This window comes from Planktotalea arctica (genome assembly GCF_002105285.1).
Taxonomy (GTDB): Bacteria; Pseudomonadota; Alphaproteobacteria; order Rhodobacterales; family Rhodobacteraceae; genus Planktotalea; species Planktotalea arctica.
In genome coordinates this window covers 56,292-112,341 of the sequence record NZ_MUHR01000020.1, presented here as the reverse complement: position 1 = coordinate 112,341, position 56,050 = coordinate 56,292, and the positions used below count along the sequence as shown (strand labels likewise).

General features: G+C 56.8%; 55 protein-coding genes (2 of these 55 only partly in view). 22 read left to right on the top strand and 33 right to left on the bottom strand.

Annotation, left to right across the window (positions count from 1 at the left end; genetic code table 11):
- The 8 genes from flhA to B9P63_RS16415 form a co-directional block, all read right to left on the bottom strand.
- On the bottom strand, positions 1 to 1,174 hold the 5' portion of the coding sequence (flhA, locus tag B9P63_RS16450; RefSeq protein ID WP_245830723.1) for a flagellar biosynthesis protein FlhA. It extends 839 nt beyond the left edge of the window; 1,174 of the gene's 2,013 nt are visible here — the first part of the coding sequence; the start codon lies at positions 1,172 to 1,174; its stop codon lies beyond the left edge, outside the window.
- A gap of 99 nt (positions 1,175 to 1,273) precedes the next feature.
- Positions 1,274 to 1,966, bottom strand: a complete 693-nt coding sequence (locus B9P63_RS16445; RefSeq protein ID WP_085310794.1) for a transglycosylase SLT domain-containing protein — start codon at positions 1,964 to 1,966, stop codon at positions 1,274 to 1,276.
- An 81-nt stretch (positions 1,967 to 2,047) separates the two neighbouring features.
- Positions 2,048 to 2,836: a DUF1217 domain-containing protein gene (locus B9P63_RS16440; protein ID WP_085310792.1), complete on the bottom strand. Its 789-nt coding sequence runs from the start codon at positions 2,834 to 2,836 to the stop codon at positions 2,048 to 2,050.
- A 10-nt stretch (positions 2,837 to 2,846) separates the two neighbouring features.
- A complete protein-coding gene (locus B9P63_RS16435) occupies positions 2,847 to 3,251 on the bottom strand; it encodes a flagellar biosynthesis repressor FlbT (protein ID WP_085310790.1) in 405 nt (134 codons plus the stop codon).
- A 3-nt stretch (positions 3,252 to 3,254) separates the two neighbouring features.
- A complete protein-coding gene (gene flaF / locus B9P63_RS16430; RefSeq protein ID WP_085310789.1) occupies positions 3,255 to 3,623 on the bottom strand; it encodes a flagellar biosynthesis regulator FlaF in 369 nt (122 codons plus the stop codon).
- Positions 3,624 to 3,695: 72 nt separating this feature from the next.
- Positions 3,696 to 4,910, bottom strand: coding sequence for a flagellin N-terminal helical domain-containing protein (locus B9P63_RS16425; protein WP_085310787.1), 1,215 nt, complete (start codon positions 4,908 to 4,910; stop codon positions 3,696 to 3,698).
- A 208-nt stretch (positions 4,911 to 5,118) separates the two neighbouring features.
- Entirely contained in the window at positions 5,119 to 5,472 is a 354-nt protein-coding gene (locus B9P63_RS16420) for a hypothetical protein (protein ID WP_085310785.1), read from the bottom strand.
- Positions 5,469 to 5,747: a rod-binding protein gene (locus B9P63_RS16415; RefSeq protein WP_085310783.1), complete on the bottom strand. Its 279-nt coding sequence runs from the start codon at positions 5,745 to 5,747 to the stop codon at positions 5,469 to 5,471. Before B9P63_RS16415 ends, B9P63_RS16420 begins: the two co-directional genes overlap by 4 nt.
- 108 nt (positions 5,748 to 5,855) lie before the next feature.
- Here B9P63_RS16415 and fliK point away from each other — a divergent pair, with 108 nt between their 5' ends.
- Together fliK and B9P63_RS16405 are read left to right on the top strand one after the other, a co-directional pair.
- On the top strand, positions 5,856 to 7,235 hold the full coding sequence (gene fliK / locus B9P63_RS16410) for a flagellar hook-length control protein FliK (RefSeq protein ID WP_085310782.1): 1,380 nt from the start codon (positions 5,856 to 5,858) through the stop codon (positions 7,233 to 7,235).
- 4 nt (positions 7,236 to 7,239) lie between these two features.
- A complete protein-coding gene (locus tag B9P63_RS16405; protein WP_085310780.1) occupies positions 7,240 to 7,914 on the top strand; it encodes a flagellar hook capping FlgD N-terminal domain-containing protein in 675 nt (224 codons plus the stop codon).
- Positions 7,915 to 7,916: 2 nt separating this feature from the next.
- On the opposite strand, the gene ubiB is transcribed toward B9P63_RS16405, so the two are convergent.
- Together ubiB and ubiE are read right to left on the bottom strand one after the other, a co-directional pair.
- The gene (gene ubiB / locus B9P63_RS16400; protein ID WP_085310778.1) at positions 7,917 to 9,452 is read right to left on the bottom strand and encodes a 2-polyprenylphenol 6-hydroxylase; all 1,536 of its coding nucleotides are present in this window, start codon (positions 9,450 to 9,452) and stop codon (positions 7,917 to 7,919) included.
- Positions 9,453 to 9,455: 3 nt separating this feature from the next.
- Positions 9,456 to 10,208 (bottom strand): bifunctional demethylmenaquinone methyltransferase/2-methoxy-6-polyprenyl-1,4-benzoquinol methylase UbiE, encoded by a 753-nt coding sequence (gene ubiE, locus B9P63_RS16395; protein ID WP_085310825.1) that lies wholly within the window; start codon positions 10,206 to 10,208, stop codon positions 9,456 to 9,458.
- 96 nt (positions 10,209 to 10,304) lie between these two features.
- On the opposite strand from ubiE, the gene mutM reads away from it, so the two are divergent.
- The 8 genes from mutM to B9P63_RS16355 all read left to right on the top strand — a co-directional run bounded on the left by mutM (position 10,305) and on the right by B9P63_RS16355 (position 19,601).
- The gene (gene mutM, locus B9P63_RS16390) at positions 10,305 to 11,156 is read left to right on the top strand and encodes a bifunctional DNA-formamidopyrimidine glycosylase/DNA-(apurinic or apyrimidinic site) lyase (protein WP_085310776.1); all 852 of its coding nucleotides are present in this window, start codon (positions 10,305 to 10,307) and stop codon (positions 11,154 to 11,156) included.
- Between the two features lie 65 nt (positions 11,157 to 11,221).
- The gene (locus B9P63_RS16385; RefSeq protein ID WP_085310774.1) at positions 11,222 to 11,998 is read left to right on the top strand and encodes an enoyl-CoA hydratase; all 777 of its coding nucleotides are present in this window, start codon (positions 11,222 to 11,224) and stop codon (positions 11,996 to 11,998) included.
- Positions 11,999 to 12,097: 99 nt separating this feature from the next.
- On the top strand, positions 12,098 to 12,361 hold the full coding sequence (gene rpsT / locus B9P63_RS16380; protein WP_085310772.1) for a 30S ribosomal protein S20: 264 nt from the start codon (positions 12,098 to 12,100) through the stop codon (positions 12,359 to 12,361).
- Positions 12,362 to 12,944: 583 nt separating this feature from the next.
- The gene (gene dnaA, locus B9P63_RS16375; RefSeq protein WP_085310770.1) at positions 12,945 to 14,318 is read left to right on the top strand and encodes a chromosomal replication initiator protein DnaA; all 1,374 of its coding nucleotides are present in this window, start codon (positions 12,945 to 12,947) and stop codon (positions 14,316 to 14,318) included.
- Between the two features lie 112 nt (positions 14,319 to 14,430).
- A complete protein-coding gene (gene dnaN, locus B9P63_RS16370) occupies positions 14,431 to 15,549 on the top strand; it encodes a DNA polymerase III subunit beta (RefSeq protein WP_085310768.1) in 1,119 nt (372 codons plus the stop codon).
- Between the two features lie 10 nt (positions 15,550 to 15,559).
- Complete coding sequence (gene recF / locus B9P63_RS16365) at positions 15,560 to 16,672, top strand: DNA replication/repair protein RecF (RefSeq protein WP_085310765.1); 1,113 nt, start codon at positions 15,560 to 15,562, stop codon at positions 16,670 to 16,672.
- Positions 16,673 to 16,762: 90 nt separating this feature from the next.
- Positions 16,763 to 19,180 (top strand): DNA topoisomerase (ATP-hydrolyzing) subunit B, encoded by a 2,418-nt coding sequence (gene gyrB / locus B9P63_RS16360; protein ID WP_085310763.1) that lies wholly within the window; start codon positions 16,763 to 16,765, stop codon positions 19,178 to 19,180.
- A complete protein-coding gene (locus B9P63_RS16355) occupies positions 19,170 to 19,601 on the top strand; it encodes a PaaI family thioesterase (RefSeq protein ID WP_245830721.1) in 432 nt (143 codons plus the stop codon). Before gyrB ends, B9P63_RS16355 begins: the two co-directional genes overlap by 11 nt.
- Here B9P63_RS16355 and B9P63_RS16350 read toward each other — a convergent pair.
- Positions 19,598 to 20,794 (bottom strand): hydantoinase/carbamoylase family amidase, encoded by a 1,197-nt coding sequence (locus B9P63_RS16350; RefSeq protein WP_085310761.1) that lies wholly within the window; start codon positions 20,792 to 20,794, stop codon positions 19,598 to 19,600. The genes B9P63_RS16355 and B9P63_RS16350 overlap by 4 nt on opposite strands.
- 96 nt (positions 20,795 to 20,890) lie before the next feature.
- Here B9P63_RS16350 and B9P63_RS16345 point away from each other — a divergent pair, with 96 nt between their 5' ends.
- The 3 genes from B9P63_RS16345 to B9P63_RS16335 are packed head-to-tail and all read left to right on the top strand — an operon-like array spanning position 20,891 to position 23,753.
- Positions 20,891 to 21,550 (top strand): histidine phosphatase family protein, encoded by a 660-nt coding sequence (locus B9P63_RS16345; RefSeq protein WP_085310759.1) that lies wholly within the window; start codon positions 20,891 to 20,893, stop codon positions 21,548 to 21,550.
- Positions 21,551 to 21,560: 10 nt separating this feature from the next.
- Complete coding sequence (locus tag B9P63_RS16340) at positions 21,561 to 22,601, top strand: saccharopine dehydrogenase (protein WP_085310757.1); 1,041 nt, start codon at positions 21,561 to 21,563, stop codon at positions 22,599 to 22,601.
- 12 nt (positions 22,602 to 22,613) lie between these two features.
- Positions 22,614 to 23,753: a saccharopine dehydrogenase family protein gene (locus B9P63_RS16335; RefSeq protein ID WP_085310755.1), complete on the top strand. Its 1,140-nt coding sequence runs from the start codon at positions 22,614 to 22,616 to the stop codon at positions 23,751 to 23,753.
- A 148-nt stretch (positions 23,754 to 23,901) separates the two neighbouring features.
- On the opposite strand, the gene B9P63_RS16330 is transcribed toward B9P63_RS16335, so the two are convergent.
- The 5 genes from B9P63_RS16330 to B9P63_RS16310 are packed head-to-tail and all read right to left on the bottom strand — an operon-like array spanning position 23,902 to position 28,501.
- Positions 23,902 to 24,633, bottom strand: a complete 732-nt coding sequence (locus B9P63_RS16330) for an SDR family NAD(P)-dependent oxidoreductase (protein ID WP_085310753.1) — start codon at positions 24,631 to 24,633, stop codon at positions 23,902 to 23,904.
- On the bottom strand, positions 24,630 to 25,193 hold the full coding sequence (locus B9P63_RS16325; protein ID WP_085310751.1) for a DUF3833 family protein: 564 nt from the start codon (positions 25,191 to 25,193) through the stop codon (positions 24,630 to 24,632). The genes B9P63_RS16330 and B9P63_RS16325 overlap by 4 nt, the downstream gene beginning before the upstream one ends.
- 4 nt (positions 25,194 to 25,197) lie before the next feature.
- Positions 25,198 to 26,451, bottom strand: coding sequence for an MFS transporter (locus B9P63_RS16320; protein WP_085310749.1), 1,254 nt, complete (start codon positions 26,449 to 26,451; stop codon positions 25,198 to 25,200).
- Positions 26,451 to 27,203, bottom strand: coding sequence for a DUF1365 domain-containing protein (locus B9P63_RS16315; protein ID WP_085310747.1), 753 nt, complete (start codon positions 27,201 to 27,203; stop codon positions 26,451 to 26,453). Before B9P63_RS16315 ends, B9P63_RS16320 begins: the two co-directional genes overlap by 1 nt.
- Entirely contained in the window at positions 27,200 to 28,501 is a 1,302-nt protein-coding gene (locus tag B9P63_RS16310) for an NAD(P)/FAD-dependent oxidoreductase (RefSeq protein WP_085310745.1), read from the bottom strand. The genes B9P63_RS16315 and B9P63_RS16310 overlap by 4 nt, the downstream gene beginning before the upstream one ends.
- Positions 28,502 to 28,656: 155 nt before the next feature.
- Between B9P63_RS16310 and B9P63_RS16305 the strand changes: the two genes are divergently transcribed.
- Positions 28,657 to 29,280, top strand: coding sequence for a sigma-70 family RNA polymerase sigma factor (locus B9P63_RS16305; RefSeq protein WP_085310744.1), 624 nt, complete (start codon positions 28,657 to 28,659; stop codon positions 29,278 to 29,280).
- 5 nt (positions 29,281 to 29,285) lie between these two features.
- Positions 29,286 to 29,936: a ChrR family anti-sigma-E factor gene (locus tag B9P63_RS16300; protein ID WP_085310742.1), complete on the top strand. Its 651-nt coding sequence runs from the start codon at positions 29,286 to 29,288 to the stop codon at positions 29,934 to 29,936.
- On the opposite strand, the gene B9P63_RS16295 is transcribed toward B9P63_RS16300, so the two are convergent.
- The 4 genes from B9P63_RS16295 to B9P63_RS16280 form a co-directional block, all read right to left on the bottom strand.
- Positions 29,933 to 31,087: a DNA recombination protein RmuC gene (locus B9P63_RS16295; RefSeq protein WP_085310740.1), complete on the bottom strand. Its 1,155-nt coding sequence runs from the start codon at positions 31,085 to 31,087 to the stop codon at positions 29,933 to 29,935. The genes B9P63_RS16300 and B9P63_RS16295 overlap by 4 nt on opposite strands.
- Complete coding sequence (gene mutL / locus B9P63_RS16290; RefSeq protein WP_085310738.1) at positions 31,087 to 32,925, bottom strand: DNA mismatch repair endonuclease MutL; 1,839 nt, start codon at positions 32,923 to 32,925, stop codon at positions 31,087 to 31,089. Before mutL ends, B9P63_RS16295 begins: the two co-directional genes overlap by 1 nt.
- Before the next feature lie 102 nt (positions 32,926 to 33,027).
- Complete coding sequence (locus B9P63_RS16285; RefSeq protein WP_085310736.1) at positions 33,028 to 34,350, bottom strand: ammonium transporter; 1,323 nt, start codon at positions 34,348 to 34,350, stop codon at positions 33,028 to 33,030.
- A 24-nt stretch (positions 34,351 to 34,374) separates the two neighbouring features.
- A complete protein-coding gene (locus B9P63_RS16280) occupies positions 34,375 to 34,713 on the bottom strand; it encodes a P-II family nitrogen regulator (protein ID WP_085310734.1) in 339 nt (112 codons plus the stop codon).
- 257 nt (positions 34,714 to 34,970) lie between these two features.
- Between B9P63_RS16280 and B9P63_RS16275 the strand changes: the two genes are divergently transcribed.
- Positions 34,971 to 37,145, top strand: coding sequence for a transglycosylase domain-containing protein (locus B9P63_RS16275; RefSeq protein WP_085310732.1), 2,175 nt, complete (start codon positions 34,971 to 34,973; stop codon positions 37,143 to 37,145).
- 3 nt (positions 37,146 to 37,148) lie between these two features.
- Here B9P63_RS16275 and B9P63_RS16270 read toward each other — a convergent pair whose 3' ends face one another.
- From B9P63_RS16270 to B9P63_RS16260, 3 genes are all read right to left on the bottom strand, one after another.
- Positions 37,149 to 37,754 carry an MlaC/ttg2D family ABC transporter substrate-binding protein gene (locus tag B9P63_RS16270; RefSeq protein WP_085310730.1) on the bottom strand — a complete coding sequence of 202 codons (606 nt, stop codon included), beginning with the start codon at positions 37,752 to 37,754 and terminating at the stop codon, positions 37,149 to 37,151.
- A gap of 2 nt (positions 37,755 to 37,756) precedes the next feature.
- Positions 37,757 to 38,602, bottom strand: a complete 846-nt coding sequence (locus tag B9P63_RS16265) for an MlaA family lipoprotein (RefSeq protein WP_085310728.1) — start codon at positions 38,600 to 38,602, stop codon at positions 37,757 to 37,759.
- 89 nt (positions 38,603 to 38,691) lie between these two features.
- Positions 38,692 to 40,623, bottom strand: a complete 1,932-nt coding sequence (locus tag B9P63_RS16260) for a lytic transglycosylase domain-containing protein (protein WP_085310726.1) — start codon at positions 40,621 to 40,623, stop codon at positions 38,692 to 38,694.
- Positions 40,624 to 40,778: 155 nt separating this feature from the next.
- On the opposite strand from B9P63_RS16260, the gene dapA reads away from it, so the two are divergent.
- Complete coding sequence (dapA, locus tag B9P63_RS16255; RefSeq protein WP_085310724.1) at positions 40,779 to 41,654, top strand: 4-hydroxy-tetrahydrodipicolinate synthase; 876 nt, start codon at positions 40,779 to 40,781, stop codon at positions 41,652 to 41,654.
- Here the strand turns inward: dapA and B9P63_RS16250 are convergent.
- On the bottom strand, positions 41,647 to 42,714 hold the full coding sequence (locus B9P63_RS16250) for a helix-turn-helix domain-containing protein (RefSeq protein ID WP_085310722.1): 1,068 nt from the start codon (positions 42,712 to 42,714) through the stop codon (positions 41,647 to 41,649). The two genes, dapA and B9P63_RS16250, sit on opposite strands and share 8 nt — an antisense overlap.
- A gap of 128 nt (positions 42,715 to 42,842) precedes the next feature.
- Here B9P63_RS16250 and B9P63_RS16245 point away from each other — a divergent pair, with 128 nt between their 5' ends.
- Entirely contained in the window at positions 42,843 to 43,871 is a 1,029-nt protein-coding gene (locus B9P63_RS16245; RefSeq protein WP_085310720.1) for an alpha/beta hydrolase family protein, read from the top strand.
- Positions 43,872 to 43,913: 42 nt separating this feature from the next.
- Here B9P63_RS16245 and B9P63_RS16240 read toward each other — a convergent pair whose 3' ends face one another.
- From B9P63_RS16240 to B9P63_RS16210, 7 genes are all read right to left on the bottom strand, one after another.
- Positions 43,914 to 45,218 carry a M16 family metallopeptidase gene (locus B9P63_RS16240; RefSeq protein ID WP_085310718.1) on the bottom strand — a complete coding sequence of 435 codons (1,305 nt, stop codon included), beginning with the start codon at positions 45,216 to 45,218 and terminating at the stop codon, positions 43,914 to 43,916.
- Positions 45,215 to 46,573, bottom strand: a complete 1,359-nt coding sequence (locus B9P63_RS16235) for a M16 family metallopeptidase (protein WP_085310716.1) — start codon at positions 46,571 to 46,573, stop codon at positions 45,215 to 45,217. The genes B9P63_RS16240 and B9P63_RS16235 overlap by 4 nt, the downstream gene beginning before the upstream one ends.
- A 102-nt stretch (positions 46,574 to 46,675) precedes the next feature.
- Positions 46,676 to 47,170, bottom strand: coding sequence for a DUF3035 domain-containing protein (locus B9P63_RS16230; protein WP_245830719.1), 495 nt, complete (start codon positions 47,168 to 47,170; stop codon positions 46,676 to 46,678).
- A 115-nt stretch (positions 47,171 to 47,285) separates the two neighbouring features.
- Positions 47,286 to 47,762 (bottom strand): signal peptidase II, encoded by a 477-nt coding sequence (gene lspA, locus B9P63_RS16225; protein ID WP_085310712.1) that lies wholly within the window; start codon positions 47,760 to 47,762, stop codon positions 47,286 to 47,288.
- 26 nt (positions 47,763 to 47,788) lie between these two features.
- Entirely contained in the window at positions 47,789 to 49,378 is a 1,590-nt protein-coding gene (gene purH, locus B9P63_RS16220; protein ID WP_085310710.1) for a bifunctional phosphoribosylaminoimidazolecarboxamide formyltransferase/IMP cyclohydrolase, read from the bottom strand.
- Positions 49,379 to 49,383: 5 nt separating this feature from the next.
- Positions 49,384 to 51,141, bottom strand: coding sequence for a heparinase II/III family protein (locus B9P63_RS16215; RefSeq protein ID WP_085310821.1), 1,758 nt, complete (start codon positions 51,139 to 51,141; stop codon positions 49,384 to 49,386).
- Between the two features lie 87 nt (positions 51,142 to 51,228).
- A complete protein-coding gene (locus B9P63_RS16210) occupies positions 51,229 to 52,500 on the bottom strand; it encodes an RsmB/NOP family class I SAM-dependent RNA methyltransferase (RefSeq protein WP_085310708.1) in 1,272 nt (423 codons plus the stop codon).
- Positions 52,501 to 52,581: 81 nt separating this feature from the next.
- Here B9P63_RS16210 and B9P63_RS16205 point away from each other — a divergent pair, with 81 nt between their 5' ends.
- On the top strand, positions 52,582 to 52,770 hold the full coding sequence (locus B9P63_RS16205) for a DUF1674 domain-containing protein (RefSeq protein ID WP_085310819.1): 189 nt from the start codon (positions 52,582 to 52,584) through the stop codon (positions 52,768 to 52,770).
- A gap of 25 nt (positions 52,771 to 52,795) precedes the next feature.
- Here B9P63_RS16205 and B9P63_RS16200 read toward each other — a convergent pair whose 3' ends face one another.
- Positions 52,796 to 53,149 carry a dihydrodipicolinate reductase gene (locus B9P63_RS16200; protein ID WP_085310706.1) on the bottom strand — a complete coding sequence of 118 codons (354 nt, stop codon included), beginning with the start codon at positions 53,147 to 53,149 and terminating at the stop codon, positions 52,796 to 52,798.
- A gap of 111 nt (positions 53,150 to 53,260) precedes the next feature.
- A complete protein-coding gene (dapB, locus tag B9P63_RS16195; RefSeq protein ID WP_085310704.1) occupies positions 53,261 to 54,070 on the bottom strand; it encodes a 4-hydroxy-tetrahydrodipicolinate reductase in 810 nt (269 codons plus the stop codon).
- Between the two features lie 84 nt (positions 54,071 to 54,154).
- Between dapB and rbfA the strand changes: the two genes are divergently transcribed.
- The 3 genes in view from rbfA to truB are tightly spaced (at most 58 nt apart) and all read left to right on the top strand, a layout consistent with a single transcriptional unit that may run on beyond the window.
- A complete protein-coding gene (gene rbfA, locus B9P63_RS16190; RefSeq protein ID WP_085310817.1) occupies positions 54,155 to 54,580 on the top strand; it encodes a 30S ribosome-binding factor RbfA in 426 nt (141 codons plus the stop codon).
- Complete coding sequence (locus B9P63_RS16185) at positions 54,577 to 55,314, top strand: phosphodiester glycosidase family protein (RefSeq protein ID WP_085310702.1); 738 nt, start codon at positions 54,577 to 54,579, stop codon at positions 55,312 to 55,314. The genes rbfA and B9P63_RS16185 overlap by 4 nt, the downstream gene beginning before the upstream one ends.
- A gap of 58 nt (positions 55,315 to 55,372) precedes the next feature.
- A protein-coding gene (gene truB, locus B9P63_RS16180) for a tRNA pseudouridine(55) synthase TruB (RefSeq protein ID WP_085310700.1) crosses the window boundary here: on the top strand, positions 55,373 to 56,050 show its 5' portion. Its footprint extends 240 nt past the window's final position; the window shows 678 of its 918 coding nt (coding positions 1-678); the start codon lies at positions 55,373 to 55,375; its stop codon lies beyond the right edge, outside the window.

Sequence of the window (56,050 nt, the reverse complement as noted above, 5' to 3'; positions counted from 1 at the left end):
CGACACCATGAATCTTAATGCGATATGTCCCGCTCGGAAGCCCCGGATCATCCGTCAACCGAAGCTCTGGCATCACCAGACCGAACTCTTGGGCGACATGGGTGCGCATATTGCGAATACGCGCGTCGAGGCCCGTTCCCGGATCAATCACCATATCAATGAGATCAGGCGCAAATTGAACGTGAATATCGTCCAGATCAAGGATATCGGCCATCGTCTCTTCTGCGGCCACTGTTTCGGTCTCCAAAGCATCGCTTGCCTCTTTGTCCGTTTGCACCTTTTGGGATTTCTGCATGTACCAGGCCGCAAAAATCAGGCCCGCCCCGCCCAGCAGAAAAGGCACAAAAGGCAAGCCCGGCACCAAAGCGAAAAGCAACATCAAAAGCCCGACAGTCAACAAAGCTGCAGGATGTCTGCCAAGCTGAGAAAACAACGTGATGTCCGTTGCACCGACGGCCCCGCCTCGGGCCAGAAGCAAAGCGGCAGAGATAGAGATGATGACCGCCGGAATTTGGGACACCAGACCGTCGCCAACGGTCAAGATCGCATAGGTTTCAAACGCCTCAGACAAGGGCATCCCGTGTACGGCTGCACCCATGATCAAGCCCATGACAAAGTTCAACAGCGTAATAAGCAAACCGGCGACAGCGTCGCCCTTCACAAACTTGGATGCGCCGTCAAGCGAACCGAAAAATGTCGTTTCCTGTTGATCACGCTCACGACGCGCTTTAGCCTCCGCGTGATCAATCGCGCCTGCTGACATATCACTGTCAATAGCGAGCTGTTTGCCGGGCATGCCATCTAACGCAAATCGCGCACCGACTTCGGCCATACGTGTTGCGCCCTTGGTAATCACCATGAAATTCACGATGAGCAGAACGCCAAATACGACCAGTCCCAAAAACACGCTGCCGCCCATCACGAAACTTGCGAAGCCTTCGATCACTCCGCCCGCAGCGCCAGTCCCCGTATGGCCCTGACCAATAATTAGCTTGGTGGAAGAAATATTGAGAGACAGCCGCAGCATCAATGACGCCAACAGAACGGTTGGGAAGGACGAAAAGTCCAGCGGACGCTCGACGAAAAGCGTGATCGTGAAAATGAGAATCGCAAGGCCAAAGGAGATCGCGAGGCCCATATCCAAAACAAATGCAGGCATCGGCAGAATCATCATGATAATGACGCCCATCAGGGCAAGTGCGAGCAATATAGTTGGGTTAAAACCGAATTTAGCCAAAACGACGCTCCAGAATTTTGATGATGCTTCGCATGCTCACCGGGACGCACTTGGGACGAGTGAACCGAGGTGTGCAGTACCTGAAGTTGCATGAAGTAAAGGGTAGGTGTTCATGCGCGGCTTTGACGTCACGCTCGTTTGTCGCGCATGGTCCATTATTGGCGCATCATTATCGTCGTAATGCTGAAGGAATTTTGCTTTATAAATGTTCGCCAAAGCTTCTGTACGCGAATGATATGCTCCGGCGGCAGCAACCCAATTCCCGAACTCGGCATGAAGTGATTTCAAAAAGCGCGCAGCATAAAGTGCATTCGTCCTTGGTGAGATCATTTCGTCCAAACTGGCGAAACCTTCGTTGTGCCAATGATAGTTCAGTTGAAAAAAACCCACATCAAAACGCCGCTCACCAGACGCAATTAGCGATAACGCCTTTTCCAACAACTCCGCTTCGGTGGCAAGCCAACTGCCCTTTCCAGCGACGTTAATCGCCCACGGCCAAGGCTGGGTTTTCCCCTCTACCTTCCGGCCCGTTTCGGTGCGCGCGATCGCGAGCAGTACATTTACCGGAACATTTGTTTCATGCGCCGCAAACCAGGCAGCTCGATAGCAATCATCTGATTGCGAAACCGATGCCCGGAGCAAGGAAACGCTTGTCACAAGAAGGAATGCCGCTGAAAAGAAAATGACAGCTTTAGATCCGTGGCCGTGTGCCGGCCCTGTGTTTGTCATGCTTCGGATCACTATAGCCCCGCCAAATTGCATCGTTGCAATCCGTCTTACTGGCGAGAGCTTTACAATTAGTAACCATGATCAGGCGGACAGCAACTGCAAAGCTATATTTTGTGATGAATAGCTTTGCCCTTGCTTTAGCTGGTCGCGCAAAAGAAAGCGGTCGATCACGTCAGAGCTTAGGCCATGCGATGCAAGCTCATCAATTTCGCCAACACCAAAGGTGCTCAAAGATTTATCCCGGAAAACCTCGAGTTGTTTGTCTATATCCAACTGACCAAATGACGCGGGCAGTCCAAGTGCAGTCTCAAGTACAGATCTGAGTGGCGGATTGCCCATAACGAGGAACCATTTCGCATCTTCGCTCACATCCAGATCAGCAAGTTTCTGGAATTCTGTCTCTGCATTCAAGGCAAGCCGCAAGTTAGGCCGGGTTTCACCCACTAAAACCGCAAAACTTTGCGCCCTATAATTATGGATCATCTCTTCTGCTGTGCTCGGCAAAAGGCCAACGAAAGAACCAAGCCCATCAAAGGCAAAGTCAGTGGCGAGGTTTTTGTAGCGGCTATCTGACATGCGATTGGCCAAGGAATCTGCATCGCTCGCCCCCTCAGCCAAAATGCGCTTGACGAAAAAGCGATTGCTCAGATCGTCCTGTAACCCGTAAGCGCCAAGAGCGACGGACAAAATTTGGCGATCTGCGACCACATCTTCCGCTGATCTAAGAGAACCTGCTTTTTGTTCGAAATGTGTGGTCAGTCGTTTTTGCTCTGCACTGTTGGAGAACACCTCCATCTGACTAGGTAGCGTTCTTTGCAAGTTGCGCCAAGCAACAAGCCCTGTACCGACGACGATTGGTTGAAATCCCATTTCACCAACCTTAGCACACTTGACGCGATAGAAGTTCACGCTCGAGAGGGAGCAAGAGCTTCAGCGATTTAAGCGCGTTGTAGAACTTCCCCTGCACAACGGCCATCCGCGCACGCGCCAGATGTTCCTGCCAAAATGGGTCTATAAGTATACGTGCCAGTTCAGAAATTTGCCTAGCAATCTGCTGGGACGCTTCGGAGGGATCGCTATTACCCGCCAAGATCAATTGCAATTGATAGCAAACGCGACCCATGGGAGTATTTGCCGCTTCGGGGTGAATTGCATCCTTCAATCGCAGAACATTCGCGCTTGGCGTCACAATCGAAAACCGCGATCTGCGGTTTCCATTTTCCAAGACCGCCCCATTGATCAAAATACGCTCTTTCGGACCTAGCTTAAGGACAAGACCTACCATTTTTTATGCCTTTCCTTTGAGGCCGCGAAGAACCGCAACATTTGTCTCTACAAGGCTTTCTACACGTGCGCTTCCGCCAAAGACCTTGCTGGTTTGATGCCCAACGAATTGTGCCAAATAGAACAAGCGAGCCCGTAAATCAGGGCTCAATGCGTTGTCGGGGTCCGCCACTTGAGTTCCGATTTCGATCCACAAGCGTTCGTTCTTGTTCAATGCTCTGGCAAGCTCAGAAAATTTTGTGGTGCCAGCGCCGGAATGTGATTTCAACTCGCGTGTGACATCCAGAATAACATCATATTCCAAATCCTTCGGACTGCGTGTGTGTTCGCTCAACGATGAATATCGTCTCGCAGCAACGAGTGCGCTGTTCATTGGTGTGCCTCCTCAGGCCATCAAGTCAGTGAAAGTTGGAGAGCGCTGGAATTGGCGCTCTCCAGCAACCAATTAACGGAAGAGCGAGAGAAGGCTCTGCGGTGCCTGGTTCGCAATCGACAGAGCTTGAACACCCAGCTGTTGCTGAACCTGAAGCGCCTGAAGTTTTGCCGAAGCTTCCTCCATATCGGCATCCACAAGAGAGCCGATGCCAGCGCGCAGGGAATCAGTCAATTTGGAGACAAAGTCACTTTGCGTGTTGATCCGCCCTTCAACAGAACCAAGAGAGGCGGCCGCATCGATCGCCGTGCCGATCAATGTTTCGATTGTACCAAGCGCCCCATCTGCACCCAGCGCAGTGGACACATCAATGCTATCGAGCGCGCCAAGCCCACCCGATCCTGCGTTCAGGAACTGCCCACTGACAGAAAAGTCATTACCGCTATTGTTGGTGAAAGTAAGCTGACCGGGGCTGCCGCTGTCATAATCGACAGCAAGGTCTTCGATCCCAAGCGCATCGATCGCATTTTTAAGACCAACAGCGACCATATCAGAGGACGAAGTCGCGTTCACATCCGCTTCCGTCACAGTGTAGGACGCCTCTCGATCACCGATGCGCACGACAACGCGGTCCCCCTCGCCAAACGCTGTTTGAGCAGTGTCGTCGATAACGATAGTGTCGTTGCCACCGCCGTTATCAAGTGACAGTGCGACCGTATCGCCATTTGTCGAGGGGGTACCACCAGAGGAAGCAAAAATGTCGTTGGCAGTGTAACCGCCAACTGCAAGGTCCTGACCCGTCACCTGGATCGTGGAAGCAGTGACAGCGCCAGTCGCATTGCGATCCAGCGAGGATAGGATGTCCACGTTGCCAGCCAGACCATCGACCAAATTGAGGCCGTTGAACTGCGCCGCAGCGACCACCGATTCGATCTGTTCGCTAAGCGCGGTGACATCGTCGTTGATCTTAGTTCGATCAACGTTATCTTCTTGCGCAGCAACGATCTTGCCTTTCATTTCAGTCAACAAATCAGTGACGGTTTCAGCTGCCTGTCGCGCAACCGCGACCGTTGATTTACCCAGCGAAAGACTGTCGGAGATCGCCTTGAACCCTTTAACGTCGGATTCCATCACTTTGGAAATCGCCCAAACTGCCGAATTGTCGGCCGAAGACGCGATGGATTTACCCGTCGCGATTTCCCCTTGGGTTTGTGCCAGCCCTGAGTTGATGGACTTAAGCGTTTGAAGCGCAACCATGGCGCTTGTGTTTGTCAAAATACTAGACATTGATATTATCCTTTAGGCTTTGATGCTTTGCACCAATTTTAGTTCCCCGCCCCCTTAGGACGGCCAAAAGGTCGTACTGACGATGCAAGCAGTGCTTGAAACATTCCTTGCGCCACCCGGATCACCGAGCGCCTCGACCTTTTGGCAGGGGAAACCTAACGGAGTCCTAAACCTGACCTGCCAAGTTCTTGTATTTTAGTTCTAATTTTCAACTTCGTTTTGACAATGCGTCACCATCGCGAATCGCAACCTGCATTTTTTTGCCGTCCTTGCGATAGGTTCTTAGGCTCGCCGACACCTCTTTGATTTCCTTGACGCGCCGGATCGCCATGCGCATCCCCTCGATCGCACTTTGGGCAAGCGTTTGATTGCGGATCAACCGGTTTCGCAGCGATGCGAAACCATCAAGGTCATCTACCCCAGCGACAGAGATTTTTTCCAATAGCACCACTTTTTCGGAACCTAGCCGTTCGATACTTGCCAGATCCCCATCAAGCAGTGCTGCATATTCCCGCTCCAATAATGCGTCCAGTTTTTCAGAAACTTTACCCACAATGCTCATTTTGCTGCATCCTTTATTGATTGATCAAAGTGTGCCGCCAAACCTAGCCCTCCCGCGCGCACCATTTCCTTTGCCTGCGCCTCTCTCAAGAACGAAGCGAACTGGTCTTCCCCAGCCCCGCCCCCAAAGGTTTCAGGGACTTTACCAACGCCCGCAATCTTGAGCATTTCCGTTAGAAATACCGCTTCGAGTTGCTGTCCAGTGCTCAACGCCGTGTCTGGACGCGGGCCTTGCGGTGCAGCAACCTGCAATCCGCTGGTAGATGGAGATATCATAAAACCTTACCTTCATTTTCAGTCGATTTTTTCGGAAATAACGCATTGCGGTAAACAACTGGTAACCGGTTGCACGCTAAAAAGACGCTCCACACTACGGAGCCCAAAATGATCCCTCTGCCAGACCAACATATCGCCCGCCCGGTATTGACGAGTGTGAAAGCAGGCAGCCATGACGATGCTTTACCTTCGTCGCCTTCATCGCCTTCTGCAGCCAAGAAAACTTTTTCCAAACTTCTTGAAAGCATGTCCGCGAAGCAAAAAACCGTCAAAGCTGAAGTCACGTTGCCCACGACCCAAGACAAGGCGGCAGCAGAGGTCGAAACTGAAGAGAAGCCAGCACATGTGCCGACCAACGGTAGCGCGATAGATGCCAACGATGTGCCCAATATTGGAAAAAATATGCTGCAAGATATGCCAGAAAATCAGTTGGCAGCCCACGATCAAGCCGAAGCCGATACAGGAACACAATTGAATTCAGATGACGCGATAGACGGTCATTTTTCGCAATTTCAAACGGCACAAAGCAATCCTGCATATGATCACGAGGGGCACGAGCCCGAATTGAAGTATAAATCTGCGCTTGACCAGCGGCATATCAATCAACACTGGATCGACGAAATCCCACTTGCGGCATCAGGGGATGTAATTTCGAACTTGAAACACCGAACTTTACCTAATGAATTGCCCTTGGACCTGCCTAACACGCCAAAGGCTTCCCAGAATGCCCAAGCGACTTTGAGCATATCCGCAGATGCACGTTTAGAAATTGCGTTTCAATCCGGCGGGGATGAGCCAGAGCAAACTCGCAAACATCACAGCGTTGAGGACATGCCTTTCCCAAACAAAGCCACAAGCACTGCATTGCTTGGGGAAAAGGTCACATCCTCTGTCGCCAGCAAGGCCGCGAGCGTCGAACACACAAGTGGGTCCATTCTACCCGGCGCAGCCCCAACCGCGATCGAGCCCGCTACCCTGGACGTTTGGACAGAAAAGCCAACACGCGAAACAGAAGCTATGAAAACATTTGTGCCGTCTCAGAATGCGCAAAATAGCGCCGCTCAAACACAGATCACACTTACGGCGCGCCCAGTCTTGTCCGCCGAAAATGCTCCGAAGATCTCAGATGCATTAATCACGCTACGCGACGTCGGTGGTCAAATCGATGTCGCTCTGACACCTGATGACATGGGCCGCTTAACGATCAAGCTGGATCACACCACGCAAGGCCCTGCATTTACGTTGACCGCTGAACGCGCCGAAACCCAAGAAATCATCCGCCGTCAACTAGATCACTTGCAACAGCAATTTCGCGCGATGGGTATTGAAAACGCAACGTTTTCCTTTGGTGACCAAGGCGATGGGCCGGCTGGGCAATCCGCAAAATCCCGCCGCGAAGACATTGCCAAACAAAAAGTAGATGACAGCGAACAAATCGTTCAAATCCGCCAGCTTTCGACGAACAGTGGCCTAGACATCAGGATATGATCCAATGACAATTGTAAGCACCGCGGCCCCAATCCAACCGCTTCTTCCCGCTCCGACAGACATCTCACCGACACAAAGCAGCTCCGGGATCAGCAGCGATTTTGAGACCTTTCTCAAGATGTTGACCGTCCAGATGGAGAACCAGGATCCGCTAAACCCCGTCGATTCAGCCGATTACGCCGTCCAACTAGCGACCTTTTCTTCGGTCGAGCAACAAGTGTTGACGAATGATCTGCTAACTACACTGGCCGCATCGATGTCAGGCGGTGGTATCGGAGCCTTAGGGCAATGGGTTGGCATGGATGTTCGCGCGGGTTCGGCTGCGCAATTCAACGGCACTGACGTTGATCTGGTCTTGCCTGAATTTCAGGATGCCGATCGCCGCGTGCTGGTCATCAGGACCGAGGCCGGAGAACTAGCAACGCGGCTCGACATTCCTGTCGATGGCGCAGATCACAAATGGGATGGCAAGCTCGCTGACGGCACCACGGCGAAGGAAGGCATTTACCAATTTAGCGTCGAAACATTCAAAGATGGGTCATTGCGCTCGAACGATTCGGCTTCGCCCTACAATCGTGTACGCGAAGCAATTATCGAGAACGGCGAAACCCTATTACTGCTTGAGGGGAATATTCTAGTCACACCAAGCGACGTGTCGGCCCTGCGCAGCCCTGAATAGCCCTAAAGCCATAAAATAAGACTGGCTCCAAGTATGACTGCCCCGGTCAGAACCCCTGACAGAAACCATAGACTGCGGCTGCGGGTCTTGCCGGGCGCATAGCTTGGCGATTCCTGCGCTTGACGGATCAAGGCCGCTTCGACCAACCCGGGCAAACGCGGCCCAAACCGCGCCAGCACCTTCGCCGTTTTCGCAAGATCACTTCCGATAGCGCGTGGCCCGATGCTGCCTTTGATATAGTCTTCGACGACGGGCTGCGCGACTTGCCAAATGTTCATACGCGAATCAAGCGAACGTGCGACACCCTCCACGACGACCATGGTGCGTTGAAGCAAAATAAGCTCTGTCCGCGTTTCCATCCCAAAACGCTCGGTCACTTCGAAGAGATAGTTAAGCAAACGGGCCATGGATATATGCGTCGCGTCCATTCCGAAGATCGGCTCGCCCACTGCGCGCAAGGCCCGCGCAAATTCATCCACGTCGCGATCTGCAGGTACATATCCCGCTTCAAAATGAACTTCTGCGACACGCTTGTAGTCGCGGCGGATAAAACCGAACAGGATTTCAGCATAAACGCGGCGGGTATATTCATCGATATGGCCCATGATACCAAAGTCATAGGCGATGATATCGCCGTTCGGCGCAACCTTCAGGTTACCTTGGTGCATATCCGCATGAAAGAACCCGTCACGCAGCGCATGTTGCAAGAACAACTGCAAAACCCGCGTGGCAAGGGCTGATCGATCATGCCCGGCAGCGTCGATCGCATCGTTGTCACCCAGCGGTACGCCATCGGCCCAGCCCAGCGTCATCACGCGTTTTGCCGAAAGGTTCCACTTGATTTCAGGCAGGGAAAAACCCGCATCACCTTTGGTATTAGCCAAAAACTCCGACGCTGCAGAACTCTCAAGGCGCAAATCCAATTCGCCCATGACGACGCCTTCGAAATGCTCGATCACATCCATCGGCCGCAATCGACGAGAGCTCGGCGACAGTAACTCGACCATCTGAGCGCCAAAGTAGAAGGCATCGATATCCTTGCGAAACGCCTTTTCTATCCCGGGGCGCAGCACTTTAACGGCGACGATTTCGCCAGTTTCGGCGATAGTCGCTTGGTGGACCTGGGCAATCGACGCGGCCGCAACCGGTTCGCTAAACATGCTGAACAGTTCATCAGCGGGGCGACCCAACTCTTCGGTGACCGATCGTTTGGCGACCTCGATGGGAAACGGCGGCAGTTTATCCTGCAACACCCGCATCTGGCCTGCCATTTCATCACCAACCACGTCGGGACGCGTCGAAAGCACCTGACCAAATTTGATATAGGCCGGTCCAAGCGCCGTTAGCGCACGCGGCGCGGGTGGCATGCTCAGATCGCCTTTGTAGCCAAGCCATTTGAACGGCCACCCCAACATACGCGCGGCAACGCGCAACGAGCGCGGCGCATCCATCGCATCAAGCACGATGCCCATGGCACCGGTCCGCTCCAAAGTTGCGCCGGTGACGATCAGGCGCCAGATATTATGCGGTCCGCGCATCGCTTAAATTTTCCAACCGGAGTGAAGCGCAGCAATGCCCATAGTCAGATTACGATACTTCGCATTCTCAAAGCCCGCCTTGCGCAACATGTCGAGAAACGTCTCCTGATCGGGAAATTTGCGGATCGATTCGACGAGATATTGATAACTGTCCGCATCATTGGCGATCAGCTTGCCCATAGGCGGGATCACATTGAAGGAATAGCGATCATAAGCCCATTGCATCGCTGGATTCGGGATCTGCGAGAACTCCAGCACCATCAAGCGGCCACCGGGGCGCAGCACGCGAAACGCCTCATTCAGGGCCTCTTGCGGGCGGGTCACATTTCGGATGCCGAAGCTGATCGTGTAAACGTCGAAGGTGTTGTCCTCGAACGGCAGCGCCATCGCATCCCCGACCACCCAATCGAGCGAATCTATCATCTGGCCAGCCTCGGCGCGTTTGCGCCCCTCGATCAACATCGGCTCGGTTATATCCAGAACCGTCGCATGCCCACGTCCAGCCCGCTTCAAAAAACGGAACGAAATATCACCGGTGCCGCCCGCGACATCAAGAAGCCGCTGTCCCGCGCGCGGCGCAAGCCAATCCATCATCGCATCTTTCCACACGCGGTGAATGCCCATGGACATGACATCGTTCATGATATCGTATTTGGAGGCGACCGAGTTGAACACGCCTTGCACACGGCTCGCTTTCTCGGATTCGGGCACAGTTTGAAAACCGAAATGAGTGGTGTCTTGGGGCTGATCGCTCATGAGATCTTGTTGTCCTTGTGGTTCACCCTTCTTATAGAGCGCCAAACACCCGCTGCAATGCGCCCAATTGGACAGACCTAGCTGAAAGGGGCCGACATGCCTGAATTGCCCGAGGTTGAGACGGTTCGCCGCGGACTGGCACCCGTGATGGAGGGCGCGCGCATCGCAAAAGCGGATGTGAATCGCCCCGATCTGCGCTGGCCCTTCCCTGCTGGAATGAGCGAGAGGCTAACAGGCGCGCGCATCGAGCGGCTGAGGCGACGCTCCAAGTACATCCTTGCGGATCTCGACACGGGCGAATCGCTGCTGATACATTTGGGCATGTCAGGCCGCATGCTGATTTCCGGCGCGAAACTTGGCGCATTCGCGCACGATCACCCAGCCCCGGAAAAGCATGATCATGTGGTCCTACACATGGACAGCGGCGCGCGCATCACCTTTAATGATCCACGTCGCTTCGGGGCGATGGACCTGCTAGATACCGCCACAGCCGATGCGCATAAACTGCTCTCGAGCATCGGGCCCGAGCCGCTTGGGAATAGTTTTGACGAAAGCTATCTTGTGCAGGCCCTCAAGGCAAAAACCAGCCCGATCAAAACCGCGCTTCTGGACCAGAGAATCGTCGCAGGTCTGGGAAATATCTATGTCTGCGAAGTACTTTACCGCGCCCGCATCTCACCCCTGCGCAAGGCAAACAAGATAACCAAAACCAGCGTCGAAGCGCTAGTTCCGATCATCCGCCAAGTGCTTGGCGAAGCGATCGAAGCGGGCGGATCATCGCTCAAAGATTTTCGTCAGGCAGATGGAGATTTAGGATATTTCCAGCACAGTTTCGACGTTTATGGACGCGAGGGCGCGCCGTGCCGCACGCCCGGCTGCACAAGCGCGATCAACCGCACCGTGCAATCGGCTCGTTCCAGCTTCTATTGCCCGAAGTGTCAAAGATAGCTTGAAACAGGGCGCGCACATGGTAATCAATCAAGGCTGAGCGCAACAATGGAAGAGCAGACCACATGGCCTATGAAACGCTGATCATCGACATCGAAGATCACGTCGCACTTATACGCATCAATCGCCCCGAAGCGATGAATGCGCTCAATTCACAAGTTCTTGCTGAACTGAGCGTCGCGCTGAAGGACGCCGATAGCAACGACAAAGTGCGCTGCATCGTGCTGACCGGTTCTGACAAAGCTTTCGCCGCCGGCGCGGATATCAAGGAAATGTCCGAAAAGACGTTCGTCGAGATGTTCATGTCCGATTTCTTCGCCAAAGAAGGCGACGCGGTGCGCAGCGTACGCAAGCCGATCATCGCCGCGGTCGCGGGCTATGCGCTCGGCGGCGGCTGCGAATTGGCGATGATGTGCGATTTTATCATCGCAGCGGACACGGCCAAGTTCGGCCAGCCTGAAATCAACCTCGGCGTCGTCGCGGGCATCGGCGGTACGCAGCGCTTGACGCGCTTCGTAGGCAAGTCCAAGTCTATGGACATGCACCTCACAGGTCGTTTCATGGACGCCGAAGAAGCAGAGCGCTCGGGCCTCGTAAGTCGCGTGGTTCCTGCGAAAAAGCTCAAGGACGAAGCGATGAGCGCCGCGCAGAAGATTGCGGAAAAGTCGGTTCTGACCTCCATGGCCGTCAAAGAAGCGGTGAACCGCAGCTACGAGACGACGCTGAGCGAAGGCATCCTGTTCGAGCGCCGTTTGTTCCATTCGCTCTTTGCAACCGAAGACCAAAAAGAGGGTATGGGGGCCTTTTTGGAAAAGCGTCAGGCACAATTTAGAGACAAATAGTACGACCAAGCCGAAGGCGTGTGTTGACAGGGCGGCGAGTCGGCCCTAAAGACGCGACTTCAAGATAGAATGCAGCCCAAACAAGCGGGACGATGATTTATGGCCAATTCGCCTCAAGCAAAAAAGCGCGCCCGTCAAAACGAAGCACGCTTTCAAGTAAACAAAGCGCGCCGTTCGCGCATTCGCACCTTCCTCAAAAAAGTGGAAGAGGCGATCACAACTGGTGACAAAGACGCAGCGACGACTGCTCTTCGAGCAGCGCAGCCTGAAATGATGCGCGGTGTCACTAAAGGTGTATTCCACAAGAACACAGTGGCGCGGAAAATGTCCCGCCTCTCCGCCCGCGTGAAAGCGATCGGGTAACTCCGGCCTTAAAGACCGGTAGAAAATATGGATGTTAAGCGCCGCCTGTCATGGGTCGGCGCTTTCTTCATTTTAGAGGTATTCCTGCTCGCATACCCATCGATTCTAGCGAGCAAGGCCATTTGTCTCTGCGGTCAATAGGGCGAAAATGACAGGGCGTTTTTTTGTAGGCCTTGTTGCATTTTCCGAGGTGCGGAGATTCTTTTCGACCATTCGATGAGTCAAGCCCCATTGATCTATTGCCGCTTCGTAGAGCGACTTGCTACCAAGAGTGAGCGATTCACGTCGCCTTGGGATAGTTTGAAAATTTGCTGCCAAACACAGCGCCTGACCTTTGCGAAACCGAAGGTCAAAGTGCGCTTCAGCATGTTTATGTTTCGAGGGAGAGCTTGAAAAGCACGCGATATCTGGTGGGGACCCGGTTCGCGTGCATTTCATTATCTTGCCTGAACGGCGCTCTGCGCGTTGCCTCAAATCGATGAGGCATGCGTGCACAGCGTTTTGGGCCGACACATCATGATCGAGGGACTGCCCTTCGTTTATGGACTCGCGAAAGAGGATTGTTGGTTAGGAAAGAATACAGATGACGATCGACGACTGGGGACAACTGCAAGACATCCTTCGGGCATCCGTGGGCAAGAACAATTATACCAATTGGATCGGACCTTTGTCTTTTGTCGGCGCGAAGAACGGCATCGCCAGCTTTAGTGTTCCGACCAATTTCCTTGGCAATTATGTTTCCCAGAATTTTGGCGACATGATCGTCTATCAGGCCCAGCAAGCAGGCCACGATATCCAGCGCGTACATTTTTCGGTTCTGAAATCCGGAGCAAGCGATGCGGCCAAATTGCCGAGCAACGCCGTGAAGCCAGTTCAAACCAGCACCCCCGCAAAGCAGCCTGCCGCAAAAAGCGGTTTGACTGGCGCCCCGCTCGACAAGCGTTTTACCTTTGACAATTTTGTCGTGGGCAAACCGAACGAGCTAGCTCACGCCGCTGCGCGCCGCGTCGCCGAAGGTGGTCCCGTCACCTTCAATCCGCTTTTCCTTTATGGCGGTGTCGGCCTTGGTAAGACGCACTTGATGCACGCTATTGCACACGAACTTCAAACAAGTCGCCCTGATCTAAAGGTGCTTTATCTCTCGGCAGAGCAATTCATGTACCGCTTCGTTCAGGCGCTGCGCGAGCGTAAAATGATGGACTTCAAAAGCCTGTTTCGCGCGGTGGATGTCTTGATGGTCGACGACGTTCAATTCATCGGCGGCAAGGACAGCACGCAAGAAGAGTTCTTCCACACTTTCAATGCGCTCGTGGATCAGAACAAACAAATCATCATTTCCGCCGACCGTGCACCAGGTGAAATCAAGGACCTCGAAGATCGCATCAAGTCGCGCATGCAATGTGGTCTTGTCGTTGATCTGCACCCGACTGATTACGAACTTCGCCTCGGCATCCTGCAGTCCAAAGTCGAGATTCAGCGCGCCCAGTATCCAGGCCTTCAGATCGACAACGGAATTCTTGAATTTCTCGCGCATCGCATCAGCACCAATGTGCGCGTGCTTGAGGGCGCTCTGACGCGTCTGTTTGCCTTCGCCTCGCTTGTGGGCCGTGACATCACGATGGACCTGACCGTTGATTGCCTTTCTGATGTTTTGCGTGCGTCAGAGCGTAAAATTACCGTCGAGGAAATCCAGCGGCGCGTTTCTGAGCATTACAACATTCGCCTCTCCGAGTTGATTGGCCCCAAACGTGTGCGTAACTTTGCCCGCCCACGGCAGGTAGCGATGTATCTGTGCAAGCAACTCACCAGCCGCTCTCTGCCAGAGATTGGCCGCCGCTTTGGCGGACGTGATCACACGACGGTCATGCACGGCGTCAAGCGTATCGAAGAGTTGAAAGTACAAGACGGTCAAATCGCAGAAGACATCGAAATGCTGCGCCGCGCGCTCGAAGAATAGGGCGGTCCCGTCACACTGTGCCCTTCACGCGCATCAAAGCGTGAAAAGGGCTTGAGGGGCGCTGTTTTTCAGGTAACTTAGCGCTCCGGAACGTCTTCTAGGAGCGAGACACATGAAAATCAGCATCGAACGCGCAACGCTGCTTAAAGCCGTCTCGCACGCGCAATCTGTGGTCGAGCGCCGCAACACCATCCCGATCCTCGCCAACGTGCTGATCGAAGCCGAAGGTGGCGATGTGCGGTTCCGCGCGACGGACCTCGACATCGAAGTCGTGGACAAAGTTGAAGCCATGGTAGAGCGCGCGGGATCGACGACTGTTTCTGCCACCACTTTGAATGAAATTGTTCGTAAATTGCCTGACGGCGCACAGGTCACACTCGCGGATGACGGCACCTCCGGTCGCCTCACCATTGAGGCGGGCCGCTCCAACTTTTCCTTGGCGACGTTGCCAAAGGAAGATTTTCCGGTCATGGCGTCGTCTGAATATACTGCGAATTTCTCGATCAAAGCGAGCGTGCTGCGCCGCCTGTTCGACAAGTCCAAGTTCGCGATTTCAACGGAAGAAACACGCTATTATCTGAACGGTGTTTACATGCACGTGTCAGAATCTGATGGGGGCAAAGTGCTTCGCTGTGTGGCAACGGACGGCCACCGCCTTGCGCGCATCGACGCAGATTTGCCCGAAAATGCCTCCGATATGCCGGGCGTGATCGTACCGCGTAAAACAGTGGGAGAATTGCGCAAGCTTCTGGACGAAGACGACATGCAAATCGCCGTCTCCGTGTCCGAGACCAAGGTACGTTTTGCAACGCCTGAAATCACCCTGACGTCCAAAGTCATCGACGGGACCTTTCCCGATTACACCCGCGTCATTCCGCAGGGCAACACGCGTAAGCTCGAAGTGGATGCCGCCGATTTTGCAAGAGCTGTCGATCGCGTCGCGACCGTATCGTCCGAGCGCTCGCGCGCCGTGAAACTTTCTCTCGACGAGGATCGCCTGATCCTTTCGGTCAACGCCCCCGATAGCGGCGCTGCCGAAGAAGAACTGGCCGTCGCCTATAATGACGAGCGCCTCGAAATTGGTTTCAATGCCAAATACTTGCTGGAAATCGCCAGTCAGGTGGACCGCGAAAACGCCGTGTTCCTGTTCAATTCCTCCGGCGATCCGACCTTGATGCGCGAAGGCAATGACACCAGCGCGGTCTATGTCGTCATGCCCATGCGTGTTTGACGCCGCCTAAATGACCTCGCTCGCGCTCACCGAGCTGACACTCTCTCATTTTCGCTCGCACAAGCTGGCCCGCCTGTCGTGCGGGCCTTTGCCTGTGGCGATCCATGGCCCGAATGGCGCGGGCAAGACCAACATCCTAGAGGCAGTGTCCCTTTTCTCCCCGGGGCGAGGGATGAGGCGCGCAAGTGCCGAAGAGATGACACGCCGCCCTGAGGCTTTGGGATGGAAAGTCTCGGGCGTCCTGCAGGCCCAAGGTCAAAGCCATGAGATCGAATTCTGGTCCGAAAACGGCGCGGCTCGCAGTACCAAGGTCAATTCCAAACCTGTTGCCCAGAACCGCCTTGCGGAACTCTCCCGCGTGCTCTGGCTGATCCCAGCGATGGACCGCCTCTGGATCGAGGGCGCAGATGGGCGTCGGCGCTTCCTTGATCGTATGGCCCTCAGCTTTTTTCCGAACCACGCGGAGGCCTCCCTCACCTATGAAAAAACCATGCGCGAGCGCAACAGGCTGCTTAAGGAAAACGTGCGCGATCCTATGTGGTACGGCGTGCTCGAAACCCGCCTTGCGCAAACCGGGGCGGTAATCCACGAGAACCGCGTCGCGACGCTCGCCTTCCTCAGCGACGCGCAAATGCAGGCAGAAACCGCCTTTCCGACCGCCGATCTAGAGCTCATCCATTCCGAAGATGCCATGCCCGCCGACAGCGCCGATCTGAAAAGCGCCTTCGAGGCCAGCCGCTTTCGCGATCTCGCCGCAGGGCGCACTTTGGTCGGTCCGCACCGCGCCGATCTTTACGGAGTGTTCACCGCGAAGGGCGTACCTGCCAAGGATTGCTCAACAGGCGAGCAAAAAGCACTTCTTATCTCACTCATCCTCGCCAACGCACGCGCGCTGGCAGTTCAAATCGGCGCGCCGCCAATTTTGCTACTCGATGAGGTCGCCGCACACCTCGACAGCGCCCGCCGCGCGGCGCTTTACACCGAGATCAGCGCGCTTGGTGCGCAGGCCTGGATGACCGGCACGGAGCCTGCGCTTTTTGACAGCCTCACCGGACCCGCAGTACACATTGAAGTCACAGAATCCGCAGGCGTAAGCGAGACCAAAGTCATCCCCCGGACCTAACTGCCAACGGATGCACAAAATATAGGTGAAAGCCGTGACAACCCCCCCAAATATTCGTATAAAACATACAAATAGATAGGGGAGTTTCGGATGTCCGAAACGGAGCAAAGCAGCCCAGAATATGGCGCTGATTCCATCAAGGTTCTCAAAGGCTTAGAGGCGGTTCGCAAGCGTCCGGGTATGTATATCGGTGATACCGATGACGGCTCTGGTCTACACCACATGGTCTATGAGGTCGTGGACAACGGCATCGACGAGGCTCTGGCAGGGCATGCGGACGCAGTAAACGTCAAAATCCATGCGGATTCGTCAGTTTCCGTAAGCGACAACGGTCGCGGCATTCCCGTGGGCATTCACGAGGAAGAGGGCGTATCAGCAGCCGAAGTTATCATGACCCAACTGCATGCAGGCGGGAAATTCGACAGCAATTCCTACAAGGTTTCGGGCGGTCTGCACGGCGTCGGCGTGTCCGTCGTTAATGCTCTGTCCAACTGGCTCGAGCTGCGCGTTTGGCGCGACGGCAAAGAGCATATCGCGCGTTTCGAACATGGCGATACCGTCGATCACTTGAAGGTCGTCGGCGAGTCCAATGGCCACACAGGCACCGAAGTGCGCTTTCTTGCGTCGCTCGATACGTTCTCCAACCTCGATTATTCCTTCGAAACGTTAGAAAAGCGTTTGCGTGAACTCGCGTTCCTGAACTCCGGCGTGCGCATCATCCTTACGGACGAGCGCCCCGTCGAGCCACTGCGCACCGAACTTTACTACGACGGCGGCGTTAAGGAATTCGTAAAATATCTAGATCGCTCCAAATCCTCCATCATGGCAGAGCCAGTCTATATGATTGGCGAAAAGGACGATATCGGCGTCGAGGTCGCGCTTTGGTGGAACGACAGCTATCACGAGAACGTCCTGCCCTTTACCAACAACATCCCCCAGCGGGATGGCGGCGCGCATTTGGCTGGCTTTCGCGGAGCACTGACGCGCACGATCAACAACTACGCCCAATCCAGCGGCATCGCGAAACGTGAAAAAGTGACGTTCACGGGTGATGACGCGCGCGAAGGCCTGACCTGCGTTTTGTCCGTCAAAGTGCCAGACCCCAAGTTCAGCTCGCAGACCAAAGACAAGCTGGTTAGCTCCGAAGTTCGCCCCGCGGTTGAGGGCCTGGTAAACGAAAAGCTGGCAGAGTGGTTTGAGGAAAATCCGGCCCAAGCCAAAATCATTGTAAGCAAAATCATCGAAGCCGCCCATGCACGCGAAGCTGCGCGTAAAGCGCGCGATCTGACGCGGCGCAAAACGGCGATGGATGTGAATTTTCTTGCCGGAAAGCTCAAGGACTGCTCCGAAAAAGACCCCTCCAAAACCGAAGTCTTCCTTGTCGAGGGAGACTCTGCCGGCGGCTCTGCCCAGACCGGCCGTGATCGCCAAACGCAGGCAATCCTGCCGCTTAAAGGTAAAATTCTGAACGTCGAGCGCGCGCGCTTTGATAAGATGCTAAACTCGCAAGAGATCGGCAATCTGGTCATGGCGCTTGGTACGGGTATCGGGCGCGACGAGTTCAACATCGACAAGCTTCGCTATCATAAGATCGTCATAATGACGGACGCAGATGTGGACGGCGCGCATATCCGCACGCTCTTGCTTACGTTCTTCTATCGCCAAATGCCTGCACTGATCGAGGGTGGCTTCCTCTATATCGCCCAGCCGCCGCTTTACAAAGTGTCACGCGGCAAGTCGGAGGTGTATCTCAAAGACCAAGCCGAAATGGATGACTATCTGATCGAGCAAGGCATCGACGGCGCGATCCTGCGCCAAGGCAATGGCGAGGAGATCACAGGCCAAGACCTGCGCCGTATCGTAAATGAGGCGCGCCAACTCAAGCGCGTTTTGGACGCCTTTCCGACGCATTACCCACGCCATATCCTCGAGCAAGCCGCCATCGCGGGCGCCTTCGTGCCCGGCGTGGTGGACCGTGATTTGCAAGGCACCGCCGATCGCGTGGCAGAGCGTCTCAACCTGATCGCGCTGGAGTATGAACAGGGTTGGCACGGCCGCATCACGCAGGATCACGGCATTCGCCTTGCCCGAATTCTGCGCGGCGTCGAAGAGGTGCGCACGCTCGATGGGCCGATGATGCGCTCTGGCGAGGCCCGCAAGACCGGAAGTTTCACGCAAAGCCTGCAGGACGTTTACAATCTACCTGCCACGCTCGTGCGCAAGGATCGCAACCAAATGATCTTTGGCCCACTCGATTTGCTGAACGCGATCCTGCAAGAGGGCGAAAAGGGGCTGAGTTTGCAACGCTACAAAGGCCTTGGTGAAATGAACCCGGATCAGCTTTGGGAAACCACGCTCGACCCTGACGCGCGCACGCTTTTGCAGGTCAAGATCGACGATGTGGCAGAGGCGGATGATCTGTTTACCAAGCTGATGGGCGATGTGGTCGAACCGCGCCGCGAGTTCATTCAGCAAAATGCCTTGAACGTAGAAAATCTTGATTTCTGATCCACTTGATCCGGCCATCGAGGCAAAGGTGCGCGAAAGTTTCGCGCGCCAGTCCATGATGCGTCTGTTCAATGCGCATCTGGACGAAGTCACTTCGGGCACCGCGAAGATATCGGCAACGATAGATGAGCGCGTACAGCAACAACAAGGCTTCGCGCATGGCGGTTTCGTCTTTTCGCTTGCCGACAGCGCCGCTGGCTATGCGGCGCTGACGTTGCTGCCGATGACGAACGAAGTCATGACCGCCGAGCTAAAGATCAATTACCTCTCCGCCGGAAAAGGCCGCTTGATCGCTGAGGGGCGCGTATTGAAACCGGGCCGCCGCCTGATCGTCGTCGCCGCCGATGTCTGGGCCGAACACGAGGGCGCGCGCAAACATATCGCCGCGCTACAAGGCACGATGGTCCCCGTCACCACCTAAACAAGACGCGCGACCGCCCCTGCCAAAACCTTCAAACCTGTCACCAAATCATCCTCTGCTGTGTCTTCCTCAAACGCATGGCTGATCCCGTTGATCGAGGGCACGAACAGCATCGCGCTTGGCATCAGCGCAGCAACATTCGTGGCATCGTGCAGCGCGCCCGACGCCATCGCGCGCCAGTTATCCGGCGCTTGCTCCTCTGCGCTTGCCTCCAGCGCTGCGCGCAAAGCGCAATCCATCGCGACAGGGTCAAGGCCCAGCATCCGGCCATAGCTCAGCGCCATGCCTTGCACATTTGCAATCTCTCGCGCTGTGTCGCGGATCACCGCCTCCATCCGCGTCAAACGATCGGCGTCTCCATCGCGCCACTGCATCGAAAACGTCACCTTGCCCGGCACGATGGAGGACGCATTGGGATGCAAAATCACATGGCCAATCGTCCAGACCGTTTGCGGCGTCACCACGTTGCGCAACCGCTCGTTCAGCGCCGCGTTGAACGCGGACAGCGCCTGAAACGCATCACGGCGCAGCGCCATTGGGGTCGTGCCCGCATGGTTTTGCTGCCCTTGCATGGTGATTTTCATGTCGCGAATGCCAACGATGTCGGTGACGACACCCACCGCCTCGCCCGACCCGTCCATCACCGGACCTTGCTCAATGTGCATCTCAATATAGCCGCGAAAGCGCGCAGGATCGACGAAATCCGCCGCCTTGCCACCCATCGACGCGCGCGCATCGCCAAAGCGCACACCATCGCGATCCACCAATTCATCTGCCGTCGCCAGATCAAGCGTCTCGCACCAGATCGCGCTGCCCGTCGTGACGCCAAACCGTCCCTCTTCATCCTGAAAGGACACAACAGAAACAGGCGCGCCGCCATCTTCCTGCGCTGCGCGCGCAATTTCCAAGGCGGCCATCACGCCGAGCGCGCCATCGAGCCAGCCCCCCTCCGGCTGCGTATCCGTATGCGAGCCGAGCAGCAGGCTTTTGCCCGGCGCAAGCCCAAAAACCGAGCCAACCGGGTCCACATGAACCTGCAAACCGCAGGCCTCAAGCTGCGCCATCAGCCATTCGCGCGCTGCAATGTCAGGCGCGCTAAACGCGGGGCGCACAACGCCTTTGGCAACTCCCGAAGCACCGATGCTGCGCAGGTGATGCAGGCTTTGCAAAAATCGCTCGGGGTTCAGGGGCATAGCGTCTCTCCTTTGGGGGCAGAGCATCACAGAACACGCGCCCTTTCAACTCCGCCCGCGCCCCGCTACATCTTCGTGCAGCAGATAGGAGCACGGATGGCACAGATCACTTTGGTGCGGCATGGACAAGCCAATTCAGCCAGCACGGACGAGCAGGGATATGACAAGTTAAGCCCGTTGGGCCATGAACAGGCCGCATGGCTTGGAGATCACATGCGCGCGACGCATCAGGTGTTCGACAGTGTTTATTGCGGCACATTGCGCCGTCACGTCGAAACCGCACACGGTATGAAGGCGCAAGGCTTCGCACCTGTGATTAAAGATGCGCGCCTGAATGAGTTGGCTTATTTTGATCTGTCCAAAGCCTATGAAGCGATGAACGGCACCGCCATCCCGACGACGAACGAAGAATTCGCCAAGCACATGCCCCGCCTTCTAAACGCGTGGAAAGAGGACCGTCTGAACGGCGTGCCTGAAAGTTTCGCCTTTTTCGAGGACCGCGTGAACGCCGCGCTCGACGACATTGCCGCGCGCTCGGATCGCGCTTTGGTCGTCACTTCAGGCGGACTGATCGGCATGGTCACGCGGCAGGTACTCGGCCTAGATATCGAGGGCTATGCGCGCATGTGCCTTGCGATCATGAACACCTCGACCCACCGCATCACACGCATCGGCAGCAGCCTCGCACTGACGCAGTTCAACAACATCGCCCATCTCGAAGAGACGGGCCGCCACCACGCGCAAACGCATATCTAGGGAGGTTTTCATGACACATCTATGGGTGCGCGCAGAGCAGCGCGAGAATGAAGAACGCGTCGGACTCACGCCTGCGGGCGCTGCGGATCTGATGAAAGCAGGCCTGCGCGTCACAATCGAGCAAAGCTCTGTGCGCGCGATCGGGATTGAAGGCTACAAGGACGCGGGCTGCGATATCGCGCCTGAAAACTCATGGCCTGAGGCCCCAAGCGATGCGATCATTTTCGGCCTCAAGGAATTGCCCGAAGACGGCACGCCTTTGCGTCACCGCCACATCATGTTCGGTCATGCGTTCAAGGGCCAACCGACAGGGCGCATCTTGCTGGATCGTTTCAAGGCGGGGGGCGGCACGCTTTACGATCTGGAATACCTCGTTGATGAAACAGGCCGCCGCGTCGCAGCCTTTGGTTATTGGGCAGGCTACGCTGGCGCAGCCGTCACGCTGCTTTGCTGGATCGCGCAGCAAAAGAACGGCATTGCCGGACCAGTGGGCGTGTTACAAAGCTCCAAAGCCCTTGTCACCGATCTAAAAGCCGTGATGGAGGGCATCACAATTCCTAGCGCGCTCATCATCGGGGCCATGGGCCGCGTCGGCACAGGCGCCGCCGATCTGCTCACGGCTATGGGCGCGCCTGTCACGAAATGGGACATGGCGGAAACCGCGAGCGGTGGACCCTTCCCCGAAGTGCTCGCCCATGATCTGTTTCTCAACTGCATCCTCGCGCGTCCCGGCACGCCAGTTTTCGTGCCTGCAAGCGCCAAGACCGATGCGCGCGCGCTGCGCGTCATCGGGGATATCGCCTGCGATCCCGATAGCGATTTTTCCCCCGTCAAAGTCTATGACCGCACGACGACGTGGCGCGATCCCGCGCTGCGCGTTCATAACGATCCGCCTCTTGATGTCACCGCAATCGACAACTTGCCTTCCATGCTTCCCGTTGAAAGCTCCGAGGATTATGCGGCCCAACTCTTGCCTTCCCTGCTCACTCTGGGCAGTCTCGAAACTGGCGTTTGGGCGCGGGCCGAAGCTACGTTTCACGACCATCTTTAGAGGACTTCAAACATGACAATCCATTGGTGCGGCACCGGCCTTTCGGCCATTCCCGGTTTGCGGCGTTTGATCAAGGCGGGCCATGAGGTTACCGTCTGGAACCGCACAATCGACAAAGCACAGGATGCCGTTGGCGATCTGACCCAGCGTATCCAGGTATTCGATATGGACGCCCTTCGCGCCGAATTACAGGCGGGCGATGTGGTGGTGTCAATGCTCCCCGGCGATTGGCACGTGCCCCTCGCGGAAATGGCGATCGAGCTTGGAGCGCACTTCGTAAGCTCGTCCTACATTGCCCCCGAAATGCGCGCCCTTGATGCACAAGCGCGCGCGGCGGGCGTCGTCTCGCTCAATGAAATCGGGCTTGATCCGGGCATTGATCACCTGATGGCGCATCACCTTGTGGAAAGCTACCGCGCCAGCCAAGACTTCGACAAAGACGCAGAACTGTCCTTTATTTCTTACTGTGGCGGCATCCCGAAACATCCTAATCCGTTTCGCTATAAATTCAGTTGGTCACCCTTTGGCGTGCTCAAAGCGCTACGCTCTCCTTCAAAATCCATACGAAATTTCAAAGAGCTGGACGTGAACCGCCCTTGGGATGCAATCAGTCACTACATGGCACCGCTACCAACCCCCGAAAGTTTCGAGGTCTATCCGAACCGCGATTCCATTCCCTTCATGGGTCAGTATCATTTTGACCCGTCTTGGAACGTCAAGGAATTCGTGCGCGGCACAATGCGCCTGAATGGTTGGGCAGAGGCATGGGGCGACGTGTTCACCGAAATCGAAACGCTGGAAGGCGCAAGCGGCGATGCGCGCTTGAAAGAAATGTCAGACCAGTTCTGGGCTGACAACGCCTATGATGAAGGCGAGCCTGATCGCGTGGTACTTTGCGTGGCCTTGAAGGCGGAAAAAGACGGCAACCCGATCTGGCATCAAACCTATGTAATGGACGCATGGGGAGACAGCAATGGAACGGCAATGGCACGCCTCGTTTCGATTCCATTATCATTGGGTGTCGAAGCGGTGCTTGGCGGTAAGATCAATCCGGGCGTCAGCGCCGCTACCAGCGACCCTGCGCTTTTGCGCGAATGGCTGGGTGAAATCGATACATTGGCGCAGCATTTGACCATCGTTGATCACGCCTGACGCACGATCACATCAGATCGTTTTCCAGCTCGACCGCTGATATATTAAGCGCGTCGAGCGCGGTTTCCAGATGATCCGAAAAGTGCAGCGACCGCTGTAGTTAATCGACTCTCTGCGCGCTCTGATGCACACACGACGTGCCTTGAGCTCAGGCAAACAGGCGGTAATACATCCAGTCCGGCATGAACTGGCTGGCGCGAAACACCCATGAGAAAACCCGTGGAAAACTCTTTTTGAAACGGTCCGAGTTCATTAAGTCAAACATCTCGCGCGCGGCGGCGTCTGGCTCCATAATGAACGGCATGTTGAAGTCGTTCTTCTCCGTTAGACGTGTTTTGATGAAGCCCGGATTGGCCAATTGCACATCAATACCCGTGCCGCGCAGGTCCGCGTACATGCTTTCCGCCAGCGCCATCGTGCCGGCTTTGGACGCTGCATAACCGATCGCCCCCGGCAGACCGCGAAAGCCTGACAGCGAGCCGGTGATCACTAAATGCCCTGAGCCGCGCGCCTGCATCATTGGCATGACCGCACCAATGACGCGGATCGCGCCCGTGAAGTTTATATCTGCCATCGCTTCGGAGCGCGACGCGTCCCAGTCTTGCGATTTCATCGGCCAATAAACACCGGCCAGAAACACCACACCGTCCACATCGCCAATCACCGCTGCCGCGGCTTCTACGCTAGCACGATCACTCACATCGACCACCTGCGCCAATGCTTTGCCGGGTAATTCGGCGACCAATGTGTCCAACTTGTCCTTTGAGCGCGCAGAAACGATCACTTCTGCACCAGAACGGCTCATCAAATGGGCCAATGCCGCTCCCAAACCTTCGCTCGCCCCAACGAGCCAATACCGTTTACCCTGCCACTCTCTCACGCCAAATCCACCTTTCGCATCGTCGCCACCAATTCGGCAACTTTGAACCCAAACTTGCGAAACTGGCTACGGTTCACGATGGAGCCGTTGGGCGCAAGGTACATCCAGTCAATCGTGTCGAGCACATGACCCCCCGCCTCGTCCGGCAATTTGATGCGGTACTTTAGTTGCACAGCAGAGCCGAGCTGTGTGCCGGTTCCCATGCCGATCACATCTGGTGCCTCGGCCTTGATGCCGCCGTCATTGCCCAGTGTCAGATGCCATTCGCGGTTTTGCACAGTGCCGCTATCATAGCGAAATTCCTCGCGCATATAGCCCTTATTGCCGTGCCATTCCGCCTCGAACTTGCCAACAAAACGCGAAGTCACGCGCCCCATAGGACCGTAAATCACACCCTCGCATTCGATCGGTCCGTTCAAGTGTTCGCGCAAATCAAACTGCGGGCTTTGCTGCGCGTAATCCATCGGGCTTTGCGCCGCAAAGTCGAGATAGCGTTGCTTGATAAAGCTAAGCGCGATCATCAAGCCAACACCCACAAGCACGTAACCAAGAGGCTCCATCACATCATCCTTCTTCTAATTTCGTTGTAGACAAGAGCCCGATTGCCAGCACTTTCAGCGCGCAAGGCACGCCCGCGTAAAGCAAGGTCAAAAGCCAGAGGGAGGCGTCAGAGTTGACGCCTCCAGAGGTAAATCCGCTACGCTCGAGCATCGGAAGCAGCAGCACGGCGGCGAAGGCGAGCGAGAGTTTGGACACAAACGCCCAAAGCCCGAAACCCTCCGCTGCGTTTGGCGCAATCTTCGCCATGCGGGACGCAAAAGCCGCGGGAAGTAGCGTGAGGTCTGCCCCCATCGCCGCCCCTGTTGCGATGCAGATCAGCGTAAACATTGCAACATCTCCCGCCTCTAGCGTCATTGCGAAGCCAAAGGCAAACACGGCGAGCACCATCGCCGTCAAAAGAACTGGTCTAATTCCGTATTTTTGCGCCCAAAAACCCCAAATCGGTGCCGCCCCAGCCGCGCTAAGGAAGAAAAGCAACAACAGCACACCCTCTTGCCCCGGAGCATCGAGGCGGCTTTCCACGAAGAACAAAAACAATGTCGAGCTAACCGCAACAGGTGCAGCGTTTACCAGCGCAATCAACAACAATCGGCGCGCTTGGCTGTCTTGCAAGACCACTGCAAAACCTAGACTTTTTGGCGGGGCAGCGCTACTCCACTCCGCCTGCATCAAAGCAGCGGCGCAAAGACCAAGCACCGCGAAACCGATGGCAAAACCTGTGAACGGCGCATCCATTACTGTGATCAATAGAAACGGCGCAATCGAGGCAGCACACACACCCAAGAGCGCGCCGGTTTCGCGCCAACGGGCAAGCCGAAGATGGCCACTGCCGTGCATTTTATCTGCCTTGGCAACCCCTTGGGCATAAAAGGAAATGGTCAAGAAACTGAAGGCGGAAAAGACCAATGTCAGCGTCAATGCAAACCAGATCACCGGCGAAAAGAAAGGCGGTATCGCGAACAAACCTGTCATGCCGATGCAAAGCACCGCCACCCCGATTGCTACTGCGAACCGGCGCGCCGAGGCTGTCATCGCCGCGAGCTTTCCGAGCAGGGGATCTTGCACCACGTCCAGCAAACGCAGCGCGAAAAGGACCGCGCCCAAAGCCCCCAAAGAGACTCCGAACTCATCCACATAGAACTTTGGTGCATGAATATAGATCGGGAGACCCGCCGCCGACAAAAGCGCAGCAAAAAGCGCATAGCCGCCAAGGCCGCGCGTTCGCGCCGGCACCGCATTAAGAGTGGTCTCGACCATCAGGACACTTCGCTTGCGGGTGGCTCGGGCCGGTTCTTGAACCCCGCGCCCTTCCACCAAAGTTTCAGCGCTTGCCAGTGGATCAACGTCAAAACACGGCGCGACCCAAAAGGGCGACGCAGGCAGAACCGCAGTATGGCAGAATTCGTAAGCGGCGCGCATGGCCCTGTCAGCGTCGCAATCAAGCCGCCTACCTGGCTGGTGTAGTCAATCACAACCCCAATGCGCGCTGGTGTGATATCAAAACGGAATTCATATCCACCCTCGACAGGCTGAAACGGGGATACGTGCATCAATTTACGCGATTTTAAACGGTCGCTTGGCAGAATCGGGCGCAGATCATCGTGGTGGCACAGATAGCTGTGACGGTCACCATAGGTATTCGTGACCTCCGCGATCACCACGCAAAGCTGCGCGTCCGCGTCATGGCAAAGCCAGAAACACACCGGATTGAACACATGCCCCAAAACGCGTGGCTGGGCCAGTAATTGGACGCTGCCCGGGCAATCCAAACCGTTGGCTTCAAGGATCGAACGCACCCACGCAGCACCCGTTCCCGCCTTGGGCACGCCCCCATGATCGCCATCATAAAGCGCTGTCAGATTGCCGCGGTTTCGCGAAAACAAGCGCGGCGCGCGCATCTCGCGCTCCATATCCAGCAGCACATAATCCACGCTATAGCGGAACGCATTGGCGATATCGCCTTTGCGCCCGTGGTAGGTGTGACCCGCTATGTGCTGCACTTCGTTCATTGTGCGGCGATCCCCATCGCATCCGCGCTGCGCATCGCCTCGACCACGTCGACCGCACTGGACAATCCGTCCTCGTGAAAGCCATTTTTCATCCACGCGCCACAGAACCATGTTTTGTTCATACCATTCATTTGTGCCACCTCGCGCTGGCCGTCTAGCGCGGCCAAATCATAGACCGGGTGGCGCAGCGTAACCTGATCATAGATCAAATTCTCGCGAATTGTGCGATTGGTGTTCAGCGTGACGAAATGCGGATCATTTGCCGGAATAGGCTGAAGCGAATTCATCCAATAGGTCAGATCAATACGATCATTCGGCTTGCCCGCTTCTTCGGTATAATTCCACGAAGACCAGCACACTTTGCGCTTGGGCATGACAGACGCGTCAGCGTGCAAAATAATATCATTAGGCTGGTAGGCGATTTTGGACAGCGCTAAGCGCTCCGCTTCGCTTGGATCGGCTAGCAAACGCAGGCTATCGTCGGAATGCGTGGCAAAGATCACTTCGTCGAACCCCTCCCAACCGCCGCCTTGCGCCTTTATCTCGACCGCGCCATCCACACGGCGCACCGCATCAATCGGGCAACCAAGGCGCAGCGCGACGCCCTTCGCCTTGAGCGACGTTTCAACGCGGCGCACATATTCGCTAGAGCCACCGTTCACCGTGTACCACTGGTGCTGGCCCGTCACGCCCAAAAGCGCGTGGTTCTTGAAGAATTCCATCATCGCATAAGCTGGAAAATCCATGATCTTGTCGGTGGGCGTGGACCAGATCGCCCCAGACAAAGGCGCGAGGTAATAATTGCGAAAGTACCGCCCGACGCCAAGCGCATTCAGAAAATCGCCGATGGTCATATCTCGGTTAGCGGCGGCCAGATCATAACCTTTGGCGTTAAAACGCGTGATATCGCGCAACATGCGCAGGAAGCGCGGATCAAGCGCGTTCTTGCTCTGCGCAAAGACTGCACGTACCGACGCAAGACCGTACTCAAATCGACCTCCATCGATCGAAGCGCCAAAACTCATGCTCGACTTAACCACTGGCACATCCAGCTCCGCGAACAGCGCGGCAAGATGTGGGTAGTTCGCGTAGTTGAACACGATAAAGCCTGTATCAACAGGCTGCATACCGTTTTGGCCCGCCATGATCGTGCGCGCATGCCCACCAAGGCGCGGCTCCGCTTCAAAAAGCGTGACGCGATTATCGCCCCCAAGCATATGCGCAGCGCCCAATCCGGAAATACCTGCACCGATGACGGCAATGTTCTTGTTCGCTCTTGGGCCGGATTCGAATGGCATACAGGGTCGTCCTCTGGGTGTTAAGTAAGTTGCGTTCTAGACAGTGTTACGCACCGGTGCGGCAAACGGATGAAAAAGAAGAAAAAAATAACAATTCGTGTGATCCAGATGGCCAAGCACTGCGTAACAATTGTATGCTGACAAGTGTTAACACCATGGAACGACCGATCGCTCCCTCCGAGTTTCGCGCCCACAGCGCGGTGTATCGGGAAGCGACAAGCCAGACCGGAAAACCGAACGTGAGCAGCACAACCAAAGACTGGACCGCGCATATCATTGCGATCAGGGACAAGCAGGATCAGGTGGCTTTCGCCGATCTCTTTGCCCATTTCGCCCCGCGTGTTAAAGGGTTTTTGATGAAAAGTGGCGCAGATGCGTCGCTGGCAGAGGAATGTACCCAAGAGGTCATGGCGACCTTGTGGCGCAAAGCGCATATGTTCGATCCCGCCCGCGCCAGCGTGGCCACATGGATCTTTACGATCGCGCGCAACAAAAAGATCGACGCCCTGCGCAAGATGCGCAGACCCGAGCCTGAAGATCTACCTTGGGGACCCGAAGCAGAGCCGGACCAAGCCGATGCGATTGGCCTGCGGCAAGAAACAGAACAACTGGCAGATGCGATCAAACAACTGCCCGACAAACAGAGAAAATTAATCGAGCAAGCCTATTTCGGTGACCTCTCACATAGCGAAATTGCAGAAATAACCGGCCTTCCACTGGGCACGATCAAATCCCGCATTAGGTTGGCGCTAGACCGGCTACGCCACGCAATGAATTGAATGAGATGAAGCAGATGATAAATCACCACCTCACGCCCGAATTGATGATGGCCTATTCCGCAGGCACGTTGCCCGAAGCCTTCGCGCTTGTGGTTGCGACCCATGTCTCCATGTGTGACGGCTGTCGCGCGGAGATAGACAGCTTCGATGCTGTCGGTGGCTGCATGGTCGAAGATGCAAGGGCTGCCGCGCTCTCGGTGGACTCGCTCGAAGCGACGATGCGCCTGATCGCACAAGGCCCGGCAACCACGAAACAGATGCCGCGTCTGTCCAGTGGCACTCTACCCTCGCCGCTGCAAGATTACGTTGGCGGCGATCTGGACGCGATCAAATGGCGCTCCATCGGGATGGGCGTGAAACAGGCAATCTTGCCCACATCTTCGGACGCAACCGCACGCCTTCTTTATATCCCTGCGGGCAGCGCTGTGCCCGATCATGGGCATCGCGGCACGGAACTTACGCTGGTTCTGCAAGGCGCGTTCAGCGATGACGAAGATCGTTTCGCGCGCGGCGATGTGGAAGTGGCGAATGAAGATTTGCAGCACACGCCCGTTGCCGACATCGGCATGGATTGTATCTGCCTCGCAGCGACAGATGCACCGCTAAAGTTTAACGCATTCATCCCGCGCCTCGCACAGCGGTTCCTGCGGATTTAAGGCTTCGGCGGAGCAATCGGCACCACAGTGCTTTCCGGTTCCGGCGCCAGTTCTTCGAAATCAAAGTTATCAAGGCGGCGCGCACGGCGGCCGGCCTTGTCAGAGCTTATCTTGATCTCTGCGATATCTTTGGCCGCTTGGCCAAAGTGACGATCAAGGTTTTCGACCCGCGCACCAAGGCGTTCCACATCCCCGAACAGCAAACCTAGTTCACGGCGGATCGCCCCCGCCTGTTCGCGCATGCGTGCATCTTTCAAGATCGCGCGCATCGTGTGAAGCGTCGCCATGCAGGTCGTCGGCGAAACGATCCAGACACGGGCGGCAAACCCCTCGCGCACGAGTTCGGGGAAATTACCATGTAGCTCTGCATAGACCGCTTCGGAGGGCAGGAACATCAACGCGCCATCGGCGGTTTCACCGTCCAGAATATACTTCTCCGAAATCGCCTTGATATGCGCCTTGACCGCGCCGCGCATCATCCGCGCAGCATCGTTTAGCTGCTGCTGCGTCTCTGCGTTGCGCAGCGCCTCATAAGCTTCCAGTGGAAATTTACTGTCCACGACAATCGGCCCAGGTGGGTTGGGCAGATGGATCAAGCAATCCGCGCGCTTGCCGTTGGATAGCGTCGCCTGCCACGTGTAACTGTCCGCGGGCAGCGCCTTGGAGACAATATCCTTAAGCTGGATTTCCCCAAACGCCCCGCGCGTTTGCTTGTTGCTCAGGATATCCTGAAGGCTCAATACATCGCCCGAAAGTTTGGTGATATTGTCCTGTGCCTTGTCGATGGCAAGCAGGCGTTGCTGCAATTCACCAAGGCTTTGCGCCGTGCGCCGCGCCGATCCGTGCAGGTTCTCGTTCATCGTGCTGCTGACTTGCGTCAGTCGCTGCTCCATCAATTGCAGCATATTTGCCTGTGACGCGGCCTGCGCTTCGGAAACATGATTCAAGCCGCCCGCGAGTTGCTGTTGACCATCCGAAAGCATTTGCACGCGCTGCCCCAACATCCCCATCTGGTTTGCCAAAGGGGCCGTCATGCGCGCAGAGCGTCCGGCAGCGCGAAGTGCTAGGATCAACAGCAAGACAATGAGCAGAAAACCTGCACCAACGGCAATTGCGGCCAAGACAAGCGGATCTTCCAAATTGATTGTCATCAGGTCCGTCCGAACAGGCGTTCGATATCGTTAAGTTTCAATTCAACGTAAGTGGGTCGTCCATGGTTGCATTGGCCCGAATGGGGCGTTGCTTCCATTTCGCGCAAAAGCGCATTCATTTCTTCGGCTCGCATCCAGCGACCCGAGCGGATCGAGCCGTGACAGGCGACGCGGCTCAGGATCGCTTCGATCTTGGCCTGCACCGCAATGCTTTCGCCTTGGTCTGCCAACTCGTCCAGAATATCGAGCAGCATCGCTTTGGCGTTCACTTCACCGAGGATCGCAGGGGTTTCACGCACCGCAATCGCGCCGCCGCCGAACGGTTCGATACCAAGGCCCAGCTTAGACAACTCCGGTGCAATCTCCATAAGACGCGCGCAATCGCCGTCCGACATTTCGACGATTTCGGGGATCAACAATGCCTGCGCCGCAACGCCATTTGCCGCCATCTGCTTCTTTAGCTTCTCATAAACCAACCGCTCATGCGCGGCATGCTGATCGACGATCACCATGCCATCCGCCGTTTGCGCGATGATGTAATTCTCGTGCACCTGCCCGCGCGCGGCGCCCAGCGGAAATTGCTCTGCTGGCGTGTCTTGCTGCGCGGCTTCAACAACATCGACGCGGCTGAACACCCCTGCGGTTTCTTCAAACCCCGGGGCTTGGGCCTGATAGCTCGATCGTAACGCCCCCTGCGACGGTCGGTCCATTTGATAGACGCGCGCAGGGCCGGTTTGCTCTGGCCGCATCGCGCCCAAAGTTGCGCCTGCCACAGTTGAGGAAGCGCGATGCCCTGCCTCCGCAAGCGCATGGCGCAGCGCAGAAACGATCAATCCGCGCGCCATGCCGGGATCACGAAAGCGCACTTCGGATTTCGCGGGATGCACGTTCACATCGACCAGATGCGGATCGCAATCAAGGAACAGCGCAGCCGCCGGATGGCGATCACGCGACAGGAAGTCAAAATAGGCGCCGCGCAGCGCACCAACGAGCAGTTTATCGCGAACAGGACGCCCATTGACGAACAGATACTGCGCCACCGCAGAGCCGCGCGAATAAGTCGGCAAGGCAGCGAAACCCGTCAGGTGAAGTCCCTCGCGCTCTGCATCAATGCGCAGGGAGTTTTCGGCGAATTCGGTGCCCAGAATACGCGCAAGGCGACCATGCAGCGCATCAAACAAATCGCCGTTTTCCGCATCGACGCGGAAAGTCACGCGCCCCTCTCCACCGCCTGTCACATCGCGCAGCGCGAAACCGACGAAAGGCTCCGCCATCGCCAAACGCTTGACCACATCCGTGATCGCTTGGGATTCCGCACGGTCCGTGCGCATGAATTTCAAGCGCGCAGGGGTCGCATAGAACAGATCACGCAATTCGACGACAGAGCCTTTGCTCAAAGCTGCTGGCTTAACCGCGCTCATCGCACCGCCGGAAACGGAAATCTCATGCGCAGAATGCCCCTCGGCGCGCGAGGTAATCGTTAGTCGCCCAACCGCCCCCAGCGAGGGCAGCGCCTCACCGCGAAATCCAAAAGTGTGGATATTGAGCAGATCACTGCCGTCAATCTTCGACGTCGCATGACGCGACAGGGCCAGCGGCAAGGCCTCCGGCACGATTCCACAGCCATCATCAACGACGCGGATCAATGTCTTGCCACCATCGGCATAGGCAATTTCGATCCGGCGTGCGCCAGCATCGATCGCATTTTCAACCAGTTCCTTAACGGCAGAGGCCGGACGCTCCACCACCTCCCCTGCCGCAATGCGATTGATGGCAGCATCGTCAAGCTGGCGGATAACCGGTTGTCTATCGCTTATGTTGAAGGCGGTATCATTCATACCGCTACACTTAGCATGTGCACGCGCGATTCTGCCACGACTAGCACAAGAAAAAACCCGGGCATTTCTGCCCGGGCCACACATCACATAAAGACGCTTTTGTTAACCACGACCAAACTCTGGATAGGCTTCCATGCCCAACTCGGTCATATCGAGGCCTGTGATTTCATCCTCTTCGCTGACGCGGATACCCATCGTCGCCTTCAGAATGAACCACACTACGCCCGAGACGACGAAGACAAACGCGCCGACCACCAAGATGGAATAGAGCTGCACACCAAGGCTTGCTGCATCGTTGGTGAAGGTCACCGCGATCGTGCCCCAGATACCCGCAAACAGGTGCACAGGAATCGCTCCAACAACGTCGTCGATCTTGAGCTTATCGAGGAAGGGAACCGCGAAGACCACGATCACACCGCCGACGGCACCGATCAGGGAGGCAACGCCAAGACTCGGCGTCAGAGGCTCTGCTGTGATAGATACGAGGCCGGCCAAAGCACCGTTCAGAACCATCGTGAGGTCAGGTTTCTTATAGAGCAGCTGCGTTAAAATCATCGCAGTGATCGCACCGCCAGCCGCAGCCGCATTGGTGTTCGCAAAGATGCGCGAGATGTCCGCCACGTTCGCGGCGCTATCCATATAAAGCTGCGAGCCGCCGTTGAAACCGAACCAACCGAGCCACAGAATGAACGTACCAAGCGTCGCAAGCGTCAGGTTGCTGCCCGGCATAGGAATGGTGCGGCCGTCTTTATATTTGCCGATACGCGGCCCAAGGATAAGCGCGCCTGCAAGCGCGGCCCAGCCACCGACAGAGTGCACGACAGTCGAACCTGCAAAGTCCTGGAAGCCCATGCCGTCAAGGAAACCACCACCCCATTTCCAGCTTGCCTGAATGGGGTAGATGAGGCCAACGAGGATCATGGTGAACACGAGGAAGGGCCAGAGTTTGATCCGCTCCGCCAAAGCACCCGATACGATAGACGCGGTCGCAGCGCAGAACATCAACTGAAAGAAGAAGTCGGACCCAACGGAGGCATAGGTCAGATCAGGCTCTGCACCTTCAAGGCCGACAGGCTCTAGAACGGTCGGGGCAAAGGCGCCCAGAATACCTTCGATCGACCAGCCATCGCCTGGATACATCAAATTGTAGCCGATCATATAATAGACCAGCGTCGCAAGAGAGAAGAGGCCCATATTCTTGGTCAATTGCATCGCCACGTTCTTACCGCGCACGAGCCCCGCCTCGAGCATCGCGAAACCTGCCGCCATGAAAAAGACCAGAAAACCCGACACCAGAAACATGAAGGTGGTAAAGATAAAGCCGATATCGGCGTTTGTCGGCGTTGTGTCCGCCTCTTGCGCTAAGGCCAATCCTGGCAAGATTGCCAGCAAGGTGGTTGCGCCGATTACTCGTTTGTAAGTCATTTTCGTATCCTTCACGTTGCGCGCTTAAATCGCGTCGCCATTGGTTTCGCCGGTCCGAACGCGCACTGCTTGGGCGACGTCCAGAACGAAAATCTTGCCGTCACCGATTTTGCCGGTACGCGCTGTATTGGTGATGGTTTCGACCACTTGATCCGCCATGGCGGCGCTCACCACGAGCTCCAGTTTCACTTTGGGAACGAAGTTTACCGCGTATTCCGCACCGCGATAGATTTCCGTATGACCCGACTGCGCCCCGAAACCTTTGATCTCGGTCACCATCATGCCGCGCACGCCGATGCCAGTCAGGGCTTCTCGGACCTCCTCCAATTTGAACGGTTTGATCGTTGCTATGATGAGTTTCACCTGATGTGCCTTTCGAATGATCGAGGGGGATACCCTCAGTTTGCAAGTGCAGCAAAACGCTGCAGCTGCGCAGTTGAAAGGCTAAGGGTCGATTGACGCAGTGAATTGGCCGCCAAAGCGATTAATTTCTAAGCGCTACTGCAAATTTGCTTAATTTTCATGCAAAAGCATATCACGCAGAACAGCAAACGCCCCTCAACATCCGCTCAAGGAGCCGCTAAGGTGATTGAAAATAAAGTTCCGAGCAGGTTCGAGTTATGGTTCAAAAGAAAAAGGGTACGCCCCGCCTTGTCGCCGACAAGCGCTATGGCAGCGCCAAAAAATCGCCAAAGCCAGCGGCTAAACCGCATAAAAAACGTGCAGTGCGTAAACCCATGCGCGGACCAATCGGCTGGATTTTGGCACTCTTTCGTTGGATTTTCCGTCTCATATGGGGCTTCATTTGGCGCATTTCCTTTGTAACCGCGGTGATTCTAGGCCTCGCCGTCACATATTTTGCGCTACAATTGCCCGAGCCGGACGCGCTTTTGGACGGGCGTGCACGCGGCTCCGTAACAATGATGGATCGCAACGGTGAGGTTTTCGCATGGCGCGGTGATCAGTTTGGCGGTGCAATCACGACCAATACCGCCTCTAAGCACCTGATAAACGCCATCGTCGCAACCGAAGATAAACGCTTTTACTGGCATCTTGGCGTTAGCCCTCGCGGCATCGCAAGCGCTGTGCGCATTAACCTTCGTGAAGGGCGTGGGCCGCTCTCAGGGCATGGTGGCTCAACCATCACACAGCAGACGGCAAAACTCCTGTGCCTCGGCGTTCCCTTCGATCCCAGCGTCTGGAAGAGCGAAAAGGAATACGAAGCCGATTGCCGCAGAACAACCATGTGGCGCAAAGCCAAAGAAGCAATTTTCGCCCTCGCGATGGAAGCGAAATACACCAAAGACGACGTGTTGAACATCTACATGAACCGCGCGTTCCTTGGTGCCGGTGCACGTGGGTTCGAAGCCGCCAGCCAGCGCTATTTCGGCAAATCCGGTGCCGAGGTGAATGCGGCGGAGGCTGCCATGCTTGCCGGACTACTGAAAGCCCCTACCCGCTATGCGCCAACCAACAATCTAGCCCGCTCGCAAGATCGCGCGACGGTCATCATCGGATTGATGGAAGATCAGGGCTACCTTAGCGCCAAGGATGCGGAAATCGCGCGCATCGCGCCTGCACAGCTTTCCGAAGCGGCAGAAGCGAAAGCAGGCGGGTATTTCGCAGATTGGGTCATGAACAGCGGACCGGAATTTTTCACACGCGACACCACAGAGGACGTGATCATCAAGACCACGCTCGATCGCCGTTTGCAGGCCGCAGCCGAAGAGGCGATGCTGTTCATCTTTGAAAAAAAGGTTCGCGAAGGATCAAAGGCGCAAGCCGCCATCGTCGTTATGAGCGCAGACGGCGCAGTGCGCGCTATGGTCGGCGGGCGAAAAACCAAGGTATCGGGCGGGTTCAACCGCGCCACGCAAGCGCTGCGACAGACCGGATCAGCGTTCAAACCCTTCGTCTATGCAACCGCAATGGAACTGGGCTACAGCCCGAATGACCGCATCGTTGACGCACCTTTGACGATCAACATTCCCGGCTCGGGGCCATGGTCGCCAAAGAATTACACCAAGGACTTCAAAGGCTCTGTCACTTTGACGGATGCGCTCAAAGACTCGCTCAACATCCCCGCGGTCAAACTGTCGGAGGAAGTGGGCCGCGAGAATGTGCGCAAAGTCGCCTCTGATTTCGGGATCGAAAGCGATCTGGCCGCAGGCCCCGCACTCGCACTTGGCGCATCCGAAAGCACTCTTATTGAAATGACGGGCGCTTATGCAGGCATCCTGAACGGCGGATCTTCGGTCACGCCCTATGGGCTGGTCGAACTAAGCCTGCTCGGCGATAGCGAGCCGTTGATGGGCACAGGCGGCGGCATTGGCGAGCGGGTCATACGGGATGATGCGGCAGGTCAATTGATCTACATGATGGAGAAGGTGGTTAGCCAAGGCACGGGCCGGCGCGCCGCGCTTGCCGATCGCGAAGCTGCTGGTAAAACTGGTACGACACAAGCCGCACGCGATGCCTGGTTCATCGGCTTCACCGCTGATTATGTGGCCGGGGTCTGGATGGGCTATGACGACAACACGCCACTATCAGGCGTGACTGGCGGGGGCCTTCCTGCGGAAATCTGGCACGAAGTAATGGTGCGCGTGCATCAGGGCCTGCCTGCGCGTGCTTTGCCGATGACCACGCCAAGCGCGCCGCTGCGCACGCCATCCACGAATTTCGAGCCGATTCCGGCAGATGATATCGCGGACACTGTGCTGCAAAGGGTTCTACGCGGCTTCGGGCAAAGTAGCGGTAGCACAGACCGGTCGGATGAGAACCGCGAAAATCGCTAGGCGTTAGCCAGCATTTTTCAAATCGTTGATCATCGCGTCGATATTGCCGCCGCGCCGGTCAATCATCGCGCCGATTTCCGTGCGCTCAGTCAGCAGCAAATTGATGCCTTCGATGAACATGTTGAAAAACTTGTCGCGCCCCGTGCGGTTGGACACGAGAAACGTCACCGTAAAGGGAGATTCGCCGCGCAGGTAGGCAGTGGTCTTCACTTCGAACCAGCTTTTCACCGGACGCACGCTTTGCACCTCAAGGCGTCCACCGATGAATTCGCGAAAGCGCGATCCGTATTTGCGCGAAATATAGGTCTGGAACGCATCAGAAAAGGCCTTCTTCTGCGCACCGCTGGCGCGGCGCCCATCGTTGCCCATCGCATAGGCCGCTATGTAAGATGTGTCGCCATATTTGCTAAACACGCGTTCAAAATCGCGAAACATCGCCTGTTCGGACTTGCCCGAACCAATGATGCGATTGATCTCGCCGACCAGTTCATCGACCAACTGCTTGGCGCTGACATTGTCGAGCGCGAGCGCACTGCTGGGCGTCAGGGTCAAGCCGGCCAATCCGGCACCGACAAGCCCTGCGGCGTGACGCCTCGTGACATTGCTCATGGTCAAAATCCTTCGGTGTTCAGATCAAACGGGTTGATTTCTTCTGCCGCATCACCGTCGCCCAGTTTAAAGCGGCGGTTTTGCAAGTATAGGCCGCGCGCCTGCGCATAGCTGTCGGCGCTATTATAGAGTATTGCATCGATCGCATCCGCGTAACGGCCCCGGTTGCCCAACCCTGACGCAACGCCCGCGCCAGTGCCAACATATTTTTCAGGGCTCGGCAAAACATAGCTGAGCGGGTTGGAGAACAGATCCACCAACTTGCCCGCTGCTGCGCGCTCTGTCGAAGGGCCAAGTAGCGGTAGCTCTACATAAGCACCCTCCGGCACACCCCACACATATAGGGTCTGGCCAAAATCGCCCTCGATCTCGTCGATGCCAAAATCGCCAGCGGCATCAAACAGTCCACCAAATCCAAGCGTCGTGTTCACCACGAAGCGAATGGTATTGCGAAATGCACCCTCCACGTTGCCTTGCAACAGATTGTTCACGACAGCGGAGGGCAGGCCCAGATTGGACGAGAAATTCCCGATGCTGTCTTCAAGATCATCAGGGATTGCCTTGGTATATCCCACACCCGCAGGACGCACGAGGTTCTTGTCGAGCGCGCGATTGACTTCATGGTTCTGCCGATTGACCATTTCATGCGGATCGAACACGTCGCCGGGAAGCTGGCCTGGCCCTGGCTGCGTACAGCCCGCTATGAAGAACGTAAAAACCGCAAAAATCGGAAAGATCACGCGGCGCGTGTGGTCGGAAGTATGGCGCACAAAAATACCCACCCAGATCTGGTTCTTAACGGCACATCTAATCTGATAGCCCAGAAGAACCAGTGCAAAAGCCGTCATTTAAAGGGGATGTAACCCTTGCGTGACAACTATTTATTAAAATTCATGGGCTAACCTTGGCATATTGCGCCGTAAAGGGAAAGGCGGGGCTAGCGCATCTGCACCAGCTCTTTGGAAAAAGGGATCGGCAAAGCAGTTTTACCAAGGCGCGCGCGGTAGACAGGCAGGCTTTCGGTCACGCGCATCGCATAGTTGCGGGTTTCGCGAAACGGGATGTGTTCAATCCAGTCTACCACGTCGATTTCGCCTTTGCGCGGATCACCATAAACCTCCATCCAGCGCACTGGGCGGCCCGGACCTGCGTTATAACCTGCGGAAATCATCACCGGATTGCCGCCAAATTGCTTATACAGGCGCGCTAGATAGGCCGTACCAAGACGCGTATTGTAGCGCCAATCCGCCGTCAGTTTCTCGCGGGCGTAATCAATGCCCAGTTCATCAGCCACGTTCTGCGCAGTGGCGGGCATCACCTGCATCAGCCCGCGCGCGCCCGCGCCGGAAACGACTACAGGATCAAACTCGCTTTCGCGGCGCGCGATAGCGAGCGCAAATTCGGTTGCAATCGGATGCTCGGTCTTGGCCAGATCATGCAGCGCATAATAAGGCGCGGGGATGGTCACACCGGCACTTGCCGCGCGCTTGCCGATCATCACCGCGATATGCGGCTCGTTCAGATCAAGCGCGACCTGCCCAAGTTGCGCCGATTCCAGCGGACTCAGGCTTTCGGTGAGATGGGTGAAAAACCGCTCCGAGAGGGTCAGCTCACCCGCTTGCAGCGCGAGCACGGCAGCTTGAAAAACGGTTGAACCCATAAACGATGCGCCGCGCCAATCGGGCAAGGCGGCTGCGCCTGCAAGGCTTTGATCAAAGGGCAATCCCGCACGTTCGGCGGCCAGCAATCCGTAAAAGCTCGATTGATATTCGGCACCGTCTGCAAAGGCGGCTTTGGCAGCACCGGCATCGCCCAGTTCCTGATAGGCGCGCCCGATCCAATAGCCTGCGCGCCCGCGCGAAATGGGCGTGACGACCGCGCCTTGATGCGCCTTGAAATGCACCAGCGCCTTGGCAGGATCGTTCAGAAAGCGCAGCGCCAGATAGCCGCTTAGCCATTCGAGATCGGCAAAGTTAGATCCTTCACGCAGATGATGCTGACTAGCGAGCGCGTAGGCGAGCGCATGATCCTTGTCGCGCATCAATTGCCGAGCGAGCGAACGGCGACGGTTCGCCCATTCCTCCGGCTCGCCCAGCGACTTGGCACTTTTGCTGGCGCTGAGCGCTAGCTCGACCGCACCTTCGGTCAGGCCCTTGCGCGCGCGCCACACGAACCGCTCATAGGCGAGGCCGGGATCATCTTGCAGCGATGCAGGCACCGCATCGATCAATGCGTCGATGCCGGGAATGCGCGCGCGCAGGCCCATCCGCGCCTTGGCGAGCTTCTGGTATGCCTCCGAGACAAGTGGCAACATGCGCTCGGTATTGTTGTCCCAATCCTGCCAGAGCACCATATCGAGCCGCGCGACGTGATGCGCGCCCAACAGCTCGCCATGATCCGCGAGCATCCGCGCATGCGTCTGCGCCCCGATGGCCATGCTACGCCATGCCAACACGAGGCCCGCATCGGCAGAGCCTGCATCACCTCCGGCGCGCAGCGCGCGCGAATGAGCGAGCGCGCCTTCGGGGGTTTGCGGCAAAGCGTTTTTGAAAAACAACAACACGTCCGCACCGCTCGCATCCAGCATGGCAGCTTCGCTTTTCTTGCGCAGCCAGTCTAGGCCCGGCCAGTCAGGGTTGAGATCAAGGAAAAGCAGCACCTCTTCCGCCGTGCCGCGCCCGCCGCGCAAGCGATGCCATTCGATCAGATCATAAGCGACGGGGCTGACGTCGCTCGCAATCGTGCGCGCACCTGTCCAGTCGCCCGCGCGCATCGCATCAAAGGCACGCGCAAGGGGCGCGTGGCTATCGCTGCGGCCTATAACAGGCGCACATAGGCATAGAAAAAGCAAAAAGGTGAAACGCATCATGGCTTGCAATTCATTCAATGACAAAGGATAGACACGGCACAACCTAGCCTCTGGGTCGCTGGCTGCAAATCACAATCGCACCAGTGGACAGATCAAACCCAAGGCTTGATCATCTGTCCGGGCCTTACGCCTGCCAAAACCAAGAGGAGCGTGTCATGTTTACTGGGTCTCTACCTGCACTGATCACGCCGTTCAAGAACGGCGAGCTGGATCTGGATACTTTGAAAAAACTTGTCGAATGGCACATTGGCGAGGGCAGCAGCGGTTTCGTCCCCGTCGGCACCACCGGCGAAAGCCCGACGTTGACCCACGCCGAGCATGAAACAGTAGTCGATGAAGTCGTGCGCGCATCCGCGGGCCGTCTTCCGGTGATTGCAGGTGCGGGGAGCAACAACACGCTCGAATCCATCCGCTTGGTCCAGCACGCCGAAAAAGTCGGCGCAGATGCGGCACTTGTCGTAACGCCTTATTACAATAAGCCAACACAGCGAGGCTTGATCGCACATTTTGCCGCGATCCATGACGCAGCGAACCTGCCGATCATTATCTACAACATCCCGGGCCGCTCGGTCGTAGACATGACGCCCGAGACCATGGGCGCGTTGGCAAAACTTCCGCGTATCGTCGGCGTCAAGGATGCCACGGGCGATCTTGCCCGCGTTCCGCTCACCCGCATGACCTGCGGCAAAGATTTTATCCAGCTGTCCGGCGAAGATGCGACCGCGCTTGGCTACAACGCCCATGGCGGCGTTGGCTGCATTTCCGTGACGGCAAACGTTGCGCCCAAACTTTGCGCGCAAATGCAGGCGGCAACACTAAAGGGCGATTTTTCCACGGCCCTGGAAATCACCGACCGCCTGATGCCACTTCACAAGGCGATCTTTACCGAGCCGGGCCTCGTCGGCGCGAAATACGGCATGTCCAAGCTGGGCCTTTGCAGCGAAGAAGTCCGCTCGCCCCTCACGGGCCTCACGGATGAAACCAAAGCCATGATCGACGCGGGCATGCACCACGCGGGCTTGATCAACTAGGCTCGGATCGGGCGGGATCGCTCCCGCCCGACGCGCCTTGGCGATAGGCGGCCGGGCTTTGTCCGTATATCCTTTTAAACTCACGATAGAAGTTCGAGCGAGTCAGAAACCCTGACTGCGCCATGACTTTCGCCACGCTTTCATCGGTGCCGCGCAGCAGGTCTGCTGCATGATCCATGCGAAACCGGTTCACATATTGCGACACGTTCACGCCCTGCGTCTGATTCACCGCGACCGACAAATCGCGCACGGCCACATGCAAGCGGCGCGCAAGGCGCTGCACCGATAGATCGGGTTCCAGATATAACCGCGAAGACATCAGGAACGCGCGTGCCTCTTGCTCCAGCTTGATGCGATCATCCGTTTCTCCCTGCATCGGAATCGTCGTTTTGCCGCGCGGCGCAGCGATCATCGAGGGCAGGATGAAGATCAGCGCAAGCAGGGCTCCCAAGATCGGAATTGATGCGAAAGAGATAAGCGCCTTCGCATTGCGCCCGCTGTTCAAGGCGAAATCAAAGGCAATCACCGTGTCGATCACAAGGATCGAAGTCATCAGAAATACACCCCGCAGCATCCAGCTCGATACTTTTTGTGTCACATCAAAATGCGCATGGATCAGGTGATCCGGCCCTTTGCGCCAAAGCTGCAAAAGCAAGACGATATAAAACAGATAGCTTCCCGAAATCACCCAATCCAGAGCGTTAAGCGGCCTTGGTGCAGCGAGCAGAATCCCCATGATCAACAGCGCAGCGCCAAGATGGCGCAAGGCATGAATGCGAAACCGCTCTTTCGGAATTGCGAAAGCGGCAAAGCCCAGAAAGATCAGCGGCCCGACAAGCAAGGGAAGGATCCGCTGCACCAGGATGAGGTGTTCGATGCCATAGCCAAAACGCAGACCGACCAACATCGAACTTAGGCTCAAGAGCGCGAACAACAGCGCGAAGCACAGGCGCGCCTTGCGGCTTCCCCAATCGAGCTTGAGAAGCAAAACCGCGATCCCTGCGCCAAGCAGTGCGGTCAGGATGGGCAACGGTAAAACCAGCAACGCACTGTCCTGCATATGTCCTCTTTCCCGCTTTGCCTGTCCTAAATCGGATTAAAGGACAGGTTCGCCCGGCGCTCTGCATTGCCGTATCCGCACATTGGGCGCAACTCCATCTCTATCACGCAAACACATTGGAGTTCGATATGAAACACCTGATCCACTTCCTAGCCCTGACGCTTGGCATCACCGCAGGCCATGCCCGCGCAGAGACTTTCACACCCGCGATGCGCAGTATCGTCATCGAGGACGCCGTCCGCCCGATGGAGGCGATCCTATGGTATCCAACCGCGCATGGCGCTCCTATGCAGCAGGGGCATCGCAATGGTGTTTGGGTTGGCGTCGAGGTCGCCAACGATGCGCAGCCCATGGCGGGCGCACATCCGCTCGTGATCCTGTCGCACGGCATGTACGGCAATGCGCGCAATCAAAACTGGCTGGCGATTGAGCTGGTGAAAGCAGGCTACATCGTAGCTTCGCTCAACCATCCCGGCACATCCACGCGGGCGCGCGACCCTGATGACGCTCGGCAAATCTGGGAGCGCGCAAAGGACGTGACGCGCGCCATCGACTCTTTGCTGGAGAACGCCGACATAAGGCCAAACATCGATCCCGCGCGCATCTTTATGGCTGGTCATTCGCTTGGCGGAATGACAGGCGCGCAATTGGCTGGCGCGCGCTACGACCCTGCACAGATCGACGCGACCTGCGCCACCGATCCGGGTGCCTTGATTTGCGAGATCATCGAGCTTTGGCAACTTGGCAAGACGCCCGCAGATCGTGCGGCCATTGCGCAAGACCTGCACGAGCCGCGGATCAAGGGGTTTGCCCTACTTGATCCGGGTGCGTCGCAAGTATTCTCCGCGCAAAGCCTTGGCGCGATCCGCGCGCCGGTGTTGGTGATCGGCGCACCCAAGGATGCCCCCGGTGCGCTTGATCTGAATGTGGAAGCCCGCGCTCTAATTGCGCAACTTGCACCCGGCAACGCCACATATATCGAGCCGGAAAGCCTCTCGCATTTCGACTTTCTGGGCCTTTGCACTGAACGTGCAATCCCCATTTTGGAAAGCGAAACCGCCGGCGACGGGATGGTCTGTGTCGATGGCACGAACGAACGTGTCGCGGATCATGCGATTATCACGAAAGCGGTGATCGACTTCTTCGCCGCGCAGTAAAAGGCATCGCGCGCTCTCGCTTCTTGCAAGAACGCGCGTGTTTCAAAGGCCCTCAGGCTGGCCAACGACGGTAAAATGCAGCGCATCGGGCAGGTACACCTCTTTGATCACGCGGTTGATTTCGTCCAGCGTCACCGCCATCACCTGGTCGTTGCGTGTGTTGATGTAATCCGTCGAAAGCCCCTCCATTTGCATCCCTACGAGGATGTTCGCGATCGGTCCGTTGCCGTCAAAACGCAGCGGATAGGCCCCCGTCAGATAAGTCTTGGAGTGGTCAAGCTCGGCCTGCGTGACGCCGTCGCGCGCGATGCGCGCCCACTCGGCCTTGATCACGTCGATCGCATCGCCAATCCGGTCGTTGGCAGAGGCGACCTGCCCTACCACCATTTCCGCATGGTCCTGCGTGGCAAGGTAGGAATAGACGCCATAGGTCAGCCCCCGCTTGTCGCGCACTTCCTGCATCAAGCGGCTCTCGAAACCGCCGCCGCCCAGAATGGTGCTGGCCACAAATGCGGCAAAGAAATCAGGGTCATGGCGTTTGATCCCGCGATGTCCGAACAGGGCGACGGATTGCGGCGTCTCGAACGGTACGACTGTGACGCCCGGCTCCAATGCCACTTCGACACGGCTTGGCATTGGCGCGCCGGTGTCTGGCAGATCGGCCAAAAGGCTATCCATCATCGCGCCAAGTTCTTCGGCTGTGATGTCGCCCACGGCGCTGATGAACACGCGGTCTTTCGCCATGCTGGCGCGGTGCGCCGCAAACATATCGTCGCGCGTCAAGGCCGCCACACTTTCAGGCGTGCCGCTTGAGGGCGCACCATAGGGATGATCGCCAAAAGCCGCTTTGTCGAAGGCGGCACGCGCGATCTTGTTGGGGTCTTTCAGATCAGATTGCAGCATCGAGAAAATCTGCCCTTTGACGCGATCGATCGCAACAGCGTCAAAACTCGGTGCGCTTATCGCGCCTTTCAACAGTGCAATCGCAGCATCGCGGTTTTCGCTCAGCATACGCACTGAAACAGATACACTGTCGTCCGAAGAATCAAAGTTGAAAGAGGCCGACAACTCATCGACCGCCTGCGCAAAGGCGCGTGCATCAAGATCGCCCGTGCCCTCCTCGAGCAAGGCCATCATCAATGACGTCGCGCCGCGTTTGTCCGAGGCTTCCAGCGATGCGCCACCTTTGAAACCGATGCGCAGCGCCATGAAGGGGATCGTGTGATCCTCGACTAGCCACGCTTTGAAGCCCATGGGCGACGTGACTTCCTGTATATCGACGCCCGCGCGCAGTGGCGCGGCAAGGATCGTTACAGCCGCGAGAACGCTCAGGAAAAACAGTTTCATTGCGTCACCTCCGCGCCCGAAGTCAGCCACCCCGTGACCGACGTGCGACCCTGCAAAACGTCGCGCAGCGCCACTTTGATTTCATCCTCCGTCACGCTCTCGACGATATCGGGCCACTCCAGAATATCCTTGACGGTCAGGCCCGAGGTCAATGCGCGCCCATAGCGATTGGCAAGGCCCTGCACGTTGTCCTTGGCATAAATGTCTTGCGCGCGCAGGTTACGTTTGATCCGCTCAAGATGGGCAAGATCGATCGGCGTTTCGAGAAATTCCAGCAAGACGCGGTCCATATTTGCCTCTGCCTCACTCAGGCTGACGCCCGGCACTGGAACGTTGATCACCGTAAAACGCGTGTCGTCAAGCGATGTACCACGGTAATAGGCCGTCGCAAAAACCGAGCTTTTGTCCTCGAATTGCAACTTTTGCGTCATGAATGCAGTCTGCCCATCACCCAGCAACTGCGCACCCAGCATCAGGGCAGCCGCTGTTTTCTGATCGCCGCTATCGCGCTCGGGCGCAAGGTAGGCGCGGCTGACATAGGGCTGCGCGACGCGCGGATCCTCGAATACGAGGCGGCGCGCGGCGTTGTGCGGCGGTTCTTGCGGGCGCGCGCGCTCAGGCAGATCGGGGTTGGCGGGCAAAGGGCCGTAATGCTGCTCGGCAAGGGTTTTTACGTCTTCGGGCGTCACATCCCCAGCGACGATCAAAATCGCATTGTTGGGCGCATAGAATTGATCGTAGTAATCCTGCGCATCCTGCAGACTAAGCGTCACCATCTCGTGACGCCAGCCAATGATCGGCACGCCATAGCGGTGGTTCAGGAACATGGCGGCATTGGCTTGCTCGCCGAACAAGGCTCCGGGATCATTCTCCGTGCGTTGATTACGCTCTTCGATGATCACTTCACGCTCTGTCAGGATATCTGCTTCGGATAGGCGCAGATTAACCATGCGATCTGCTTCCATCGTCATCATCAACTCAAGCCGGTCCGAGGCGACGCGCTGGAAATAGGCAGTGTAGTCATAAGAGGTGAATGCGTTGTCAGAGCCACCGTTGGCCGCTACGGTCTTGGAAAATTCGCCGCTTTGCAAGTTGTCCGTCGCTTTGAACAGCAAGTGCTCCAGAAAATGCGAAACGCCGGATACGCCGGGTTTTTCATCCGCAGAACCAGCGCGATACCACATCATGTGAACAACAACAGGCGCGCGGTGATCCTCGATCACCACGACCTCCATCCCATTATCGAGCGCAAAGGTGCTGGTCTGATCATCCCAGCGCGTTATGTCGGCAAACGCAGCAAGTGGGGCAGACAGCAAGGCCAGAGCAGGCACTGCCAAACGAAGTCCAAAGCGCATAATAATATTCCTCAAACGGGGTCGCAACCGGGTCGATATTGATCACAACCTACGCGCGCCAAGGCGCGTTTCAAGCGTACTGACGCTATCGTGAGGCGATAATCAGTTCGCAGGCGGTGCCGACGGCGTCTTTACGCCAGCGCGGCGCGCGGCATCTAGCGTTTGGCGCGAGTCCAATATTTGGCTTTTGTAGACCTGAACATAGCGATCCGTCTTGAACAGACGGATATTTGTAAAGCGACCACGCCGCTTGCGAAAATCCGCATCTTCCGCACTGGTGGTCGCGCGAATATTGCCCGGAACGCCGTAGCGCGACGCATTTGCGATCAAAGCACTGTCACTTCGCGGCACGCCCTGATCCGCCAAAAGCGCAGGATTCCCACCTAGCGCCGCAACTGCATCCTGACGGGGCGTAGCATCTACCAAATTCGCCTGCCCGGGTGCCGGGGTAGGCAAAGTTTTATAATTGTCTGGTGTTTGCAACGGCTTATTGGGAACAATTGCAAACTCTTCCGGCCCTGCCGCAGGATCACTTAAATCGCGCAGGCCTTTGTTCTCGCCGCAAGCGGCAAGACTAAGGACAATAACAAGGGTCAAAATACTCGCCGGTCGCATGGGTTAACTCCGCTCCGTTCGCTGTGTTTTAGCGCATAGAATCAGCGCCGTCACGTAGGCTTTTCATTTGATCCGGAACAACGCGATATTTGCGGAATTATCCGGCTTTCTCATTGTCGTCACCACCGAAAATTACCATCCCGAAGGCGCCCGCAAAAATCGCAATATCGGCGATGTTGAAGGAAAACGGGTTGGTAAAGCCACAGCAGCTCATATTCAGGAAATCCGCAACGGCTCCGTAAAGCACGCGATCAATGACATTGCCTAGCGCGCCACCAATCAAAATACCTGCACTGATCAAACCGATGCGGTCAAACTTCTCCTTGCGCAGCCAGTAAAGGACAAAGGCGATGATCAAAAACGCAATACCGATCAAAATCCAGCGCGTCGAAGAATTATCCCCCGCAAACAGCCCGAAATTGATCCCGTAGTTCCACGCCATACGCAGATTGAGAAAAGGCGGCAGCACATCGATGCTGCCCACTTCGCGCAGGTTCATCCAGTGAACCACGAGGTACTTCGTTGCCTGATCCGCAAGAAACACCCAAAAGCCTGCCCAAAACACCAGACGCATCTGCGTCCTCCTTCAGAAATTCGCGCCTAATGGCGGAAGTGGCGCATACCTGTAAAGACCATCGCAAGTCCAGCCTCATCTGCTGCCGCAATTACTTCGTCGTCGCGCATGGAGCCGCCCGGCTGAATGACACAGGATGCCCCCGCCGCCGCTGCTTCCAGCAAGCCATCCGCAAATGGAAAAAACGCGTCGGATGCGACTGCAGAACCAAGCGACAAGGGTGTCTCCAACCCCAGCACTTCGGCCATACGTTCAGATTTCGTCGCTGCGATCAAAGCACTATCAAGGCGGCTCATCTGGCCTGCGCCGACGCCGACCGTCGCACCGTCTTTGACATAAACGATCGCGTTTGATTTGACGTGTTTGGCAACTTTCCACGCGAACAAAAGATCGCGCATTTGTTCATCCGTGGGGGACAATTTGGTTACGACCCTCAAATCGTCCAGCCCGACGAACCCGTTATCTTTGTCCTGTACCAACATGCCGCCCGCGACCTGGCGATAGGTCAAACCGCCCGATTTGGTATCCGGCAAACCGTCCGTCGTCAGCAAGCGCAAGTTTTTCTTTGCGGCAAATATCTCACGCGCTTCGGCAGATGCGCCAGGCGCGATCACGACCTCGGTGAAAATGCCGACAATCTCTTTCGCCGTCGCCGCATCAAGCGGTTGATTCAGCGCAACAATCCCACCGAAAGCCGATGTACGATCACAATCGAACGCCTGTTTATACGCCTCCAGCAATGTGCCGCCAACGGCAACGCCGCAGGGGTTCGCATGTTTGATGATCGCGCAAGCCGCGGCCTGGGACGGGTCGAACTCGGCCACCAGTTCAAACGCCGCATCGGTGTCGTTGATGTTGTTATAGCTTAGCTCTTTACCCTGATGCTGCGTGGCTGTCGCAACCCCCGCGCGCGCAGTGCCATCAACATAGAACGCAGCAGTCTGGTGTGGGTTTTCCCCGTAGCGCAGCGTCTGGGACAGCGTGCCGGCAAATGCGCGGCGGCGCGGCGCAGAATCGCCCAGCGCATCGGCCATCCATGTCGAAACTGCAGCATCATAGGCACCGGTGCGTGCATATGCAGTCTGGGCGAGCTTCTGGCGAAACGCATAACTCGTCTGCCCCTCGTTCTCATCCAACTCAGCAAGCAGCGCATCGTAATCCTCGACATCGACCACGACGCTCACGAAGGCATGGTTCTTCGCAGCGGCGCGGATCATCGCAGGGCCTCCGATATCGATATTCTCGATGCAGGTTTCGTAATCGCCGCCATTGGCGACCGTCTCCTCGAAGGGGTATAGGTTAACGACCAGCAAATCGATTGCGCCGATGTTGTGCGCGTCCATCGCTGCCACATGCGCCTCGTTATCGCGCAGCGCCAAAAGACCTCCGTGCACCGCAGGGTGCAGCGTCTTGACGCGCCCGTCCATCATTTCGGGATAGCCTGTCACATCCGCCACGTCGCGCACGTCCAGCCCTGCATCGCGAAGCGTTTTTGCGCTACCGCCGGTCGAAAGCAATTCGACACCGCGCGCCGCAAGCGCACGGCCAAGCTCGATCAGCCCCGTCTTGTCGGATACGGAAAGCAAAGCGCGTTGAAGGGGAGCGAGATCGGTCATGGTGGTTAGTATCCTGAGTTCGAAAATTGCATATCGTCATCCGGCACAAGGTCGCGCACACCAACGGCAGTGTCCTGCGTTTTTGAAAGCGACCAGCGGATGCGCGTCGCATAGTCCATCGCGCGGCCAGTTAAAACGATCTGTTTTGTCGCGCGCGGCGATAGACGTCCTTTTTCAAGGTAAACACTTGGTTGCACACTAAGTTTGGCAACGCCGTCATGGCGAAACACCCATAACTCACCGCTTTTTTGCGCCATCGAGACCGCTGCGCCACCCATATCGAGGGCTGCATCCACTTCAGGATGCAGATGGAAGCGAATGGAATAAGCGATCCCTTGCAGGCTAATCTCGTCCATTTTGGCATCGAACCGCTTCTTGGACCCATCCTCTATCGCAACAAGCATGTCTTCCCCAGCAAGGCCACGTCCATTGAACGTCAACTCCAGCGTGCGCGCGTGGGTCAAACCATGGGTGCTGTCATAGCCGTCATGCCCCGCTTGAAGGCGCGTGCCGTCAGGGGCTTCGCTGACCTGAACAGGGACGTGTTTCGGCGCATCTACCAGCAATTCGAGCTTGTGCTTTTTGCTACCACTTGCCGCAAAACGCGCGCTGGAATAGCCGTCAATCGAAAGGACTGAATGGGACTGCGTGGCGCGCCCTGCACGGCGCCAATCCTCGCCAAAAACCTTGCCCGAGCCACAGTTCACAATTAACGGACGCCGCCCCGATGTTAGTTCGAATGCCAGCGTAGAGGCATGGGCATTGTGAGATGCGACCCCCTTGGGCGGGGCGCTCGCATCAAGCAAAATGCTAGTGCGCCCACCAGAGAGGCGCGCAAAACCCATGGACAGGCCGTCCGAATGTGCGCGGCGCACTTGGGAATTGGCCAAGGCTTGATCGAGCCGCCCGTCAACGCCGCGCCCGCCGCCATGAAAACGCGCAAGCCCACCATCAGCATGGCGCAAGGTGCGCAGGGTTGGCGCGATGCGTTCAATCGCGTCAAGATGTTCTTGCGGTGGAATAATCCCGGATTCGCGCAGACTGACCGCAGCCCACGTAATTAAGGTGAAAACATCCAGCAATTCTTCAGGGTTGCGCGTGGACAGCCCGCCCTCGGCATCGATCTGCTCAGCGCAGGCGCGGGCAAGCGCTTTGACGGCGGGGGTGACATGCGCCTCCATCCCGCTCAGGGAGAGGCCAGCATAAATCATTCCGGTAAGCGCCTCAAAACGCGCGAGGCCCGGTTCGGTCTTGTGCCAACGGCGGGCAAGAAACTTGGTTTGCTGCGTCAGCGATCGGTAGAAAATCTTGGAGGCTTCGGCGTCCTGCGCGCGCAGCAAGAACAGCGCGTGATTGATCCAGCGGATCAACCGTCGCCCCGTCAGCCCCGGGACCCAACCCGGCCCTTTGCCGCGCCCATAGGTGCCGATCCAGTCCCAGACCCAGGCCTGCGCCGATGCGCGGGCGCTATGATCGCCGACAGCGGCAAGATCATCGAGCCAACTAAACCCGTGCGCCTCGTTGCCAAAGGCGCTGTCGGGTGGCGTAATCACCCAGAGGCTTTGCCCCTCTGCCTCGACCAGATGTCCCGCGAACATAATATTGCCAGCACATAGCTGACGCCCCTTAGCGAAACTTCCGATCGTGCGGGGTTCAGGCTGCGAGACAAAGCCGGTCGCCGCCGTTTGGCGGGTCACAAGCCGCGCATGAATGCGGTGCATGGCGCGGGTCGTGCGCGCGGACCATTTGCTCGATATGGACATCTGCTCTGCCTCTTGCGCTCTTTTGGCGCGATTTATCATCGTCACCATAGGGGGCAGAGCGCCCAAAGTCACCGCACAATTCGCGCGTTAAAGCGGTTTGCGCAGCAGTGCGATGTAAAATCCATCCATACCGCCCATATCGGACCAATAGTCGGGGCGCAGGCGCAGGCCGCCTTCTTCGGTGATCCAGTCCTTGTCGATGCCGCCCAGCATCAGCGCATCACGGTCGACTTCCAATTCCGGGTGCATCTCCAGCAAATCCTCAATGTGGCACTCGCCCTCATCCGGCAGTAAGGAACAGGTGCAAAACAAGAGGCGCCCGCCAGGTTTAAGCAGCGTGATCGCATGGGACAGCATTTGCGCCTGCAACTCGATCAACTCGCCAAATTCGCTACCATCTTTCACCAGCGGTAAATCAGGATGCCGGCGGATCGTACCTGTGGCCGAACACGGCGCATCCAAAAGGACAGCATCGTATTGGCCTTGTGTCTCCAAAGCATCACCAACGACCAGCTCAGCGCTCAACTTGGCACGCTGCAAGTTCTCGCGCACCCGCTGCATGCGCCGCTCGGAGGTATCGATAGCAGTAACGTCAGCACCGCTCGCAGCCAATTGCATGGTCTTGCCACCGGGTGCGCAGCACAGATCGATGATCGCTTCGCCCTTTTGCGGCGCAAGGATGTGTACCGGCATCGCGGCGGCCGCATCCTGCACCCACCAATCGCCCGCCTCGTAGCCCGCCAAGGCGGAAACCTGCACAGCATCAGCGATCCGAACCGATCCCGTGGGCAAAATCGTGCCGTTGAGTACGCTCGCCAATGCAGCTCCATCGCCCTTTGGCGTCAAATCGAGCGGCGCACCAGAAAAATGGACGGCTTCGATCGCCGCGACATTTTCAGCGCCATAAGCCTGCGCAAGCGGCGCGCGCAACCATTTGGGCATATGCGGCACGCGTAGTTTCGCCCATTGTTCGGGGCCTTTATCGACGACCTTGCGCAAGACCGCATTAGCGAGACCCTTCAATTGCGCTGTGCGCTTGTTCGCACCCACGCTGCTGACCGCGTCATTCACGACGCCATGCGCTGCGCCGCCCGTGCACAGCTCGTAAGTGGCGATGCGCAGTACGTTATGCACAGCCATTGGCGGTGGTTTGCGCAGGAAAGGTTTCAAGACGCGGTCCGCGCGTTCCAGTGAACGAAGGGTTTCGGAGGCAAGGCGCTGCGCGCGCGCGCGATCTTCATAGGCCAGCTTGAGCATGAAGGGCGCGCCCAGCGCCTCAGAGAGCATTTTACGCTCGCCCAGAACCTGATCCAGCAATCCTGCCGCCGCGCGCCGCGCCGCTACACCGTTGTCTGCCATTCATTTCGCCCTTTGCGCTGCTTGCCGATCGTATCGCGCGGCGTATATCAAGGGGACAACCCCAAGGAAAGGAGCGCCGCGATGCGCGAGCCAAAAGAAAACGACACCCCCCAATTGCCAGACGCCGCCAAACGTGCGTTGGCCGAAGCAGAGGAACGCCGCAAAAACGCCAAAGAGCTGAACCTTGCGACCGAACTTGGCGGGCGCAACGGCCCCGAACCCGTGCGTTTCGGAGATTGGGAGAAAAAGGGCATCGCGATAGATTTCTGATCGCCGCACATTTAGCTGGGCCGGTCTAACGCAGCCTGAACTCCGCTGAATTGCCGCGCCCCTCGTCCGAGGTGAAGCGCAGCCTGCCATTGGACAGGCCTACTTCTTGGCAATTATAACCAAGTTCGGTCCCACCCCAATTCAGGTTTCGACAGAAGTAGCCGTTCTGCCACGTCCATTTTCCATTCACATTCCAGCTCGCCCCGCGACCAGAAATATTGCCTGCCGAGGAAACTTCGAGCTTGATCAAAGGTCGCGTCAGGGTCTTACCTTGCACGACCTTCAGAAATTCAGTCTTTTCGCTAATCTTGGTATAGCTTGCACTCGCAAATAAGGGCGCAGCTAGCAAAGCAATCAAGACGGCAAAGAATTTCCACATCGTTCAAGCCTCGTTGTTCATATTTATTCTACGCCACTTTCGTGCACTTAGATCAATAAAGGATGAACCGCCCAGAGTTTTTGCAGCGGATTTTCGCCGGATTTTACGAAATTATAACCCAAGCACATCGAGCATATCGTATTCGCCGGGTGCTTTGCCTTGCCCCCACAGCGCGGCTTTAATCGCGCCACGCGCAAAGACGCGCCGGTCCGTGGCCATGTGGCGCAGCACAATCCGCTCGCCCGCGGCAGCGAAAAGCACATCATGCTCGCCCACGATATCACCGCCGCGAATGGCCGTGAAACCGATATCGCCACGTTTGCGCGCCCCGGTGATGCCATCGCGCCCGCTATCGCGCACATCCACCAAAGCAACACCACGCCCTTCGGCAGCCGCTTCGCCCAACATCAGCGCGGTGCCGGAGGGGGCATCCACCTTCATGTTATGATGCGCCTCTATAACCTCGATGTCGAAATCCTCATCCAGCGCCGCCGATACCTTTTTCGTCAATTGCGTCAGCAGGTTGACTCCAAGGCTCATGTTGCCCGCACGCACGATCGGTGCATGATGCGAGGCCCGCTCGATCGCAGCGAGGTGGCTGTCATCAAAGCCTGTCGTGCCGATCACATGTACCGCGCGCGCTTGCGCCGCGAGACCGGCAAACGCAACACTGGCATCTGGGGCGGTAAAGTCGATCACGGCCTGCGCCTTGGCAAAGGCGTCCAGCGGGTCGTCGCTAACCAGAACGCCTATGTCAGCGCCGCCCATCGCGGCCCCCACATCGCGCCCAACCCAATGGTGACCTTCGCGCTCAAGTGCCGCGACCAGATGAACTTTGTCGCTTTCCAGAATGGTCTGGATCAGCATTTGGCCCATGCGGCCGGACGCGCCTGTCACGACAATTCCGGGGGTATCACTCATCGGGGTGCTCCTTGTCTCTTTTGCCACTGCATAGCGCGCAGTGCGCGGCTTGGCAAAGCCGCTGATAGCGCTTAGATGAAGCGCATGGCTAAGAAATCCTCTTCTCGCGGCTCCGGCCCATCGCAGCGTCAACTTCGGGTCGGCGAACTGATCCGTCGTGCGCTTTCGGAAATCCTGCATCGCGGTGATCTGCATGACACCGAACTCAATCGCCTTTCTATCACCGTGGGCGAAGTGCGCGTGACACCTGACCTTCGCGTTGCGACGGTTTATGCACTGCCTTTGGGAGGCACTGGAAAGGATGCGTTGATCACCCTGCTTGCGCGTAACAAGTGGGAGATACGCAATCTAATCAACAAGAAACTGGCGTTGAAACACTCGCCTGATCTGCGCTTCCGCCTTGACGAAACATTTGATCGTATGGACGAAACCCGCCGCTTGCTCTCGCAAGACGCCGTGCGCCGCGATCTGGAAAAGGTTGAGGACGAGAGCGAGGACGCGCCCGAATGATCCGGCGATTTGCCGCGCTGATCCTTCTCCTTGCAGGCCCGGTCCAAGCCAGTGAATGCCGCGAGGCGGAGTACGCGGACACGCCGTATGCGCTCTGCGAGGTCGATCTGACCCAAACTGAACTGCGCCTGTTTCTCAGAAACAAAAACGGCGATATTCACGGGTATTTTTCCTCTGTGAACAGCGATCTTGCAGCCGAGGGCAAAAAGCTCGGCTTTGCGATGAATGCTGGCATGTATCACGAGGATCGCGCGCCTGTGGGTCTCTACCTCGAGAACGGCACGCAAGCGCAGCGGCTCATCACGGCTGATGGGCCGGGCAATTTCGGCCTGCTGCCCAACGGCGTGTTCTGCATCGAAAAGGGGCGCGCAGCGGTGATCGAATCGCGTGCATTCGCCAGACAGCCGCGCGAATGCAACTTCGCCAGCCAATCCGGCCCAATGCTGGTGATCGACGGCGCGCTGCATCCGCGGTTTCTGATCGACAGCACATCGCGCTTCATTCGGAACGGCGTCGGCGTCAGCGCGGACGGACGCAAGGCCACCTTCGTTATTTCGCGAAAGCCCGTGACGTTTCACGCATTCGGAACGGTTTTCAAAGATTCGCTGAAAATCCCCAACGCGCTTTACTTCGACGGCAATATCTCGCGGATTTATGCACCGCAAATCGGGGCGTCCGGGCTGGGCTGGCAAAGTCTGGGACCAATCGTCGGCAGCGTTGTCCCTGCCGAGTAATTGACGCCTCTGCCGCTTTTGGATAGGCGACGCATTCATGCAATCAAGGAACCCCTGAATGGCACGCAAACGCAAAGGCCGCGATATTTCCGGCTGGCTGGTGATCGACAAACCCGCAGGGCTGACCTCGACCGCCGTCGTGAACAAGGTCAAATGGGCGCTCGACGCAAAAAAGGCAGGCCACGCCGGAACGCTCGATCCCGAAGCGACGGGTGTTCTAGCGATCGCGCTTGGCGAGGCGACGAAGACGGTGCCCTATATCACCGATGCTTTGAAGGCCTACCGTTTTACCGTGCGCTTGGGGCAAGCCACCAACACCGACGATGCCGAGGGAGAAGTAATCAAGCAGAGCGATCTGCGCCCCGAAGACGTGCAAATTACCGAATCTTTGCAAGGCTTTATCGGTGAAATTGAACAAGTCCCCCCCAAGTTTTCCGCCGTCAAGATCGACGGTCAACGCGCCTATAAACTCGCGCGCGACGGCGAAGATGTGGAGCTGGCCGCGCGCGCACTTTGGGTCGAGGAATTGCTGCTGATCGACCGCCCTGATGCGGATCACGTCGAGCTGGAAATGACCTGCGGCAAGGGGGGTTATGTGCGCTCGATCGCACGTGATCTGGGTGCGCTGCTCGGGTGCTACGGCCATGTTTTGAAGCTACGTCGCATATGGTCCGGTCCTTTCGACGCCGAGGATGGAATTTCGCTGGAGCAGGTTAATGAGTTGGCGCGCACGCCT

What these genes read in the sequence shown, in the direction of transcription:
- B9P63_RS16445 (WP_085310794.1), bottom strand. Translation starts at nt 1,966, where the DNA reads ATGACAAACACAGGGCCGGCACACGGCCACGGATCTAAAGCTGTCATT.
- B9P63_RS16440 (WP_085310792.1), bottom strand. Translation starts at nt 2,836, where the DNA reads ATGGGATTTCAACCAATCGTCGTCGGTACAGGGCTTGTTGCTTGGCGC.
- B9P63_RS16435 (WP_085310790.1), bottom strand. Translation starts at nt 3,251, where the DNA reads ATGGTAGGTCTTGTCCTTAAGCTAGGTCCGAAAGAGCGTATTTTGATC.
- flaF (WP_085310789.1), bottom strand. Translation starts at nt 3,623, where the DNA reads ATGAACAGCGCACTCGTTGCTGCGAGACGATATTCATCGTTGAGCGAA.
- B9P63_RS16425 (WP_085310787.1), bottom strand. Translation starts at nt 4,910, where the DNA reads ATGTCTAGTATTTTGACAAACACAAGCGCCATGGTTGCGCTTCAAACG.
- B9P63_RS16420 (WP_085310785.1), bottom strand. Translation starts at nt 5,472, where the DNA reads ATGAGCATTGTGGGTAAAGTTTCTGAAAAACTGGACGCATTATTGGAG.
- B9P63_RS16415 (WP_085310783.1), bottom strand. Translation starts at nt 5,747, where the DNA reads ATGATATCTCCATCTACCAGCGGATTGCAGGTTGCTGCACCGCAAGGC.
- fliK (WP_085310782.1), top strand. Translation starts at nt 5,856, where the DNA reads ATGATCCCTCTGCCAGACCAACATATCGCCCGCCCGGTATTGACGAGT.
- B9P63_RS16405 (WP_085310780.1), top strand. Translation starts at nt 7,240, where the DNA reads ATGACAATTGTAAGCACCGCGGCCCCAATCCAACCGCTTCTTCCCGCT.
- ubiB (WP_085310778.1), bottom strand. Translation starts at nt 9,452, where the DNA reads ATGCGCGGACCGCATAATATCTGGCGCCTGATCGTCACCGGCGCAACT.
- ubiE (WP_085310825.1), bottom strand. Translation starts at nt 10,208, where the DNA reads ATGAGCGATCAGCCCCAAGACACCACTCATTTCGGTTTTCAAACTGTG.
- mutM (WP_085310776.1), top strand. Translation starts at nt 10,305, where the DNA reads ATGCCTGAATTGCCCGAGGTTGAGACGGTTCGCCGCGGACTGGCACCC.
- B9P63_RS16385 (WP_085310774.1), top strand. Translation starts at nt 11,222, where the DNA reads ATGGCCTATGAAACGCTGATCATCGACATCGAAGATCACGTCGCACTT.
- rpsT (WP_085310772.1), top strand. Translation starts at nt 12,098, where the DNA reads ATGGCCAATTCGCCTCAAGCAAAAAAGCGCGCCCGTCAAAACGAAGCA.
- dnaA (WP_085310770.1), top strand. Translation starts at nt 12,945, where the DNA reads ATGACGATCGACGACTGGGGACAACTGCAAGACATCCTTCGGGCATCC.
- dnaN (WP_085310768.1), top strand. Translation starts at nt 14,431, where the DNA reads ATGAAAATCAGCATCGAACGCGCAACGCTGCTTAAAGCCGTCTCGCAC.
- recF (WP_085310765.1), top strand. Translation starts at nt 15,560, where the DNA reads ATGACCTCGCTCGCGCTCACCGAGCTGACACTCTCTCATTTTCGCTCG.
- gyrB (WP_085310763.1), top strand. Translation starts at nt 16,763, where the DNA reads ATGTCCGAAACGGAGCAAAGCAGCCCAGAATATGGCGCTGATTCCATC.
- B9P63_RS16350 (WP_085310761.1), bottom strand. Translation starts at nt 20,794, where the DNA reads ATGCCCCTGAACCCCGAGCGATTTTTGCAAAGCCTGCATCACCTGCGC.
- B9P63_RS16345 (WP_085310759.1), top strand. Translation starts at nt 20,891, where the DNA reads ATGGCACAGATCACTTTGGTGCGGCATGGACAAGCCAATTCAGCCAGC.
- B9P63_RS16340 (WP_085310757.1), top strand. Translation starts at nt 21,561, where the DNA reads ATGACACATCTATGGGTGCGCGCAGAGCAGCGCGAGAATGAAGAACGC.
- B9P63_RS16335 (WP_085310755.1), top strand. Translation starts at nt 22,614, where the DNA reads ATGACAATCCATTGGTGCGGCACCGGCCTTTCGGCCATTCCCGGTTTG.
- B9P63_RS16325 (WP_085310751.1), bottom strand. Translation starts at nt 25,193, where the DNA reads ATGGAGCCTCTTGGTTACGTGCTTGTGGGTGTTGGCTTGATGATCGCG.
- B9P63_RS16320 (WP_085310749.1), bottom strand. Translation starts at nt 26,451, where the DNA reads ATGGTCGAGACCACTCTTAATGCGGTGCCGGCGCGAACGCGCGGCCTT.
- B9P63_RS16315 (WP_085310747.1), bottom strand. Translation starts at nt 27,203, where the DNA reads ATGAACGAAGTGCAGCACATAGCGGGTCACACCTACCACGGGCGCAAA.
- B9P63_RS16310 (WP_085310745.1), bottom strand. Translation starts at nt 28,501, where the DNA reads ATGCCATTCGAATCCGGCCCAAGAGCGAACAAGAACATTGCCGTCATC.
- B9P63_RS16305 (WP_085310744.1), top strand. Translation starts at nt 28,657, where the DNA reads ATGGAACGACCGATCGCTCCCTCCGAGTTTCGCGCCCACAGCGCGGTG.
- B9P63_RS16300 (WP_085310742.1), top strand. Translation starts at nt 29,286, where the DNA reads ATGAAGCAGATGATAAATCACCACCTCACGCCCGAATTGATGATGGCC.
- B9P63_RS16295 (WP_085310740.1), bottom strand. Translation starts at nt 31,087, where the DNA reads ATGACAATCAATTTGGAAGATCCGCTTGTCTTGGCCGCAATTGCCGTT.
- mutL (WP_085310738.1), bottom strand. Translation starts at nt 32,925, where the DNA reads ATGAATGATACCGCCTTCAACATAAGCGATAGACAACCGGTTATCCGC.
- B9P63_RS16285 (WP_085310736.1), bottom strand. Translation starts at nt 34,350, where the DNA reads ATGACTTACAAACGAGTAATCGGCGCAACCACCTTGCTGGCAATCTTG.
- B9P63_RS16275 (WP_085310732.1), top strand. Translation starts at nt 34,971, where the DNA reads ATGGTTCAAAAGAAAAAGGGTACGCCCCGCCTTGTCGCCGACAAGCGC.
- B9P63_RS16270 (WP_085310730.1), bottom strand. Translation starts at nt 37,754, where the DNA reads ATGAGCAATGTCACGAGGCGTCACGCCGCAGGGCTTGTCGGTGCCGGA.
- B9P63_RS16265 (WP_085310728.1), bottom strand. Translation starts at nt 38,602, where the DNA reads ATGACGGCTTTTGCACTGGTTCTTCTGGGCTATCAGATTAGATGTGCC.
- B9P63_RS16260 (WP_085310726.1), bottom strand. Translation starts at nt 40,623, where the DNA reads ATGATGCGTTTCACCTTTTTGCTTTTTCTATGCCTATGTGCGCCTGTT.
- dapA (WP_085310724.1), top strand. Translation starts at nt 40,779, where the DNA reads ATGTTTACTGGGTCTCTACCTGCACTGATCACGCCGTTCAAGAACGGC.
- B9P63_RS16250 (WP_085310722.1), bottom strand. Translation starts at nt 42,714, where the DNA reads ATGCAGGACAGTGCGTTGCTGGTTTTACCGTTGCCCATCCTGACCGCA.
- B9P63_RS16245 (WP_085310720.1), top strand. Translation starts at nt 42,843, where the DNA reads ATGAAACACCTGATCCACTTCCTAGCCCTGACGCTTGGCATCACCGCA.
- B9P63_RS16240 (WP_085310718.1), bottom strand. Translation starts at nt 45,218, where the DNA reads ATGAAACTGTTTTTCCTGAGCGTTCTCGCGGCTGTAACGATCCTTGCC.
- B9P63_RS16235 (WP_085310716.1), bottom strand. Translation starts at nt 46,573, where the DNA reads ATGCGCTTTGGACTTCGTTTGGCAGTGCCTGCTCTGGCCTTGCTGTCT.
- lspA (WP_085310712.1), bottom strand. Translation starts at nt 47,762, where the DNA reads ATGCGTCTGGTGTTTTGGGCAGGCTTTTGGGTGTTTCTTGCGGATCAG.
- purH (WP_085310710.1), bottom strand. Translation starts at nt 49,378, where the DNA reads ATGACCGATCTCGCTCCCCTTCAACGCGCTTTGCTTTCCGTATCCGAC.
- B9P63_RS16215 (WP_085310821.1), bottom strand. Translation starts at nt 51,141, where the DNA reads ATGTCCATATCGAGCAAATGGTCCGCGCGCACGACCCGCGCCATGCAC.
- B9P63_RS16210 (WP_085310708.1), bottom strand. Translation starts at nt 52,500, where the DNA reads ATGGCAGACAACGGTGTAGCGGCGCGGCGCGCGGCGGCAGGATTGCTG.
- B9P63_RS16205 (WP_085310819.1), top strand. Translation starts at nt 52,582, where the DNA reads ATGCGCGAGCCAAAAGAAAACGACACCCCCCAATTGCCAGACGCCGCC.
- B9P63_RS16200 (WP_085310706.1), bottom strand. Translation starts at nt 53,149, where the DNA reads ATGTGGAAATTCTTTGCCGTCTTGATTGCTTTGCTAGCTGCGCCCTTA.
- dapB (WP_085310704.1), bottom strand. Translation starts at nt 54,070, where the DNA reads ATGAGTGATACCCCCGGAATTGTCGTGACAGGCGCGTCCGGCCGCATG.
- rbfA (WP_085310817.1), top strand. Translation starts at nt 54,155, where the DNA reads ATGGCTAAGAAATCCTCTTCTCGCGGCTCCGGCCCATCGCAGCGTCAA.
- B9P63_RS16185 (WP_085310702.1), top strand. Translation starts at nt 54,577, where the DNA reads ATGATCCGGCGATTTGCCGCGCTGATCCTTCTCCTTGCAGGCCCGGTC.